The sequence below is a fragment of the Mycoplasmopsis verecunda genome, from assembly GCF_033546915.1.
Lineage (GTDB): Bacteria > Bacillota_I > Bacilli_A > Mycoplasmatales > Metamycoplasmataceae > Mycoplasmopsis > Mycoplasmopsis verecunda.
Genome location: NZ_CP137850.1, coordinates 461,371 through 519,041, shown reverse-complemented (window position 1 = coordinate 519,041; position 57,671 = coordinate 461,371). Strand labels below are relative to the sequence as shown.

The window sequence follows — 57,671 nt, the reverse complement described above, 5'->3', positions numbered from 1 at the left end:
TAAAACACCTACTCAAGATGAATGAAATAATGAAGAACAAACTTGAACATTAATGTTTGAAACTGGAGCGCTTGATAATGAATATTATGAAAAAGGTAAATTCTGACACAATGAATATCCATTTGGTCAAAGAGTTTATGGATTTGCACTTAGTGATGACTTGGAATTAGTTCCGGGTACTGTTTCTGTTAAATTTGAAAATGCTGGATCTGAAAAAGAAATATCAGATGTTAATGCTATTGATGAAAGTATCAGAAGAAATGGTAAATATGGTATCCAAGGAGAACCATTTGCTAATGGTGTTGGACAATATTATGATAATGGGCAAGAATGAAATAATGAAAAATTTGGTGCTTATGTTCGTTTTGCTGATGCTTATGGCAATTTTGATCAAAGTGCTGAACAAACATTCAATAATCAATCAATCCCTCATGATAATAAAAATGATTATATTCAAATAACTCAAAATTTTGATACAAATAATGGAACAAATTCTCGTGGTGATTTATTTACCGATTTTAGTAATGATCCCAATGCTCCTGCTCCATTACACTTATATACAATTCCTAAGTATTCTGGATTTTCAGATGATGGTGAAAGTAAATATTTACCTGGAATTAACGGTGTGGAATACATAACTTCAGATGTTGCATTTAGAGAAAAACAAAAAGCATTCACTCCTGCTGAAATTAATGATGCTTTATCTAGAACTAAAACAACAGATGATAAAATGCCAAGACGTATTTTTGGTATAGGTATTGGTAATTTAATGAATGAACATTCTGATAGATATAACAAAGCCAACGGTGGATATAACCCATTTTATAATAATATTGGGTCAGCTTTTCTAATTCATTATCAAACTGGTTTGGAATTAAATAGATATTCATATAACCTTAGACCAATTCCGGTTGTCACAATGCAATTTAAAACCAGAAGAAAATATACCGATGTTTTAGTTAATTCAGATGATTCAACATTTTCAAAAGTTAAACAAAAAGAAAATGCTTATTTAAATAAAGCTAATTCACATTATTCAGAAAAATCTTTTGTCGCAGGTATGTTCCACAGTGATAAGTACGAAAATCATGATAATATTTGAAAGAAAAACTCTAATGAAGTTGATTTAGATACTGCTTCATTAGGAAATACCAAAAATCAATATACAGGGGTAGCTTTCCAATTTGCTAATCGTTCATTTAATAGAACAATTAATATTGAACTAACAGAAAAATATGAACAAACTTTTGATGTTAATAAAAAAGATGAATTTCCAGAAATAACTGGTTATAAAATTATGTATAAAGATAAAGAAGTTGATCATATTAACATCCCTTGAGAAAGTAGTAAAAACACACCTGAGAATGAAAAAACAAGAACATATCGTACTTTGTTAAAAAATTTCAAAATGAATACCACTGATATATATGATTATGATAATTTAAAAGTGGTTCCAATAATTAAATCAAAAGACGATCAAGATAAATGAACAACTACTTCTACAAGTTTTAAATTAAAACCTATTTCTAATAGATTTGAAGTTGAAGTTACATATAAACCATCAGAAGCATTTATCGAAAAACAAGATAGTGAAAAACTTAAACTAGATAAATTAAAAGCAAAATTAACAGAACAAGTTGATAATTCCGAAATATTAAATAAAAATTCACAAAATGCCACATCACTTAAACAATGAATTAACAATTCAAATGATTTCTCTGCTTTAAATGGAGCTGAAGAATCTATTTCTGCATTAATTGATGCTTTAAATGGGCTATACAATAAATTACAAATAGTTCAAAAACAAAAAGAAACAGATGTATATAAACAATCAGATAATCAAGGCAATAAAGCCGCTTTTGATAATGCGATTACACAAGCTGAAGGTTTTTTAAGTAATAATTTACCTACATATATTAAATCTGCGACAGAATCCAAAGAAACAAAAATTGAAATATTAAAAAGCATCGCAACCAGAGCAATTCCAAAATATGAAAATTCACTAACGACTGCATATAATGATTTATCTGGTCACAATAAAATAAATGCAGCTATCGAAGAAGCAAAAAAGAATATTAATAATTTAAATAGCATAACTGATGATGTTAAAAAAGAATACAAAGATAAATTAGATGGTATGGTTAATCTATCTGATATTAATCAAGTTGTATCAGAAGCGACTACATATAATTCTAATGTATCTGATATTAATAATAAATTACAAAACCATATTCAATTTGCAAATGATAATAATCAAGAATCTGATTTTAATAAATCATCCACAATCTTAAAAGATAGATTTAACAATAGAATTAAAGAATTAGAAAAATTATATACAAGCGGCAAAGCTAATCTGAATGATTTATCTAAATATAAACATTTAATATCAGATCTAGATAATACCAAAGAAAGTATACACAACTACAATCTTGAATCACTTAAGGCAGAAATTAAAACTAAAGTTGATCAAATTGATGTTTTAACTGAAAAACAAAAATCATCATTAATTAATCAAATTAATAAAACCAATGATAAGAAAGATATAGAAGATGTTTCATTAAATGTAAATACTTTAATTGATGGATTCCAACAACTTAAAAACTCTGTTGAAGAATCTAAAAAACTAAAAAATAAGACAGATTATCTCAAAGCTGATGAAGCAGCCAAGAAAACTTTCGATGATAAGTTAAATGAAGCAAGTAATTTATTAGAAGAATTTAGTAAGAAAAATGATTTATCCACAACTAAAGAATTAGATAAATTAACAACTCAAGCAGCAACAGCAGATACAGCTTTAAATAATGCAAAAGGAAACTTAAATGGTAAAGACAATTATCTAAACGAAATTGCTAAAACTATTACAAAAATTAAACAATTGTCTAATTTATCAACTCAATTACAAAATCAAATAATTGAAGAAATAAAATTATTAACTGATTCAGAAGCAATAAATACTAAAGTAAAAAGTGCTGAAGAATTGAATACAAAAGCTGGAGAATTATTAGAGCAATTAACAAAATACAATAACTTACATTCGTCAGCCGATCATAATTTTGTTGATAAAACTGTTCAAGCTAATTTAGCTACATATAATGAATCAATTACTCCTTTATTGTCAGATAATAAAGTAAATGTTAATAATATAGAGGAAATATCAAGACTTGCTAGTGCATTAAAAACTACATTAGATAGCATCCAAGAACCTTTAGCACAATTAAAAACTAAATTTAGTGAATCACTGCAAAATGCTAAAAAAGCTCAAAATGCAATGTCACTAAATTACTTTAATGCATCTGAAGAGAAAAAAGACGCATTAGATAAAGCTATTGAAAAATCAAATAAATACCTTACTGAATATACTGAAAATGGTAGCTCTCAATTAATTCAAATATTAATTAGTGGTTTAAATACAGCTGTTAGTTCACTTGATGGAATATCAAAAGTAAGAGAATTATTTACTCAACCTGATTTTCAAAATTTACCTGAAAATATTAAGACACAAGTGATTAATGTAGCTTTAGCACAACAATCACAAGAAAATTTAGCTCAAGTTATTGATGCTGTAAAACTAATTTCAAAAGCTTTAGGAAATCTAGAAAAATCAAAAGAATCAATAACAAGCCCATATACAAATAAATCAAGTAATTATACTCAAGCTAATTCAGATGCTAAAGAAAAATATAAAAACAATATTGAAAATTATGATTCAAATTTAGCTACTATTTTAGCTCAACAAGTAAATTCATTAGATGATATAAAAACATTAGGTACCAAAATTACAACATTTGCAGATAATTTATCTAATTCACACAATAATTTAGATGGTATAAAAAGATTACAAAATGCTATTGAAGAACAAAAGAAATCAGCTAATGCATCATTAAGTCTTCTTAGTGATGACTTAAAAGCTAAAATATGGGAACCATATAAAAATATTGATTTCAACACAACAAAATTAACTCTAGATGATATTGCAAATAATTTCAAGAAATATCAACAAATTAACGATAAAATGTCAGAAATAACAGTTGATATTTATGATTTTAAAGATACAGTAGCAAATAATACAAAATACTCAAAAGCCACAGAACAAACTAAAAAATTAGTTAATACTGCTGTTCAAAATATAAATAATCTAATAACTAATTATGATTCTGATAGTGAAGCAATGAAAGCTTCTGGAAATGTTACAAGTAATTTAGATTTATCTAACCTATTAAGTCAATATGTAACCCCAGCAAAAGAAGCAATAAATTCTGATTATCAAAAATGATTAACTCATAAAGAAATGAAAGTTAAAGCAATTGAAAAACTTTCAGATCTTTCGTCAAAACAAAGAGATGCTTTAACCAAACAACTAGATAGCAATAATGATATTGAAGAATTAGATAAAACAGAAAAAACAGCAGTTGATTTAAATACAGCAATGAATTTATTATCTGAAGCTGTTAATAAAGCAAAATCTATTCAAAGCCAAAATGTTTACATTTATGCAACAAAAGATAAAAAAGATGCTTTTGATACAGTTGCAAACAGTAACGAATTAGACAAATTAGATAAAGAAAAACAAACTTCAATTGTTCCTCAAGAAATTAATAAGAAAGCAAATGATGTAAGTGAAGTAACCAATGGACTAAATGGTGATGAAAAACTCGCTAAAATTCAAAAAGAAGCTAAGGAGTCCATTAATAATTCAACTTTATCTCAAGACCAAAAAGATAATATCAATGAATTAATTACAAATGCAACTAATAAAGATACTATTGAGTCAATTGTTGAAAAAGTTTCACAATTAACTAACGCAATTAGCAATTTAGATGATTCTATAAAGAAAGCTAATGAAGAAAAAACAAAACAAAATTACACTGAAGCAACAGCTGGAGATAATAGTGTAAAAGATGTATTTGATAAACAATTGCAAGATTCAAATACAGTTTCTTCAGAAGCTAAAGCTAAACATGATTTCACAAATGCAAATGATATAGCTAACTTAGTAACATCAATTAATGATTCAAAAGATAAATTAAATAAAGCGAAAAGTAATCTAAATGGAGAAATTAATTTTCTTACAGTACAAACAAAAGCTAAAGAGGAAATAAATAAATTAACTGCTTTAGAATCATCTGATAAGGGTGTAAGAATAAGAGCTATAAATGAAAAAAATACAATTGCTGAAATAAATCAAGTTGTTTTAACAGCTAAAGAACAAGATAAAGCAGGTAATAATTTACTCAGTAAACTTGCAGAAGCTAATGCTCTTATAGCTGATGAAACAAAATATCAATATACAACACCAGAACAACAAAAAGCATTAAATAAAGCAATATCATGAGGTAAACAACTGTTACAATATGAAAAATACATAAAACCTTGAATAACTGTAGAAGTAATGCAAAAAGCAACAAATGATATTGCTAGTGTTATTAGTGATATTAATGGTTTATCAGATGATATTACTAAAGCAAAAGAAGAAGTTGATAAACTAAATAACTTAACAGGCAAACAAAAAGATTATATAAAATCTCATATTGCTTCTAAAACAACTAAAGATGATATAAATTCTGAACTAGAAAAAGCTAAAGAGCTAGATAAATCAACAAAAGAATTCAAAGATGCTCTTAAATCAGCTAATAATGTTGATAAAGATGCTAATAATTACAAATTAGCTGATGTAGATAAACAAAATGAATTCAATAAAGCTCAAAAAGATGCAACTGAAGTACTTGATAATTTAGCTGGCAATACTAAAGAACAAATAGATACCTTAACTTCAAAATTAAATAATGCAAAAGATAATTTAAATGGTGATAGTAATTTAGTAAATAAAAAAGCTGAAGAAAAAGCCAAAGTTGAAAAACTAGATAAATTATCTGACAAGCAAAAAAATGTTATTAAGAATTCTATTGATTCAGCAAATACCCCTCAAGATGCTGAAAAATTATCTGATGCTGCTAATAAATTACAAGATGCTTTAAGTAAAGCAGATAAAGAATTAGACTCAGCTAATAAAGAAAAAGATAAACCAAGTTATACTGAAGCCACAAATAAAGAAGATTTAAATACATCAGAAACACAATTAAGTGATGCAAATACTAAAGCTAAAGAAAATACTGATTTAAATAATGTTGAAAAAATAAATGCATTAGTTAATGATTTAAATGAAAAATCAAGTGATGTTAATGATAAAGTGAAAGCACTTGATGGAAATGATGTTTTAGATAAAGCTAAAAAAGAAGTAAATAAATTAGTAGATAACTTAAATAACTTAAGTGATGAAGCTAAAGATACAATTAAGAAAAAATTATCAGATGCAAACACAAATACAGTTGAAAAAGTTAATGCAATTAAAAATGATGCTTCTAAATTAAATACTAAGGCTGGTGAATTAGCAAATGCAATTTCTACATTAGATTCATTAGCAAAAACGAATAAAGTTGATACTTTAGATCAAGATACTAAGGATTCGATTCCAACAGTATTAAATGATGCAAAAGATTTAATTGATAATAATAAATTAAAAGATAATGTAACTATTGATTCAATTGATGAAAACAAAGCAAAACTTAATGCAATAATTAATTCAATTAATAAAGGTGCTGATACATTAGATAAATATAAGAGTGATAAGAAAGAAGCTTTAAATAAATTAGAAAACTTATCACAATCACAAAAGAATGATCTATTAGGTGAAATATCTAGAGCTGCAACCTCAGAAAATATTGATCAAGTGATTACAAAAGCTTCAGCATTAAATGGTGCTATGAAGAAATTACAAGATGCAATAAAAAATCTTAAAGCTAAACAAGATAGCAAAGATGTTGCATTAGCTAGTGAACAACCTAAAGAAGCATTCGATAAATTAGCAACTCCTGAATCATTAGCAAATAATGAAAAAGAAAAAATTTCAACTATTAACGCAAATGAAATTGAAGAAAAAGTTAAAGCTATTTCAAAAGTACTAAGTGATTTAGACGGAAATAATAATTTAGCAAAAGCTCAAAATGATATCGCTTCATTAACTAATCTTTCTTCAGAACATAAAGATAAATTTACTGCTGAATTAGATAAAGTTAATAATAAAGCAGCACTCGATAATCTTGTTTCTAATGCTAAAGAAATTGATAAATATGTACCTGAAATTACTCAATTATCAAATAATATTAATTCATTAGCAAATAGATTTAAACCAGCACAAACAAGCGAAAATCTACAAGCTGTACAAGATTTATTAAATGAAATTGCAAACACTAATACAAAACTAGAATCATTAAAAGCTGAAGTAACTAAATTAAATGAATCTAAAGATTTACAAGTTAAACCTTATAAAGACTTAAAAGATAAATTAACTCAAGCAGTTACAAAAGCAAATGAAACAATTGGCAAAGTAAAAGCAAAAGTTTCAAATATATTAGATAAAGCTGCTACATATGATATTCATGATGAAGCATTAAAAGCTATTGCTCAAGCAAAAGCTAATGAGTTAAAAAATGATTCAATTAATCTAAATACAGCTTTAGATAATGTTAGAACTCTAGAAGCAATACCATATAGAGATAAATATAAAGATGTAGTTCTAAATGCTCCTGAAAAACTTCAAAAATCACCATCATGAATTACTAATTCAATTAATAAAGCAAATGATGAAATATCAAAAGCATTTAATGCTCAACAAGATCAAGCAATATTGGATAAATTAACTCATCAACTTGATAAAGAATTATTAGCTTATGCTTATGATAATGCTGTTGATATTGTAAATAATAGATTTAATAATGATTTAGCTGTAGAAAAACAAAAAGCTCTTGAAATGCTTGATTACAACACAATATCTACAAAAGACCAGTACGATGCTCAAGCTGATAAATTAAATTGATTAGCTAAAGCTTCATCATTAGATGCTTTAGTAGATAAAATTAATAATCAAATTGTTAAACCATTTAGTAATGAATTAACAAGTGCAATTGTGCAAGCTAATGATGCTCTAAACAATAAAGCTACTCCTATTGCTAAATTAGATGAATTGATTGATAAATTAAATAAATTAATGATTCAAGAACCATTAAATAAATCAGTTCAAAATGCTAAAGAAACAATTAAACAAATTAACGATAAATTGGCTAGCGGAGAAGATAAAAAACTCCAAAAAGATAAAGATAAACTTGATAAATTAATTAAAGAAGCTGAAAAATTAATTAATTCAGATAAAAAAGTAAATACAAAAGAAATACTTGATAAATCAGATGAAATTAATAAAGCTATTGCAGATGCAATTAGTAATATATCAACTTTTGATGATGTATTAAGCGGAACAATTAAACAAGCTGAAAAATTAATGGATTCTAAATCAAAAGCTTTACAAGAATCAATTGATCAAGCTAAAGCTCTCAGCCCAAATGCTTCTAATAAAGCTAAAAAAGATGCTTTAGATCATTTAATTCACAAAATTCATACAAATGATTTAGATAAAGTAATCGAAGCTGCTCCTGAAATTAAAGAAGGTATTTATAAAAATATAACACCAAATGAATTACCTAAATCACAAGCAATTAGTAATAATACAAGTTCAACCAAAGCTCAAGTAAATGATGCAACAGACAAACAAAGATTAAATAATAAACAAATTGAGGTAATCAATTCAGTTTATGATTTTGATGCTTTAAACAAAGCACAAAAAGATAAATTTGTTGCTGATGTATCAAATGCTAAAGAAATAAGTGATATAGATAAACTTGTTTCATCCGCAACTATATTAAATGAAGCTATGAAATCATTACACAAAGCTAATGATGAAATACAACCTGAGTATAAAACACAGCCAATTAATTCAGCTACATTTATCAATTCAACTAAAGCTGAACAAGATAAAGTTTCTTCATTAATTTCTGACGTCAAAGCTTTAGTAAATGGTGATGGTATTGTATATAAAAACAATGATGCTAGCGAAATAACTGCATTAAGTAATTCAATAAAAGAAGCTATTAACAATCTTTCAGGAAAAAATAAAGCTCTTAATGATGCTGCTAGAGTTGAAGAACTAATACCTGAAATTACAAAACTTGAAAATGTTAATGCTAATAAGTTAGAAAACTCACCTAAAGCTTTAAGTCAAGAATTCAACAAGGTTCTTGATGAAATCAAAGCAATGCAAGAAGTTAAAGATAATCCTTTAGCATTTAGCTCTAAAGGTGGAGTTGAAAAACTTGAAAGTCTTGTTGCTAATGCAAAAAGATATTATGATGAAATTAACAAATTCTCTTCAAATGATTTTAGAGATGTGCAAAATAATTCAATTACTCAAGCTAAAGATTTTGCAAATAGTAATTCAGATGCATTAAATGATAAATTTATCAAAAATAAACTTGATGAATTTGATAATCAAATGACTTATGCTAATGCTATAAGCAAATTAAATGAATTACAAGCTCAAAATAACAAAGCAAATGATGAAATTAATGTATTAAAAATAGCATTAAAAGACATCATCGCAAATAGTCAAGATAATGAATTAGAAAATGTTATTGCACAAATTAAGAATATGAAACCTTATGCTAATGAAGCTAAAACAACTGAATTATTATCAGTAATTAAAGCAATACCTTCATTAGTGCAATTACAAGATAAGCTTAACAAGGTATTGAACTCTAATGCTACAGCATTTGGATTTGATAAGAAACTAAACAATGTTATTAATTCAGCAAATGGTACTGAATATATTAAAGGAAATCACTTTAATGATGTAGCTATGGAATATAGCAAGAAATTAGATTCAATTAAACATAATGCTAATGCATTAAAAACCTTAATTAAAGCAATCAAAGAAAAAAATAAGGATCAATTATTATTAAGCACAACATTTGATGAATCGTTATCAAATAATAATGAATTTAGAAATAAATTAATTGAAATTAATTATGCTGAAAAACACAATGATCCTAATGTAATGAATGAATTTGTTAACTCAAATACATATAATTCAGCTTCAAAAGCATTACAATCATTAATCACAGTTCCAGATCAAAATGATCAACCTACATGATTATGACCATATTATGCTTCTATGTCAGCTGTAATGTTCTTATTAGGAATAATTGGAATTGCTAAATTCAAAAAATCTAAAAAATAGTTAACTTAATTTAATATAAATGTACAAATATTTCATAAATTAAATTTAACGCAAACTAAAAGAGCTATTTTATAGGCTAGTTAGTAATTACTAACTAGCTTGTTTTTTTTTATAATATTAATAACAAGAAATAATAAATAAGATATATAAAATAACAATGTTGGAGTAAAAAGTGAAAAGGATGTACAAGAAGTTATTGTTGCCTTTAAGTATCAAAGCTAGTATTTTAACTCCTATAGCTTTATTATCGGCATCAGATATACAAAATACCACAGTTAATAACACAACTGTATGAAAAGAAAATAAATCATATTTCTATTACGAAACTCAATATAACACTCAAATGGCTCCTTATCAATTCAATCAATGATTGAAAGGAGTAAATGGTAAAAAAACCTTATTTCAAATGAGTTTACCCGGTACTCATGATTCAGCCGCTTATGCTGGTAATTGAAATGCATTTACTTGAGCTTGAACTAAAACTCAATCAATGACTTTTACTCAACAGCTAAATGCTGGTATTAGAGCTTTTGATTTAAGATCGCATGCTAATTTAAAACTAGCTCACGGACCTATAGAAATGGATGCTTCATTCCAATCAGCTTTACTTGAAATGGTTGATTTTCTAAAGAAAAACCCAAGTGAATTCATTTTCTTTAGAATTAAAGATGATGGATTTGATGTTAAAAATCAGCAAAATGTTTTAGAAGCCGCAAGTAAATATTTAGCGATTTTAAGTAGTGATGAAATTTATCCATATTTATTTAACCCAACTGGAATTAATTTTCCTAATCTTTCAACTGAATCATTTAGACTAGATAATTTACGTGGAAAAATTGTAATAGCAAATTTTTGATATCACTCAATACAAGATAAAATGGTTGAATTACAAAAAAACTTTAAAGCAAATGTTTGATCAGGAGGATTTGATTATTGATGAGCTTTTAGTAAAAAACCTGATCGAACCCAAGATAATTACAATTCATCTGAAGAACAAAAATATCAGTATGCTACTGCATTTATGCCTAATCCTAATAATGCCCCGTTTGATACTAGAAATCTCTATATAAATTTCTTATCAGTAGCAAACGGAATGAGACCACCTTGAACAGCTGAATCTTTAAATCCTAGATTTAACCAATTTTTTATTAATAATCAGCAATATCATAAAATGGGATTGGTCTATGCTGATTTTCCTGGACCTTCACTAATTGAAAATATTTTTAAGACTAATTATTATGTTACTAACGAACAATTAAAACATGGATATGAATTACCATGAAATAATAAATTGACCATTTCTAAACCTTTAGTAAACGATAATAAGATTACAGTTTATGGAGATAATTTACAAGGTTATACCATTGAAGTAAATGAAGGAAATAATAAATTAGCAACTGTAACTATTAATGAAAATGTTAAACAAAAAACAATTGATTTAGGAAATTCGTATTATTTACCATTGAATTTAGATTTAGCAGTTACCGGATATCGAAAAACCATAGAAAATGGATTTTACCCATCAAGAAAATATAATGTTATAACTACCAATGCAAAAATTCAAAATACAACACAAAATCAACAATCTCAAGAACTAACAAGTAAAGTGCTTCAATATATTAATAAATTAAAAAGCACATTTGGAATTAATACATTTAGTACTTATTTAAATGCACAATATTTAAATAAGTTGCAACAATATATTAGACCATCAGAACAAAATGCAAGTTCTATAAGAACATTATCAATGCAATTTGATAAAGAAGCAACCAAATTAGATTTATTAATTCAAAGTTTTAATCAATTTAAAACAAATGTATCTACATTTATTGCACAGAATAACGATTCGTTATTAAAAATACTTAATCAAACATTAATAAATTCATTAAATAATACATTTAGTAATTATAAGAATATAATTTATACATCAATTACAAGTAGTGCAATTGATTACGATGATTTATTTGATTATTTTGATGAATATTTAAATTTCTTAAATAAGCTAAAAGATAACATTTTCTATTTTGATAATAGTTTAAGTACATATTTAGCTTATTTAAAGGAAAATTTAAAATTCAAAGACTATGGAATAACATATTGACTACAACAAGAACAAGTTGTAAAAAATAAACTAGTTGATTTTGCTAATTTATACCAAAATAAAAGTTTTTTAAATATTAATAGTATTTCGAGAAATATTACCCAAAGCATTGATACATTAAAAAATAACTTGCAAATAGTTCAAAATGATATCACTGATTTAAATGCACTACAAGAACAATACAATTTAAAGGATAACCAACTTATGTTTTTTATAACAGATATTAAAAAAGATATAGAAACCCCAAAGGAATTAACAACATCTAAACAAAATATTATTGCTTATGCAAATGATATTACTAAAGCTAATACATTAATGCAAGATTTAGCAGTTTTTGAAGTTAAATACAATTTTGCATCTAAGCCAACACAATTAAAAAATAAATATAAAACACAAATTCTTGCATTAAATAATGCAATTAATGATGCTTCTAACCCTATTGCACCTGAAGATTTAGTAGAAAAATTAGTTGAAATTAATACAATTCGTGATGAAATAGTTGAAACTTCTTCATACAATGAACAAGTTGATGCTTTATCAATATTTAATGAACAAAAGACAGAATTCAAAAAACAAATTGATCAATATTTATCTGAAAATAATAATTCTCAAGCTGAAGCTGTATTAAATGAAGCAAAAGAAATTGAAGCATTAAATCCATTAAATATCACTAGTGAAAACTTCTTAAATACACTTAATGCAAATGAAAAAAACTTAGTAACTGAAATTCAAAGTGTTACTAATGTACAAGATTTCAAAACTAAATTAGATAATATTAACGCTTTAAGTGAAAAAACTACACAACTCCGTTCAATAATGATCAATTTAGGAACTTTTGATTCATATAAGAATTTAGGTGTCTTTGCTAATGAAACACAAGCTAGCAAATATCAAGCAATTTTTGAAAGCTTAAATAATACATTAAATACTTCTATTTCATTAAGTGAAATACAATCAGCTATTGAAACAGCTACAAGCACTGAAGAAGATATCAAAGATTTAGTGGCTGCTAAAATTCGCGAAATTAGAACCCAAATAGAAAAATCTACTAAATTGTATAACTATCAAAAACTAGCATTAACTGATCAATTAAATAATATTGAATCTTCAATTGATTCTCTGGACAATCAACAATTACAAAACTTTATTACTGAGCTTACAAAACAAGAAACCCTTAATCTGCCTCAAAAAGATAAGGATGAACTTAATAATTTAAGTGACACACAATATAAAGCTTGATATAGAGCATTAAATGATTCAGAAAATGAAACACAATATATACAACATTTAGAAAAAGCTAAAGAATTTAACACTTTAATAGGAACTGAAAAAACCAGATTACAACAACTTGAAAATACTCAAAGTTCTAATTCAGCAGCTGTATCGTATGCTGACTCTCAAACTCAAAGTAATTTAACAAATGCTTTACAACAAGCAAAAGCTGCTTTAACAACTGCAACAGGTAAAGTTGCTTTAGAACAAGCCATAAATACTTATGACACACAATTGCAAAATATTATTACAGCTTACAATAATGCTTTAAGTAGTACTAAACAAGAATTGGAACAATTAGTACAAACGGTTACTAACTATGCAAATAATACATTAAAGCAACCAGAATATAAAACTATTCAAACAGCATTACTAGAATATCTTAAATCATTTAAATACAATGATAAAGATATTAATGATATGACAACAAAATTAAATGCTTTAAAACAAGAATATGCCAAAATTCAATCAAATAAAGAAGCTATTGATAATGCTGATAAACTTGCACAATTAAAACAACAAGTATTAAGCAAAATTGAAGAATTAAATACATTATTAAATTCTATAAATAATAATTTACTTTCAAATCCAAAACAAAGTATTTCACAACAGCTTATAACTTTAAAAACACAAGCTGAAGCACAAGATGTCACATATAGTGCATTACAAGATATTCAAACTAAATTAACTCCATTGGAAACTAAAATTAATACTATTAAAACATTATCTCCTGTAATGACTACAGTAAGTCAAGAATTAAATACTTACTTACAAAAAGCTTCGAGTTTTGAAGGAACTGATTTAAATTCTATTAAAACTCAATATACCACAAGTATTAATAAACTTATATCAACTTTAAATTCATATAATTCAGATACGATATATACAACTAATGAAACATCATTAAATAATCTTGTTGTGCAAGCTAAAAGTATTTATGATGATGCCATTGCACAAAAACAAGCATTGCAAGATTTATTAGCTAAAAAACAAACTTTCATTCAAAATGTAAATACTTTAATAACAAGTATTAATAATGAACAATACAATGCAGTATATTTAAAAAATAAATCTAGCTTAGACTCATTGTTGCAATCAGCTAATGATGTAACTGCAACTAGTGCATTAAACGTTTTACAAGTACAATATGATTCATTGGTTACAAGTATAAATTCAGAAAAAACATATGTTGATAATTACAAAGCATTTGAAACGAAATTAACACAATATGAAGCTAAGGCATCAGAATTTGATGGAGAAAATTATACTAATGTAAAAACTACATATCAAAATGCCTTAAGTACTATTAAATCTAAACTTACATTAAACTTTGACTCAAATACCTTAACAAGCTTACAAAACCAATTAGATAGAACATATCAAAATGCAGTAGAACAAAAAACACAAATAACCACACAATTTAACGATAAAAAAGCTAAATATGTTAAAGAAGTACAAGATACTATTGTAAGTGTAAATAATGATACTTATAAAGCGGTTTATGAAAAAGTACAACAACAACTTAATGATGCATTAAATAGTATGCAACAAGCTACAACATTTAATGATTTAAATACTGCATATCAAAGTTATCAAACATTATTAAATTCGATTAAAGCCGATACTACATATGTTGATGATTACAATAATTTACAAACAGAATTTGAAACATATCGAGCTAAAGCTGAAGAATTTAACGCTCCTAATTTAAGTGATATTAAGCAAGAATATTTAACTAAATTAAATGAATTACAATCAACATTAAAATTTGATTTTAACCAACAAGAATTAGATAAGATTGCTCAAGGATTAAGTAAAGCTTATCAAGATGCAATTAATGCTAAAAATGCAATTGAACCCGAAACCAAACCTGAAAAACCAATGACCCCACCTACATCAGGAGATAGTAATAATAATGATCAAGAGGTAAAAAAATCAAATAGTGCATTAAATTGATTATGATTACTTATGATTATTCCTACATTTGGATTAGGATATCTTGCATATGTATTAATTACAAAGAAAAAGAATAAAAAATAGAATTGAAAATATTATTAAAATTTGAAATTTTTAAACTAAATATTTCAAACAAATGCTATCACTAAGTATTTTCACATAAAAAAATAAAAAATTTATTTTATAGTATTGAGATTTTAATATCTTAAAGTGCTATAATCATTCAAAAATATAATATGGCACACTTTTGTATAAAAAGTGTGTTTTTCTTTATTAAAAATGTTATATCCTGCATTTCCAAGTTGAATTCTAATTTAACTTGGAAATGCAGGATAATTCAATAAGAAGAAAATATTTAATTAATTTTTATCAATAAGATAAAAATTAATATAATTCATTTAATAAAAAGGAGAAATAATGAAAAAAACTGTATTAATCGTTATTGATGGTTTAGGTCTTAGACAAGAAACACAAGGTAATGCTTTTGCTCTTGCTAATACACCTACATTTGATAAATTATTTAAAGAATATCCTAATAGTTTAATCCAAGCTTCAGGAGAATATGTTGGATTACCTAAAGGTCAAATGGGAAATTCAGAAGTCGGACACTTAAATATTGGCGCTGGAACTGTTGTTTATACCGGACTTTCTTTAATTCAAAAAGCTTTAGATGATCACTCATACCAAGATAATAAAGCTTTTTTAGAAGCTTTTGATGATGTTAAGAAAAATAATGCCACATTACATGTAATGGGATTACTTTCACCTGGCGGAGTGCATTCGCTTGAAGGTCATTTATTTGAATTATTAAAATCTGCTCATAAACATGGTGTTAAAAATGTTTCTGTTCACTGTTTTGGAGATGGTAGAGATGTTGCTCCTAAATCAATTAAAGCTTCATTTGAAAAATTAGAAAAATTATGTAATGAATATGGATACAATATAGCTTCTATTTCTGGAAGATTCTATGCGATGGACAGGGATAGAATGTTTGATAGAGTCGAAAAAGCTTATGAAGCTATTTTAGGAGACTCAGAAGTTTCTTTTGATAATTCGTTAGATTTTGTTGAAGAACAATATAAGCAAGGAATTACTGATGAATTCTTCCAACCTGCAATTAATAAAAACTTAGATAAAAATGCTTTTGTTAAAGATGGTGATTCAATTATTTTCTTTAACTTTAGACCAGATAGAGCAAGACAATTAACTCACTTATTTATTGGTTCACCTTTATTTGAAAATAAACCTGCACATCCTAGAAAAATTAATAAATTTGTTTCAATGATGAAATATGAAGGAATTAACACAATAATTGCTTTTGAAGAAATGCAAATTACTATGCCAATTGGTAGAGTATTAGAATTAGCGGGTAAATCACAATTAAGAATTGCTGAAACTCAAAAATATGCTCATGTTACTTATTTCATGGATGGTGGAAATGATATTGAATTCAAGAATTCAAAACGTATTATGGTTGATTCATTGAAAGTTGAATCATATGCAGATGCCCCAGAAATGTCAGCTCAAGGAATCACGGATGAACTATTAGCAAATGGTACAAAATATGATGTAACTATTATGAATTATGCTAACCCAGATATGGTTGGTCATACAGGAGTTTTACCAGCAGCTATTAAAGCGGTAGAATTTTTAGATACTCAAATTGCTCGTGTAATTGAATGAGCACAAGCAAATGATGTGACTGTATTTATAACAGCTGATCATGGAAATGCTGAAATTACTGAGGATAAAGATGGTAAACCAGCAACTAAACATACATCATCTCCAGTGATGTTAATTTGTTCAGATAAATCTGTTAAATTAGCTGATGGAAAATTAGCTAATGTTGCTCCAACTGTGCTTGATTATATTCATGTTGCTAAACCGAAAGAAATGGATCAAGATTCATTATTAATTAAATAATAAATTACATAAAATCACTAATTAGTTTTAGTGGTTTTTTAATTTTTATTTGCGGAAAGTAAATTATAAGATGAAACAAAAAATAAAATTTTTACTTTATTTAAGTATATAAAATTACTTTTTGGTTCAAAAATAAGGGCTTTTAATATTTTCTTATCCTATAAAATAAACTAATTTGAATTATTTTTTAAATTATGGAAATTAATATGGAAATAATTTTCTATAGCATATGTGCAAATGTTTTCCTATAAAATATTAATAGATTAGTAATATATTTAATATATTAATTCAAGTAAGTAAAAAATTTTATAGAAGAGGACGAAACAATGAGTAAGAAAATAAAATGAATTTTACTGCCTGTAGCATCAGGTTCACTTTTAACTCTACCTTTAATCGGTTTAATTTCTCAAAATCCAGATACAGATGTTAACTATGATAGTTATAATGTAAAACCTGTTAATTTTGGTAATTCAAAAACTGATTATATTGGTAGTTATATAACTAACCAAGTTATCAATATTGTTAAAAATGGTCAAAATCAACCAAGTTCTGCTATTTATGGTAACTTATATCCATTAATGCCTTCAATTAATGTTGAATGAAATAATGTAGCTTCATCATATGATATTTGGCAAAATGGTTATGGATGAAGATCGACATCAGCTACTGACGGAAATAAATTAGTCAATCCATATTACGGTGGTGTTGTTTATCTTGAAGAAACAACCCCAAGAGATTCAAATACATCAGCATATGATATATCAACAGCTAAAGTAAGAAGTTGAAGAGCAACATTTAATAATAACTTTGTGCCAGCTAATCCGGGAAATACAGCATTCCCTGAAGCAGGCGGAAATGGTTGAACACCAGACGGATATGGTAACTTATCATTTGGAATTATGCTAACTAGAAATATGCAATTAGTTGATAACTCAGTTAGAATAACAGTATTAGCAAGAGATAATAATGGAAATCAAACAGGCGTTCCTGGCCAAGGAACAATGCAAGGATATATTACTTACCTTTTAAACAAAAAGGGAGATTTTCCTGCGATCACAGGTAATGTAACTGTGCCTCCTAAAAATGTAAATAGTTCACTTGGCTCAACTATTATGGATTTAGATTATTTAATCCCTCAAGTGTTATATATCGGAAACCAAGGATATGAGCAAAATTGAAATCAAGTTATTATAAACGGTGGATGAGCAAAAAATGGTAACTATAACCAACCATTTTTACTAAATAATGTTAAATATCAAACAGTTGACCCTACTTGAAACAACTATACCAATATGTTTAAGCTATATCAAGGAAATAGAAATCAATCCGGTGATCCGCTAGATCCATATTGACAAGAGCTTAATACTCAATTCTTAAATCAAGTTCCTGGTAGTCCTTATGATAATAACACTGATAATATTGGTTCGGTTTTTATGGGACAAGTATCAACAGGATCTTGATGATACAGAGACACTAAATATAGACCAGCTGTTGTGCTTGAATTCCAAACAGTTGATAACCAATCAACTATCAATGTTGATAATAATGGAAATAAATATATGTATACCAATGGCCAATCAAACGGTGGTATTACAGCTGTAACATCATTTTATAGAGGGTTATATCTATTATCAGGATGACAAAATTCAGGAACTTTTGTGGCAACACATAGTCTTTCATATAACAGAAGTAAATATAGAACTATAAATATTCAAATTAAAGAGCAAGCAATAAATGGTTGATTTGGAATTAAAAATAAGCAAGAAAATTACTTCTTGCCTAATAACGCTTATGGTTATGATTTAATTTACAGAGACAGTAAGGGTGTAGAAACTACAATAGCTTCAATTCCTTCTGATGTTATTGGACAAGGAAAATCACAGACATATGAAAAAGGAGTCAAAGAATTTACTATTAATTTAAGTTTCAACTCAGATGTAACATTGTGACCTGAAGAAATGAAACAAAGTCATGGATCATTTATAAATCCAAATAAATTGATTTTGAGAAAAGCATGAAATAATCCTAAAGTAGCACGTTTCTTTGCTGAGTCAGTTTACACACAACAAGGAGTGCATGATTGAGATGGATATACACCAGATGATCCAACTTTAGGAGAATACCAATTAGGTACAACATATCTTAATCCAGCATCATTAAATCAAGAACAACAAATTCAATTTGTTTCAACACTTCAATGATATGCATCAAATACCGATCATACTGGTTACAATAAACTTTATTTATTAAATAAAACACAACAAAGTACATCAGAAAATGGTAATTCAAAATCAACATTATCATATTACAAAACATATAATTATAAGAATGTTACATTCCTTCCTAAACAAAAAGAAGCTTTCCAAAAAGGTGTATATGATGACTGAGATCCGTCACACTTCTTTAACCCACAGACTTGATGAAATCAATATAATGATTTAAAACAAGCAAATTATAATGCTACACAAGCTTCAAGCAATGCTTTAAATTTAAGTAAAATAGTTAAATATAATGAAAATCCTACAGGTACATCTGATACTATAAATTCAGTTAGAGAATTCTTAAATTATAATAATTATGAAACTACAAATCAAACAAATAAAGATACATTAAGCAATTATATTAATTATTCATTTGCTCCTAGTTCATTAAAAGAAGCTTATGTTAATGATTTTACAAATTTAATGAATTGACAAAATGTATCAACTCCAAATTATGATATTTCAAATCCAAGTAATGTCACTGATACAAATCAATCTGCTGAAAAAATTCAAAATATCATAAATCAATTCAACACAACTGTTCAATTATTAACTACAAAAACTGATAATGGATTTGATAATAAACAACAAACATCACAAGAATTTATTCAAAATGCCTTTAATTTAATCGATGCAACAAGTATTTATAGCAATGCTTATAAAGAAACATTTAAAACAATCGTATTACAACAAGTTTCAAGAACTGATGTTATTAATTATGTAAATGCAATTGTTTCACTTGATAAAAAATATGCTCCAGCAAAAACTATTTATGATGAATACCAACCAGTACTTAAAAATCCTACTTATAAAAATGTTCAAGTAACAAATAGAGCTGATAAAACATTTAATAATTTTAGCAACGTGATGAATACAATTAACGGTATTTTGACTACAGTAGCTTCATATGCTTCTCAAGGTAATATTAACAATGAATTAACCAATATTGCTAAAATTGAATCTTTAAATAATTCATTAGTTGCTCAAAATATTGTAGATGCTTATGCAAAAATTACTACTGATATAACAGGCGCAATTTCAACAATTAATACAATGTTAAATCTTAATTCAGCAGCAAAAAATGGTTATATTCAAGAATTATGAAACATTGTAAAAGTTACAGCTCCAACAAATTACACTTTATTAAATAATTATATTCCTAGAGAAACTCAAGTTGCTTTAGTTGTTGGAAAAGCACAATTTAATGATTACTTGAATCAACAATCTAAAATTGGTGTTTTAGCTCAAAATTATGCTAACTTTACTCAAACAAACTACATAAATAGTATTGATAAAGTTACTACAAATTCAACAATTACAGTTGATAATGCAAAAATAGCTTCAAGTAATGATTACCATTCAAATATTCCTTTTGTAATGCAAGGAGAAAATAAAGTATTTATTTTCCCCAATGTTACATTAGATTCAGCTTCAGTTAACTATGCATGACAAAGTGATGCTAAAGCATTTGAAACTTCAAATACTACATATCCAAGTGCAAAATATCAAATGTTAACTAATGCAAATACAACGTATAGCATTCCACCACTATTGGTACAAGGATTTAATACTCAATTAGAACAAAGTAAATTTGCAAATGCTAGTGCAGTAAATGAATTCGTGACAAATTGAAAGAATTATGTAACTAGATTAGTAACAATATTAACCAATTTTAAAGAAGATTTAAATAATATTGAAGAACCAAATTACAGTAATTTAAATCAAGCACAATTTGAATACTATGTTTCTAAATATGTATCAGCATTCACTCAAAGTACAAATGCTAGTGAAGTGCAATCAGCAATTAATACAATAGCTGCTGAAGTTATTGTATTAAAAATAGCAATGCAAAAACTTAATTCAGTTTTAGACACTTATGTATCATTAACATCAAATACAAATACATCTAATGTATTTAGCAATGGTCAATTTTATGGAATTTCAAATCTAGATCCATACATTACATTGAGTAATGATGTATATAACTTTAATATGCCAAAAGCTAATGGAGAATTCATTGCTTTAATTTCAACAGCTTACCAATTATTACAAAAAGTTCCTAATGGAATTAATAAGCTAGCTGCTTCATCAGCTTCTGAAAGAGATAAATATAGTGCTAAAAGCAAGAATAATTTACCTTATGTTTTAAGTTTAACAACTTTATCTCAAGCTACACCATATACTTGATATTCTTATAGTACAGAACAAGTTAAAGATTTAGCTAATGCAATTACAAGTGCAGCTATTGAACTGCAAGGTAGATATGAAGCTGTAAATCAATATCCTGCTTATGTATTAAATAAATACTTCTCAGATATTAATGCACAAAATGTTTCATTATATAGCGCAAAACAAATTCAGGATGTTTTAAGTGCTTTAAATCTAAATGCAGAAGATTTCTCATGAGCTAATAATGCTGATAAGCAATATTACACAGAAATTAATAATAAATTAATTATTAAAGCTGTAGAAACTTATTTAACTTCAAGTGCTTTAAATAATTTATCACAAGATGAAATCAATAATGCTAAAACTCAACTAGCTACTGGAGCTGATACTATTGATTTTGATACAATGAGAGCATTTAATTTAACTCAACCACAATGAATTTGAAAAGTGCAAGCGATCCTATATCAATTAGGACAAATTCAAGACAAAAAAGGACAATTAAATACTTCAATTACATCCGCTCAAGCTTTAACCCAAAATCAAAAACAAGCTTTATTAGCGCAAGTTAAAAATGCTAATATGTACTCTGAACAAAGTACTAATATTACATTATTGAAAAATGCTTTACCTGCTTCATTTGAAGAAACAACCAAGATTTTATACAATGATACTTTAGTACAATTCCCGGAAACATTAGCCAAAGTTATAGCTGATACACAAGCATTAAATACTCTATATAATAAAGTAACTACAACATTGGGTATTGGAACTTCAAATATTAGTCCAATGTTACAATATGCTACAAATAAAGAAACCTTTATGCAAGCATATAATGCGATTGGCAATTTGAGTGATTTCTCAATTATTGATCCAAGTGAAATTGAAAAATTAACCAATAATTTACAGACACAATATGATGCTTTAAATGGATATTTAAATTACTTACAAGAACAAATTAATCAAATTAATCCTTTAATTAAAACATTTAACCCAGATAGCTATGAAAATGATGTAAATATTTCAACTATTAAATCAATTCCTGATGCTACAGCATATCAAAATGCATACAATTCAGTACTAGATAAATTAATTACTTCAACAAATAGTAATATTAATAAATTACAATATCTAAATCAAGCACAGAAAAATGCTTTGAATCAAGAAGTTTCAGCTTTAACTAATACTGCTCAATTTAATGATATTGTCCCTTTAATTACCAAAGCACAAGAATTAAACACAAGCATGCAAGCATTACAAGAAGCTTATAATAATGCACAAGCTTTAGTAGCAAATAATCAAACTGCATATGATGAATTACCTGATACAGAAGGAAGCAATAAAGATAAATTTGCTAAAGCTCTCGCACAAGCTCAAGTAGTATTTGGAAAATACTCCGAACAAGAAGCAAACAATCAAAATATTGATAAAGTTACTGCTGATAATTTAACTCAAGAACTTAAAGACTTACAATTACTACTAAATAAAGATATTACAGTTCAAAAAATTAAAGATTTATTAAAAGATGTTAATTCTAATTCTTCACAACACATTCAAAACTATAAAGAACAAATTGAATCACAAATAGCAGATCCTAATTCTTTAAGTCAAGATCAATTAAATAAAATACTTCAACAAACTAAAAATGTTGTGGCTATTGAACCATTATCAAAAATACTTGAACAAGCTGCTACTGTATCTCCTAAATCAGATAACTTACAAAATATTATTAAACAAGCTGCTGAAGCAGCAAGAAATTGATATAACTCAGATAATGCTCCTAGTTCTACTGATGTAAATAATGAAGTTACTAAAGTACAAAATGCTTTAAAACTTAATGAATTACAAAATGATATAACTAGTGCTAAAAATATTGCTAGACCTTCAAAAGTACTACAAGATGCTATTAGCAACGGAGAAACTGTTGCGAATAACCAAGAAAGCGCTAAATATCAAGATGCAATTAATAAATTAAATGATGCAATCCTGAAAGAACCATTAAATAAAGCAATAGAAATAGGAAATAAAGTAAATCAAACAGCTAATAATCCAGAATTAACCAATGCAATAAAACAAGCGCAAGAAACATTATCACAAAATAATTTAACCCCTGAGCAAGTAAATGATGCAGCTAATTCATTAACAAACATTATTAAACAAGTAGCTGGTTTACAAATTGCTAAAGATGAATTAAAAGATTTAATTGATGATGCTAATAAACAAAATGGTAATAATAATGGATTCCTAAAGGATATGATTAATAGTGCAACAAGTGCACTAAATGATCCTAAAGCTAGTGTGGAATCAATAAATAGTGCAACTAACCAATTAACTTATACAATTAGTTTAGATAAATTAATTCAAGCTGTAAATACCTCACAAACTAAAGTAGAAGAACAAAATAGAACTACTCAATTAATTGAGACTTTAAAAACAACCAATGCATTCATTTCACAATGAGAACCGTTAATTAAAGCTAACACTAATCTTAATTCTGAGACACAATTAGATCAATTTAATCAAGATGTATCAAGCAATTTAAGTAATGTATTTACTAATACAAATGCAAATGATTTAGTAAATCTTTCTAACAAAACACTAGCACAATATCCTTCTACAGACATTGAAAGTTTAGTTCCATATCATACTTTCTTCCAAAATACCGCTAATGCCTTAGCACAAAAAATTAATTCAGTTGTACCAAATGATTCATTTACCTTTAGTGATGATAAAAAAGCTGATGCTGAATTATTAGGTAAACAAATTGTTGCAAATGGATACTACTATGATATTAATAAAGTATTAAATGACTTTAATCAACCTAATATAGACTTATCGCCTAAAGCTCAAGTAGCTATAAGTGATGCTAAGGTACTAGTCAAAGCATTTGGAATTTCAACTAATTTTGGTAATCAACAATTAATTATTAATAGTATTGATTCAATTGCTTCACAATTTAGTGAAGAAATTCAAAAACTAAAAGATCAACCTTATGAATTAATTGATCAAATAGCTAAAAACCTTCAAATTGCTTATGTACAAAATAATTTAATTAATACCATTACACAAGGACAAAAATTAGCACAAGTTTTAAGTACACCAAATAATGTTGATTCTCAATATCAAACTGTAAAGCAAGCTATTGATAATGTAGCTAATCCATTAAATGAAGCTATTAAAAATGCTCAAGATAAAATTGCAACAAACAGCTCAAATACAGCTGATTATCAAGATGTACAGCAAGCTTTAGATAATGCTATTGCATCAGCTCATGCAACTGAAAAAACTTACTTAGATACATTAAATAATACTATAGCTTCTGCTGAATCAATTTCTCCAGCTTCAGAACAATTAAATACAGCTTTATCACAAGCTAAAACATTAGTTTCATCACAAAATCCTAATGCTTTTGACATGAATAAAACAGCTGAGGAATTAAATCATTTAGGTGCTAAAGATAAGTTACAAAACTTAATTAATTCATTAGATAGTAGTATTAAAAATGTTCCACTATTTGCTACTGGACCATTAAAAACAGCTAGTGATACTTTAAATAATACTCAAGCATCTACTCAAGATTTAACTAATGTTTATAATCAATTACAAGAAGCAATTAAGAAAGAAAAACTTTATATTGCATATAATGATTCATTATCAGCTGCTCAACCATTATCACAACAAGCTAGTGAAACACAAAAACAAGCTTTAGGAATGCTTAATGATACAGAAAATCAATATGTTGATAAAGATCAAAGCTTCTTTGACAATGAAGCTGATACTTTAAATAGATGAGTATCAACAAGTAATTTACAAAATGCAATTAATAAAGCAAATGCAATTCCAGAAGCAAATAGATCACAAGCCTTAAGTCAAGAACTATCAATAGCTAATGAACTAAATAAAGAAGCATACAATAATTTACCAAGCTTAAATAATTCAACAGCAAATACTTTAAATGAATTAACTAACAAAAATCCGCTTTATGTAGCTATTGAAAATATTAAGCAATGAATTACTAAATTTACTCCAGATCAAGAATCTGATGCTATTAGACAAACACCAGCTTATAAGACATTACAATCAATGCAACAAGCTTTACAAACAGCTAATACTGTATATCAACAAACAAATCCAAGTGAACAAGATGTACAACAACAAGTACAAGCTTTAGAAGCTCAAATTAAAGCTGCTTCAGATATGATGACTCAAGCTAACGAAGCATTGAATAAAGCAATTACTTCAGCTAGTGAAATACCTTCAGATAACTTATCTAATTACACAAACACTTATTTAAATAATGCTAAAACTGTAGTTGAAAATACAAATAGTACTATTTATCATGTTCAAGATGCTACAAAACAATTAACATTTGCTGCAAAAGCTAATGCTTTAGACAATGCAGTTGCAAAAGCTCCAGCAGTTAGTGAAATTCCTAATGTTGAAGGATTTGATATAACTACAACCGCTAGTTCACAACAAATGTTGCAAGAACAAATAGCTTCTGAAGAAGAAATTAATACTCAAACAAATAATCAATTAGTATTTAATGCTAAAGCAAATGGATTAATTAATATTGCTAAGATGCAAAATCTAAATAATGCTCAAAAATTAGCATTAGATAACCAAATTCTACAAGCTCAAAATACTGAAGAACCATCCCAAACAATTAATTCTGTAAATGAAATAGTTCAAAAAGCTACTGAATTAAATAATGCAATGGGAACATTACAAAATACAGTAAATAATATTCCAGCAGGATATAAAGTTACACCTATTAAACAATTAAATTATGTATATTCAACGAAAGATAAACAAGAAGCATTTGTTAATGCTTTCAACAATGCTAATGATGTATTAAATAAAGGTAGTGGTCAAGTAATTGATAATAACAACCCACAAGCTATCATAGATATGTCTAATACTTTACAACAAGCATATGATAATTTAGATGGTGTAAAAAATGCACAAGGAATTATTGTAGGAATTAATAATAAATTAAATGAAAGCGTTGCACAAATAAATTCAAATTCATTATTTAATGCTCCAAGTTCAATGCAACAATCATATAATGAAGCTAAAGAAGCTTTACAACAAGAAATTACTAATGCCTCAAATAATTTATCTTCAATTGATACAGATAAAATCAATCAATTAAATAATGATTTAACTAAATTAAATAATCAAATTTCTGAAATTAATAAATTCTCAGATAAAGAATTTGAATTAAATGATAAACAAGTACCGCAAATTCAAGTAATTGCTAATGAACTTGATAATGTTTCAGATAAATATCAACAACAAGTAATTTCTAATTACAATGCAAGTGATTCATATGATGCATCACAACAAGTTATTGTTCAAGCAAATGATTTAAATAATCAAATTGGTCAAACATTATCCGATGTAATTAATAGTGTATCTCAAGCATTAAATTCTCTAAATAATACTACAACCAATATAAATACAGCAATTAAAAATACTAATAAACTAGCTAAATTACAAAATGCTAATGCAACAAAAGTGCAAGAAGTAGCAAACGCTAATGTGGCGTTAGAAAATATTTCTAATTTAATTAATGCTTTAGATAAATACCAAAAAACTTCAACTAAATCAACTAGTTATGATTCAACTTTAAGTAGCTTAAAACAAGCTATAGCTAATGCTAAAACTATTGAAGTGCCTACTTCAGCTAGTGAACAATTACAACAAGTAATTCAAAATGAAAATAGCTTAATCCAACAATTAACAAATAAAGCTGTAAATACTATTGATGTAGTAAATGCTTTACAAAAAGATAATCAAACAGCATTTAATACAGCTATTAATTCTCTTGCTAAAGGTAATTCAATTTACAATGATTTCAAAAATGTATTAGATCAAAATAATTACTTTAACATAGTAAATAAAAAAGAAATATCATCTCAAGAAGCTAAACAGCTTAATAATGTTATTACATCATCCGCATATAATAATATGCCAGAAGTAATTAAATCAACTATTGTACAAAAAATTAGAAGTGCAAAAGATGCAATGCCTTGATGATCATGAATTATAATTTCAGCCTCATTGATCTTTATGGCAGGGATTACTCTTCTAGCATTTACTAGAAAAACGAAATACTAAATTAATCAACTTACAACTGTAAAAAGTTGTGAGTTTTTCTATTCAAAAATGCGTATTCAATTAGGTGTAATTGGCATTAAATTTCTATTTAGTAATTACAAAAAAGATTAAGAAATCAAAAATCTTAAACTGATTTATATCTATAAAATAAACAAAAAGACTAATTTAGTGTTATTTTTCTTTTAAAATTCAACAAAATACTTTTATGTTATAATAACTATATTAATATATATATATATATCAGTATAGTTTTTGTAAATATTTACATTGCATTAAATATTATGAAATTAATACAAGTAAAAATCTAAGCTTTATGCTGAGATATTTTTGTATTTTAAATCAAAATAAATTTTTTATTAAATCAGGAGAAATTATGAAAAAAGTAAGAAGAAAATGATTATTACCTTTATTAGCAACTTTACCAGTAGCGGCTAGTGCTTCAGGTATGATTTCATGAGCTACAGCACAAGAAATTAATTTATCAAATGACTTAACTCAAGCTAAGCAACAATTAAAACAATATGTAGATACTTTAAAATTTCAGTATGGAATTGGTGGATTAAGAACCATTGATATTGATGGCGGAAAATATCCAAAAGCAGATTCTCCAAATTATTACAAAGGCTTTAAACAAAGAATTGATGAACAAACAACTATTCAAGGATTAAATAACCTAAAAACTGAAATCCAAAAAACTTATAATAACCTTGTTAAATACTATCAAGCAATGTCTTCATATGCTACAGGAGACCCTTTATTAGGCTGAGGTTTAAATCCAGGCCGTGGTGAATGATTAGGATATAATGGTAGTTGACTTGGTGGTTTAAGATGACCTGTTAGAGAAAAAATTGGATTCTTTTATCCTTGAACTTCTTCACCAGCTTGAGGTGGAGCTAATAATACAGATTGGTGAAACAAGAAATTTCAAGAATTAAAAACTATAGTAGATGGATCACCTATATCACCTAATGATGGTAATAAATTTAATAAATTATCAAAAAAACTTTTAGATATGAATACATTAATGGATACACCGGATACAAGTGTTGATTTAAATGGATATACTCATGTTGGCCCAGTTGTTCAATGATATAGAATAAGAGGGGGTATGCAAGGTAACATCGGTGGAGCTAATTGAGCTGTCGGTGTTAGAGATGCTGATGATATAACTCCTTTAGTTGAATTCATTAACAAGTACAAGAAAATACTTCAAGTTTTACAAGATAATAATGTTTTACAAAATAGAAAAAATTATTATAATACTGACTTCTACAAGAATCTTATTACTCGCGATGAAAAACAACAATTTGATATATTAATGAGTTTCGTTAACAAAATAATTGATCAAAATCAAAATGTTATTACTTTAAGTGTAAATGGACATGAATTAGAACAAGATGGTGGTAAATCAGCTAACTTGTTAACTGATTGAAATGGAAGAGATAGAAATTATGTCGATCAAAATACTGAAAGAATAAATAATGCTCAAGCTAATGGAGCAAGAAACTATCAAACTTCAAAACAAAATATTGCGGCTAAACTTCAAGAAATGAAAGATTCTGGTTTATTTACTAAAAATATTCTTGATAATTTAACTGAAGAAGCTAACTCAAAAACCAATGCTACTGATTTAAATTTATTTATTAATAATACAAGTACATATTTCAATAATTACAAATCATTAAAAGAATCATTTGATTCATATTCAGAAAAATTTGATGAAAATCAATATAAGTTAAGTGATTTAGATAAACAAGAAGCTTATAGAGCCAAAATGACTCAAATTAGAGAAAAATACTTCAAGGGTGAGGATGATTCATTAATTGCTATGAATCCTTCATTAACAACTGATAAGTTAAATCAATTGAAGACAGAAATGAAAACTGAATACGATAAATTAAATGGTTCTCAAAATAAAGAAAAAGCTATAGATAAAGTTAATTCATTTTCAACAAACATTTCTGAAAGTGCTAAAGATTCTTTAAAAGATGCAATAAATGATACTGATAAATATTCTGAATTAAAAAAAGTTATCGATAATCAAGAAGCTTTTAACCAAAATGCTGGTGTTTTATTAAACACATATAATTCAATTCAACAAAAACTTGTTGACTCCAAACTTTCTTTAGATGATTTAATTACAGATCCAGAAGAAAAACAAAAAGTTAAAGAAGCTTTAAAGCAAGCCAAAGAACTATTAGCATTTCCTGATAATAATTCAGATAATAATGTTAAAGCTACAATTGTAAATTCATATGATTATGATAAAGTAAAAGCTGCAGCTGAAAAATTACATGATATTGATGTAATTATCGATAAAGCATTACAATGAGATAAAACCCCTGAACAAGAAAAAGCATATGAAAACTTATTAAAAGCTATTTCTGAAGCTCATAATACTAGCGAATTGTTAACATCAGATAAAATTGACAATGAAGCTAAAAAACAATTAAAAGCATTAGAAGAAAATGCTAAAACTAAAGCATTTAAGAAGACTCCTGAACAAATTCAAGCATTAGCTGATGAAATAAATGCTAAAGCTGCTGAAGCAGTAGTTCCAGCTAAAAATAAAGCAAAAGAAGAAATTGATAAGTTAAACTTACCGGAAGAACTTAAGAAAAATCTAAAAAAACAAATTGATGATTTATCTCCTTTACATTATCAATATTCAGCTAATATAATAGAAAACGGTAAAAATGCTGAATCAGCATTAAAATTAGCAAATTCTTTAAAAGATTCATTACTTAAACAAAAAGAATTAGATTCTTATAAGTATGCAGATGATGAATCACAAGCAGGAATTAATGATGCACTTAAAAAAGTTCAAGATTTTATAGATAATATTGATGCTACAAAATCTCGTATAGACTTTACCAATATCCAAAAAAATGCTTTAGCTAAAGTAGCTGAACTTAGAAAAAATTCTGCACCAATTATTAGTGCTTTAGAAACAGCTGAAGAAAACTTACCAGTAAATGTTGAATTAAAGAATAAATATGATGCTCAAAAATCTAAAATCACCACTCAAGCACAAGCACAAGCATTAACTCAAAAATTAAATAATGTTAAAGAGCTTTATAACTCAATTAATAATAAAGATATAAATCATAAATTAAATGCTTTAGCTCAAGATGGAGCTATAGCTTCAGATAAACAACAAGAATATCAAGAATTATTAAACGAATATAATGCTGTTTTAGTTGAACCTAGCGAAGAACAAAAAGCAGCTGGATTAGATAAAGTTCTAGCGACTGATGATAAAGTAAAAGTGGATCAATTAATTGAAAAGATTAATAATTTTATATCTGAAAATACTAAAGCTTTAGAACAACAAAAATCGCTAGCTGATGCAAAACAAGCAGCTGTAGAAGAAGCAAAAAATTTAAATAATTTAACACCTGAACAAAAAAATAAATTAATTGAAAATATAAATAATCAAGATTCAATTGATAAAGTAAATAATTATCTAACAAGTGGTAAAAGTATTGATACAGCTATTGCTAATGCAAATAAATTATTAAATGATGTAGCTAATGTACCAAATGAAACTAAATATACACAAGCTTCAAATAAACAAGATTTTGATACAAATAAAGATGCTTTACAAAAAGCACTTGAAACATTAAAAGCACAAGTTGAAATAACACCTCAAAATGCAGAAACATTAAGCAAACCTACAGTAGATAATACAACTAATTTACAAGATGCTAATAAGGCATTAAACGGTGATACTTTACTAGCTGATAAGAAACAAGCAGCAAAACAAGCTATTAGTGAAAATCCTAATTTAACTGAATCACAAAAAACCGCTTTAAATAAATTAGTTGATCAACAAAATACATTAAATGATGTTGATTCAATATCATCACAAGCTAATGCGCTAGCTAGCGCTAGAGAACAATTAGCAAGTGATATTAATGAAAAAACAAATTCAAAACAACAACCACAATATAAAAACTCAACTAATAAAGATGCATTAGATAATGCATTAACTAGTGCAACTGAAGCTTTAAATGCAAATAGTGAATTAAATGATACACAAGCTATTAGCACAATGGTTGAAGCATTACAAAATGCAAAAGAACATCTAGATACTGAAGCAGCTAAATTAAATGGTCAACAAAACTTAGAACAAGCTATTAATGAAGCTAAAGAAGAAATTGCTAAAAATTCTAATTTATCTACAGATCAAATTAATAAATTTAAAGATTTAATACAAAATGCTTCTACTTTAGATGAAGTTACTAATATATTAGATATCACTTCAAAATTAAATGTTTCTATTCAAGAACTTAAAGATAAAATTACTAAAGCTGAAGAAACACAAAAAGGTAATATATTCTTATATTCTTCAAAAAGCACTCAAAAAGCTTTAGTAGATGAAATAAAAAATGCTAATGATCAATTACAACAAGTACAAAATGCTGTAATTAATAATGTTCAAGAAGCTAATGCATTAAAAACTCAAAATGACTCTGAAGTTAACAAATTACAAGAATCAATTGATAAACTAGATGGTAAAGAAAAATATGATCAGCAATTAAATAGAATGTTACATTCGATTGATGATTCAGAATATTTAACTCCAGAACTTAAAGAACAACTTAAAGAACAACTTAAAAATGCTACAAATTCATCGGAAAGTTTAAAAGTATTTTCTAATTCAGTAGGATTAAATACTCAAGCTGAAGCATTAGTAAAACAAGTTACTTTAGGTGAAGAATTACAAGCAAGTGATATATATAAATATGCTACTAAAGAGCATAAAGATGCTTTAGACCAGGCGATTGCAAATGCACAAAAAGTATTAAAGGATGATAAATTAATCCCTGGAATAAGTAAAGAACAAACCAATGCTTTAATTCGTCCTATAACTTTATCATTAGATGAAGCTAAAAAACATATTAATCAATTAGTAGATATTTATAATAAAGCAGCTAATACAATTAACACTTTACCTAACTTAACACAACAGCAAAAAGAAGCTTTAATTAATGAATTAAATACTAAAACAACTGAAGAAGATTTAAATGCAGTTGTCTCAAAAGCTAAAGAACTTGATGAAGCTACTAAAGATTTTAAGGATGCTATTGATTCAGGAAATAATTTAAACAAAGAATCAAATGATTATAAGTTATCAGATGAATCAAAACAACAAGATTTTGATAGCATATTACAATCTTCTAATCAAGCTCTAGAAGAAGGCTTAGCAGATAAATCTTTCGATCAAATCAACCAATTAACAAATAATTTAAAATCTGCTCAAAGTAAATTAAATGGTGGTAAAAAATTAGAAGATCAAATCTCTAAAGCAAAACAAGATATTGATAATTTAATTAATTTATCTCCAGCTCAAAAAGATGCATTAAAAGATTTAATTTCAAATGCTAGTGATATTGATCAAGTCGTTGATTTATCACACGGTGCTTCTGATTTAAATCAAGCTTTACAAAAAGCTCAAGAAGCTGAATCTAAAGCATCAGAAGCTAAAAAACAAGCTAAATACCTTGATGCTGAAGAAAGTAAACAAAATAACTTTAATTTAGCTGATAATAATAATTCAACTACTTTATTAAATGCGAAAGCAAATAATGATTTAACTTCATTAGATAAAATTAATAATTTAGTTAAAGAGTTAAATAACAAATCTAGTGTTTTAAATAATGATATAGAAGCTCTTGATGGTGAGTTAAAGTTAAAAGATGCTAAAGATAAAGCTTTAAAAGAGATTGATGGTTTAAATAATTTATCAGATACTTATAAACAAAGCTTAAAAGATGAAATTAATAACCAAAATAGAGTCCAAGATGTTAATAATGTTTTAGATAAAGCAAATAAATTAAATAACTTGACTCAATCATTATTAGATAAACTTCCATCAGTTCAAGAAGCTAAGAGAAAAACAACTATTTATGCAATTGATCCTGAAATTAAAAAACAAATAAACAATGCTTTAGATTTAGCCGATGGTTTATTAAATAATTCTAAATTAAACAATCAAGTAACTTTAGAACAATTACAAGAAGTAATTAATAATTTATCTACATCTACAGAGAGTGTTAATAACCAAATTTCTGCTTTTGAAAAAGCTAGAAAAGAAGCTGAAGAACAAATTAATAAATTACCTAATTTAAATAATTATCAAAAATTAATGGCTACATCGGAATTAGAAAATGATAAAACAATTGCTCAAATCAATGTAATTGTTTCTAAAGCAAAAGAACTTGATCAAGCCACTAAAAAAATTAATGATGCTTACACACAAGCTAATACAATTGATAAAACTACAAATGACTATTTATTAGCAGATGAACAAGTAAAATTAAAATTTGACGAAAAATTACAACAAGTACAAGCATCTATTAAATCAGATTTAGCTAACTTAGATGCTAAAGCAATTGAAACATTAGCTAATGAATTAAACAATGCTACAGAAGCATTAAATGGTAATGCAAATGATTTACAAAATCACAAACAAGAAGCTATTGATTCAATTGAAAAATTAAGTAATTTACCACAACAAATTAAAGATAACTTCAATGAATTAATTAATCAAGCTAGTGATTTAGAACAAATCCAAGATATTGTTAATAAAGCTGCAAATCTAGATACAGCATTAAATAATTTAAATAATACAGTTACTAAAAGTAATGAATTAGTAAAAGCAAATGATACTAAATATCAATCAAACGATAAAACAGCTACATTTAATAATTCATTACAAAATGCTAAAGATTTATTAGCTCAAGTAGCAAATAGAAGTGGAAAAGATAATTTGAATGATTTAGAACAATTAAGTAATTCATTACAAGAAAAAGCTGATGAATTAAATAACTTAAATAATGATGCTGAAACAGCTAAAAATAATACTCTTGATCAAATTTCAAAATTACCTAACTTATCAAGAGATGAAAAAGACCAATTATTGTCTGAATTAGCAAAAGCTAAGAATAATGAAGACGTAACAAATGTTTTAGCAAAAGCTAATAAATTAAATGATGTATTACCTGAATTAAATGCTTTAACTCATTTAACCAATACACAAAAACAAGTAATTAAAGATAATTTATTCAAAGTGCAAAATGATGTAATTAATCAAATCGATGTCTTAATGCAAGATGCTAAGGTAAAAGATACTTTAACAGCTAAATTAAATCAATTAATTATTCAAGCTAATGAAATTGATAAAAACTCACAAGATTACAAATTATCAAGTTTATTACAACAATCAACATTTGATAAAACATTAAATAATGCTAATGATGTTTTAAATAAACAATATGCTGGCAAATCAAATGATGATTTATCTCAAATGATTCAAGAATTGCAAAATGCAATGAAATTATCAGGTAATGAAACAATTAATGAATTAGATGATTTAATTAACCAATTAAATCTATCTTCTGAACAAGCAAAAGATCAATTACATGATCAAGTTACTCAATTAAACACATTATCTGATGCTGAAACATTAAGAAACAAGATTCTTGATTTAAAAGATAAAACTAAAGAATTAACAAATGTTTATGATCGATATACTGTATATGCTAATACAATTGATTACAAAAACAAATTGAAACCTGAAGAATATAAAGAATTAAGCGATACTGTAGCTCAAGTTGAAAGTATTTTAAACAATACTAAAGATAAAGTGCTTGTAAATAATATCAATAATAGAAAAATATCTCAATTAGCACAAGCACTTCAAAATGCTTTAGATAATGCAAATAATTCTATTAAAAATGAATATCCATTCTATTGATGAATTGCATTAGCTGTTTTATCTACTATAATATTCTTAGTTGGTATTACTATAGCGGCTAAAAGAGCAAGAAATAAACAAAATAATTAAACTAATGAATAAGATATCCAGAAATTGGATATTTTATTTTAATTAGGGTTCTATCTAATTAGTCAACTCACTAATAATTGAAGTGATATGTAATTAGTTGATGAGTTATAAATGAAAATTAAAAAATTACAAGTAAGTTATTTTTTCTAAATCTTAAATATAATTAAATTAGTAAAAAATAGATTAATTATGTTGCAATACATAAAATAGATATTTTAAAACTTTAAAATATATAATTTAATTATGAAATAATTAAATTTAAACTCATTATCATACTGATGAGTTTTTTACCTATTGTAAAAGAATGGATGTTATTATGAAAAAGAAATCATTACAAAAATTAGCTGGTATTTTAGCAATTTCTCCAATTGCTCTTATTTCTATAGCTTGTGGAAATACTAAGGAAACCAACCCCGTCACCCCCCCGCCTGTAGTTAAAGATCCAATACAAGAAAAAAAGACTGCTGAACTAAAGCAAAAGTTATTGAATTTAGCAACAAAATTAAATGAACTAAAGAATGATAAATATATTGTAAATAATAAAATCAATGTTAATGTAAATAGCATTGATGATTTAATTGTGCAAATAAATGAGTTAAAAAATAAAGAAACTATAAATGACGAACAATATAATGAAGTTAAAAAGTGATCCGATGTATATGAGCAAAGAATTAATAATGAAAAGCAAAAATATTTAGATTCCTTAAAAGTTAGATACAAAGCATTACTTAATGATGTAAAACAATATCAAAATGAAATTTCTAAGCAAACTAATGATGAATTATCAAAATTTATTTTAAGTCAAGAACAAATTGATAACGAAACTGATTACGAAGTGTTTGAGAATTTAATAGTTAAATTGAATTCTTTAAAACAAAAAATAAATGATGAAGTTTTATTAATTATTAAAGAAAAAAATAATTTAATAGAACAAAATAAAAAAATAATTGATCAAATTAATGAATTAATAAAAGAACCATATCAAAGTCAAGATTTAATAATATTACGTGATGAAATCATTAAATCTATTAATAATTTAACTAGCTTAAATGTAAATTCTTCTTCATTAGACCAATTGCAAATAGTAAAACTATCACTTAATTCTCAATTACAATCAGCACAAGATTATAAAGCAGAAGTAGAAAAAAGAAAGCAATCATTAGCAATTTATAGTGAATTAGAAGTACTAACTAAGCAAATTGAAACATTAAAAAATAAGCTTAGCCTAGAAACAAACAATAAGTTTAATGCATTAGTTAGAAGATATCAAGATGATTATAACCACAAAAATATTAATGAATTAATTCAAGATAAAGAATCATTGACTGTACTATTACAAAAAGCTAAAGAAGAAGCTAAGGAATATGATAAAAGACAATTAGAAATTAAGAAATTTATAACGCTTAATTCTCAATTATTAGAAGAATTAAAAGCTCTTAAACAATTAAATAGATTAAGTGATGAGCAAAATAATAAAATTGTTCAAGCTGAAAAAGATAGTAATCAAGCTATTAATAGTAATGATTTAGATTTATTAAAAGCTAATAACAAAAATTTAGAAAACTTAATTGATGAAATTCAAAAACAGTTAAATATTATTAATGATAATAATGAAAGATATATTAATCAATTAATTAGTGAAATAAACACTTATAAAAATGAAGTTACTCAATTAATTAATTCTGCTAATGGTAACGATTTATCAAATGATTTAAAATCAGAAGTTTCTTCTGTATTATCTACATTAGATAAACATATAAGTGCTAGAAATAAAGAAGTCTTATTATCGGACAAGAATACATTAGAACAATTAATTAATAAGATAAATAGTGCAATTGAACAATATAACGAACAACAAAGACAACATTTAATCCAGTTAGCAAAAATTAAAAATAATATTATAAATTTAATTAATCAATTAAAAGCCAATGATGTTCAAAGTGTTTTACAACAAGAAGAAAAAAATAAATTTGCTGAATTAGAATCATCATTTAATCAAAATAATAGTAATTGAGACTTAAATCAATTACAAAATACTTATAATGAATTAATTAAATTACATACAATAGCTCAAAATAGAATTACAAAGAAAAATCAAGAAGAGCAAGCAAGAAGAGAATTAATTAATTCAAAAATAACACACTTATCAAGTATATTACAAGAAATTAATAATTATGATTTATCAAATATAAATCATGAATCATTCCAAATAATTAATAAATATATTGAAAAATCAAATAATGATATCGCAACAGGTAATTTAGTTGGATTACAAGAAGATATTGCAAAATCGGATGAAATTAAAGCTTTAATTCAACAAGAATTAAACAATTATGCTGAATTTGGTAAGCAAAGAGATAAACTAATATCTCAAATAGATCAATTAATTGCTCAAAAAGATAGTTTAATTACGCAAAATTTAATTCAAGAAAATACAAATAATAAGTTAACCAATACAATTACTCCATTTTTAAGTAAAGATATAACTCCAGATAATATTTCTACTATACAAAGTAACATCCAAAATGCAAATAATCTTTTAATAAAAGCTAATAAACAATATGAATTACTGAATAAGATAAATACATTTAAAAGTGAGGTTAATGCTTTACTAGCATATTATGAACCAATTAAGCAACAAGGAAATAGCTTAATTAATCGTTATATTAAACAAATTGATGATGAAAATAGTATTTTAGAAATTACACAACTAGAACAAATAGAAAAATCATTTGATAGTACTGTTGCCAACTTTAAGAATAATACAATTAAATATTACGATTCACAAAGAACTAATATTTTAAGTGAATTAATTATTAATAAAAATCAAGCAGAACAATATAAAAATACCTTATCTAATAATTACTCTGAGCAAATATCAAAAATTGATCAAATTATTACAGAATTAGAAAATAATAATACTAATTTAACTAATGATCAAATTAGTGAAAAAATCACAGTTTTTGCTAATAAATTATTAGGGTTTCAAAGAGAAATTCAAGTAATTAAACAAGGCGATTCATTATATGAAGATAAATATAACAAGTTAAATGCTACTTTAACTCGTTTACAAGCATTACCATCTACTAAAATAGATGGAGCTAATTATAAGACTCAAATTCCTTATTTACCTACTGAATATGTAAATTTAAACAATCAACAAAAATCTACTGGATTACAAAATCTTGAAACTTTAATTAATACTGTAAATACTACTTATCCAGAAAATATCATCAAATTAAAAGAAGATGCTCAACAAAATATATCTGTTCTTTTAGATGAAAGAGTAACTAACCGAAATGATATGTATTATGATTTAAATGTTAAAAGTATCTCAATTAATAATAAAAACTTTGATTTATACTTAAGACAAAAAAATAAATCTAATAACATTCAAATTAACTCAAAAGAATTGAAATTAAATTCAAATGATTTTAATGATTTAGAGGTTAAATACAATATCACTAGAGATAATGTTTCAACTTATATTTTAAAAAATGTTAAATTTGATGCAAAAACTCAAGATATTATTAATAGAATAAATCAAAGTAATATTGAAGATTTATTTAACTTTAATTATTCATACTTTACTCATTTCTATAAAGAAGATTTTATTAAGAATATTAATACGAATTTAAATAATGTATTTAACAAAAAATTCAGAAATCTTGAATGAAACTTCGATTATGATATTGAGCCAAATACTTATTCATTAACTGATGATAATAAAATAACCTTTAATGTAATTATTAGTTTTAAAGGTCAATTTATTAAAAGATTAACATTAACAGGTAAACAACCAGTTGTTTTTAAAGAAAGAAATATATTAGCTGAACAAACAAAAATAACATATAAATGAGATTTAACAAGACAAAAAGAATGACAAAACAATCAATCTAACGGGCTTATTAAATTAATTTCTGAAGATGTTTGATATATAGCTATTAAAGATAGCGATAATTCTAGTGTAAAAAGTTTTAATTACGAAAGTGAAAGTGATTGAAATTATATTCAACAAACATGAGAAGCTCCTTGAAATAAAAATAAATATACTTATGCTGAAAAAGTTAAATTTTTAACAAAACTTTTAAATAAATACTTAAATATTTCATTACCTGAAGGATACAATAAATGAGAAATTATAAATCTTGATAAAGATTACATCTTTAAGTATGATGACAGAAAGAGAACGGCAACTTTTAAAATAAAAATAACAGGCCAAAAAAGGCCGGAATATAACTATAATTTAGAAATTAAGACTAAAGATGCTGATGAAATTATTCAAAACGATCAAAAATGATGAGCCTTAAGAGATTATTTAAATAACTATCAAGAAATATTATCTCACTTGATTGTTAATAATCCAGAATTAACACACACCTTATTTATTGCTAGTGAAGGTGTTAAAAAGTTAAATGAAATGTATTCTCTACCTAAATACAAAGATTATGATATTGTGTTTTTAAATCAAAATCCTTCAGATTATTCTGTTGATGATATAAATGGTTTTGTCAACATTAAACTAGCTGCTATGAAAGATGGAAAAGTACTGTCTGATTGAAGAGCTAAAGGTAAAGAGTTCAGACTTAATTACTTCAAACCACGTACTTATCGTGATGTAAAACCAATTAATGGTGAATGATTTACAGCTGAGGACTTTAAGACAACAGGACATAATAAAGAAATTTCAGACATGGTTAAAGGGTTAAATGCTAATAATTTTGAATATCGTTTATCATGAGGAAAAAGAGTTTTTGATGCTGATGCCATAATGCGAGAAAAATCATATGATAAAATAAATTACATTTTAAAACTTAAAGCATCAAAAAGTGATAAGTCGAAAGATGATGAGAAAAATAATGGATTCAATAATGACCAAAATAGTTATGGTGATGAACACTTAGGAAAAGAAGGACCTAAAATTGAAGAAACTCCAATTATTGATAAAGATACTTTAGTTCCAAGAAATACTCCAACAAATAATATCGATGGAAGTAGATTAAATAATGATTTCTATATGTATTTTTATGATGTTAGATTTACAAGACAAACAACTCAATATGAATATGATGAAACCACAGGTCAATACAAACAAGTTCCAAAAACTATTGAAATGTTTGATCCTAGAAATATGAGCTGAACAATGATATTCAAAGTTGGATTCATATATAAAAAGGATTTAAATGAAAGATATACATCTGGCGATATAACATTGATTAATTTAAAAAACGATATGTTTAAAGATTTTTATCCTAATGTTATATTAAATAGAGTACAAAAATCTGAAATTAGATTAGACTATCAAGTAGATAACTTTAATCCATATGCTAATAATATTCTAAAAAGTAAAGAGACAACCTTACCATCTGAATTTGTAAAAGATTACAACACTAACAAAAATAATAACCCATGAAAAGTTTCTGTTAGAACTCCATCATATAAACGTATTAATTTAAATCCTAATGGATTTTATATCAAGGATGTTGCTAAACCCGATGATAAAAATGGTAGACTTTTAATTAGATTAGCCTACAAAGAGCCAGTTAGACAAGGAATTAATAATAACAAAGAATTTGTTGGTGATGTTTGGTATGTAATAGATGGATTTAAAACAAATAATCAAGCTAATGAAGTAGATTATTCAGATCATGTTTTATTATCTACATTGAAATTTAATGAATCGATGAAAAAAGTTTATAAATCTAATGGAAAAGTAATTAGATTAAGAACTAATGAAACAACACAAAAAGATAATTATTGAAAAGCTAGCGCAGATAAAAACTCAGTTCACTATACCTTGAAAAATGATTACTTTAAGCCTGTTTTAGAACAAAATAACACTTATGCTAAAGTCAAATTGCATTTATCGGCTAATATTAGATTTTTAGATAACTATACTTACGGAAGGGTCTTTGAAGGCTTAACCACAGGAAAAGAAGGTGGATTAGACTTTGAATTCAATTACAAAGAATTAAAAGATAATGGTAAACTTGTAATTAAAAGAAAAACCGATGAATTCGATAGTAAAACAGGTAAAGTTTCTGTAGCTTATACCCTAATAATTACTTTAATAGACGAAGGTATGCATTTTGAGTTTAAACTAGATAATCCTAATTACAAGATAATACAAGAAAAAGCAATTACCGAGCTATATAAACAACCATATTTCGATGTACCAAATGAATTGCAAAATACTTTTGATCCAGAAAAAGCTTTCTTCTTTGATTATTTTGCTGGAAGAATTACTTATGAGTATGAAAATGATATAGCTAATGAAGATTTCGGTAATGCTAATACCACAAATATAATTTCGTATAAGTACATGTCATTTACACAAGAAAATGTTCCTATTGTATTGTATAATCAAGATTCACTTACAGATCCATTTAAATATAATCCAAATCAAATGTTGTCATATAAATTGCATGATGGATATAAATTTGATAATGAATATTTACATGATGCATATAGAAATTCTGCAATTGGAAAAGATTTAGTCTCTCGTGCTTTTGCAACTACTTATGGTTCAGGTATGATGGTTGCAAAAGTAAATAAAGACCCTAATGATGGAAGATTTTACATTTTCACTAACCACCATGTTATCGCAAGTGATTCGACACAAAATAATCCAGAAGATAGCCAAGATGGCAGATGGACTTATGAAACAGTTTCGGGATTAAATTTTGAAAATGAAATTGATAAAGGTTTTAGTTATTGAAATCCTCCATATAATGTAGAAGCACCTGCTAAAATTATATGATCAGGAATTAATCAAACCAAAACAGGTTCTCGTAGAGATGAAACAACTGATTTACATAATGATGTTATTTTAAAAGGACAACATTTTGATGTTACTGTTGCAATTATTGATGTTAACAAAATAATTGATAAACAATTACGTTATGGGAATATTTATGTGGCTCAATGATATAAAAATTGATTTAATTTAAAAGATTTAAAATTATCCGATTTCTTATTAATTCAAAGCTTAAATAGAAATAAAAATATTCAACATGGATTATTTAATGGTTTCCCATTCGGTAAACAAGCTGGTTATATAATTCATAGAATGTCAAATGGATATAATGTTGATGGATTTTGAGCGCAAACTTCTTATATCCCTTCATTCTATAATCAAGGTAATTCAGGAACTGGAGTTATGAATGATACAGGAGATTACATTTCAACAATTAATTCAGGAACACCATTAAAATACCTAGTTGGTCAAAAAGGAGCTTTTGATAACGGTATTGAATCAGCTAACTATTACGGAATTAATAAAGAAGGCCAAGATCCGCTTAGCTTAATTAACAATCATTCATTAGCAAGAAATATAATGCGCCTTAATGCTTTTGCGCCAAATACTTATGAAATTCCATGATTCTTTAAGGAATTTATTAAATCAGAAAAATAATAAATAACCGAGAAACAGTCTCATAGAACTGAATTGTATTATGCTGTGCGACAATTGAAAAAAATTAAAAAGATGGTATCCCTAGTGGAAGATCATCTTTTTAATTTTTGATATTTTTCCTGAGTTTCCAAGTTGGAGACTCAGGAAAAAACTGCACCACTCTTTATTTTATTAAAAAGTGTTGCAGTTAGGATTACGATTCAGCGTATATGCACAATTGATATCTAATGCGATTCTGCAAAAGTCAGGAGAATGTATCCAAATACATTATCACAAATTGACTTGTGTAAATAGTTTTATTAAAGGTTATAGTTCTAATGCGATAAACATAACAATTGGTATTGCAAATTAAAACACTCATTGCTGAGTGTTTAAAACTTATATTAAGCGGTTGCTTTAGTTAGCTTAATTTCTAATTGGTATGAATTAGATGAAACTTTTCAATCATCTTTAGCACCATTTCCAGATCCGAATTTAAATGTTGCTGTAACTTTTGATTCATCATCTGATAATATAGCATCTACCATTGTTTGATATCTTGTTTGTCCTTCAGAATTTACTCTGTGTGGTGTTGTAGCATTAACCATTTGGACATTATTGTCTTTGAAAAATGCGATTTCATCACCAATATTATAATTACTTGTATTTCTTCCATCAACTTTTGTTGTTAATTTATATGATTTATAATCGTATCCAACTTTATTTTTAGTTTCTTCAGATTTGATTGATTCTAATAATTTAGCTGAATCTTCAGCATTTAATGTTACTGAAACTTTTTCAGCTACAAATTTAGCTCCTTCTTGATCTAATTTTTTAACTACTGCATCTTCTACTGTAGGTGTGGCTCCAGGTTTCGTATCATCATTTTCTTTTTTGTTTTCTACCGGTTTAACAAAGTTTACATATAATTTAAATTCTAATGATGATACAGTATATGGTTTGTCTTTTCCTTCATACTTAGCTAATTTATATGTTACAATTGCATAACCTTTATCTTTGAATAATTCAACAGTTAGAAAACCACTTGGATTAGTTTTATTTTTATTATTAGTATATAATGGGTTTTTAGCATTAGCTAACTGTGCTTTATTATCTTTTAATGTAGGAATTTCTTGTCCTATAACATTATCTCCAGAAGCTTTACCTGTTCCAGTTGTAAGTTTATATGACATGTAATCATAATTAATTTGTGGAGTAGGATATTTGGTGCTTACTGCTTCCACTTTCTTAAGGAATTTAGCTGTCTCATCAGCATTTAAAGTTACTTCAAATTTAGATTCCATTAATTTTCTACCTAATTCATTTACTGCTTGTACTTCGCTAGTGGCAGAAGAATCTTGTGCAGGGATATCTAATGCTGGTTTAGCAACTTCTTTTTTATCATCACCACCTGTTCCCGGATCTTGCTTAGGTGGTGTTTTTCCTTGATCACTATTTCCTGGTGTTACTGGTGTAGGGGTTACCACTGGAGTTGGATTTGTTCCGTCACCATTGCCTGGTGTTACTGGTGTAGGGGTTACCACTGAAGTTGGATTTGTTCCGTCACCATTTCCTGGTGTTACTGGTGTAGGGTTTACTACTGGAGTTGAATTTGTTCCATCACCTGGTTTTTCAGGATTTTTAGTTTCTGTACCTCCTCCACCACATGATGCAGCAACGACTGGTAAAATAGCAGCTGATACTCCTGATAATGTAATTAAAAGTGTTTTAAATTTTTTCATTTATAAAGTTCCTTTACTTATTAATTAATAGCATATTAAGATATTTTCATATCTATATAAATTATAAAATATTTTTAGAAATATATCCAAATGTGGAAATGTGGAAATATTATCATTTTATAATGTATTTTAGTGTTTTACAGTACTTCAAAAACAATCTATATTTCATATAATAAAACAACTTTAAAATCATTTTTTAAGTGGTTAACCAACAATAAATTACCAATTAACTTTCTTTTTAAATTATTTTTATTTTTGATAAAAAAATTTAAAATTAAAGTAATTAAAAAAGGAGGCAAATATGTCAGATGAAAAAACAAAAAATAATATAGAAAAAAAGAAATATATAGACTTAGTTGAATTTAGAAAAAAAGAAATTCAACATGCTATCCTTTTAGCAAAAAAAGAAAAAGAAAAACAAAACTATAACACTGAGCAAAAGTCATTGCCTTGATATAAAAGAGATTTATTTATTAACCTTTTTGGAGCAGGTGTTGCACTTTTAATAATGATACTTATTATTTTAATTGCATACTTAATTAAAGGTATTTAATGATAAAGTTATTTCAAACACCAGAAGTTTCAACTACTTTGGCAGCTGAAACAAATAATAATATATCAAGTAGTTCAATCACAGCATTAATAATACTAGCTGTTTTTATTCTTGTTATTGCATTGAGTATCTTAATGCTTTATTTATGACCACATATTTATAGTTTTATTTCTTCTAAAATTAAAAAGACTAGATACGAGAAACTCGGTAAAAGTAGTCAAATTCGTTTAATTAACCAATTAAGAGAAAGCGTTGAATATTTCTCTAAAAATAAAATCGGTGCTTTAATAACAATTGAAAATAATGATAATATTGATAACTTAAGAACCGATGGAGTTGTACTTAATTCTAATATCTCAAGTTCACTATTGATTGCTATTTTTAATAAAACAAGTCCATTACATGATGGAGCTGTAGTTATTAGAGATAATAAAATTTATTATGCTGCTACATTTTATAAAATAACACGTAAAAGTGTTGATCCGAAATATGGTTCACGTCATCGTGCAGCCATGGGTATTTCAGAGCAATGTGATGCTACCACAGTTGTTGTTTCTGAAGAAGATGGAAGTATTAAGATTTTAAAAGGAAGCATTATACAACCTGTTAAATTAGAACAATTCCAAGAGCAATTAATTAAATACTTGAAAGAACAATAATAATGGAATTTACAGAAATTGATAAAGCATTATTACTTGATAAGCTATCCGCTTTAATCAAAGATAAAAAAATTATTGCTGTTCGGGAATTGTGCGAAGACTATCCTTATGCCGACTTTGCTGAAGCTTTAGAATCCTTAAGTATTGAAGAACAACTTTATGTTCTTAGAGTACTTAAGACAACTGAAGCCGCTGAAGTATTTTCATATTTAGATGATGATACTAAAGTAAAACTAGCAAAATCATTTACTGAAGAATGAGGAATGAAAATTCTTCAAGATTTGGAAAGTGATGAACTAGTTGACGTTTTAGAGGATCTTCCAGTTAACTTTACTAAAAAAATACTTTCTCAAACACCAGATGATAAAAGAGCAAAATTAAATAACTTACTTTCTTATGATGATGAACATGTTGGAAGCATTATGTCAGTTGACCTTTCTGTTCTTAACGATACATGAACTGCTAAAAAAGCCATAAGAAAGATCAAAAAAGACTATAAAAGTAATATCCAACTTAGTCACAACTTTTATATCACTGATGAAAATGGATTTTTAATCGGTGATATAACACTTGAAGAATTAGTTTTCGCTGATGATGAAAATGAAACATTAGATGAATTATATAATGCTGTTGCAACAGTTCATCCATATGACAACAAAGAAGAAGCAGCTAATATCTTTGCTGATCACGATAGATCTACATTACCTGTTGTATCAGCTGATAATAGATTAATTGGGATGATATCATCAGATGATGTTATTGACGTTATTCAAGAACAAGCAACTGAAGATATGTATAAGCTAGCTGGTATTAATCCAGAAGCTGCTGAAGAAAACTATTTAAAAACTAGAATAACTCAAATTGTTAAATCACGTGTTGTTTGATTAATTATATTGATGATATCAGCTACATTTTCACAATATATTATTCAACAATTCTCTAATATTTCAGAAAACTTTATTACTGGATTAGGTATAACTGTTTCAACTGGTATTATAGTTGGTTTAATACCGATAATTTCAGGTTCAGCAGGTAATGCCGGATCACAAAGTTCAACAACCATAACTCGTGCTAGTGCACTAGGAGAAATTGAACATAAAGACATTTGAAAAGTTATACGAAAAGAAATAAGTGTTGGGGCATTAATTGGAATGATATTATTCATAGTTAATGTTGCTAGATTGTATATTTATTTTGCAATACCTAGTTTTAGAGATAATGGCGATGGAACACAAGCTGACTGAGGACCAATATCATTTATTATTATAGCTAGCTCTATATCACTATTTGTAGTAGTTATTTTTGCCAAATTTTTAGGAACAATTATTCCACTTGTAGCAATTAAATTTAAGAAAGATCCAGCTGTTATGTCTGCTCCTATTTTAGCCACATTAAGTGATGCTATATCAACACTAATATTTTTTGGATTAAATATTGGTGTTCTTGCAGCAGCTCATGCGTTAAATTGGATATAAAGGAGAATTATGAAAACAGCTAATATTGAAAGAGTTAAAACTTTAGCCGAAGGATATTTAGAAGCTAAAGCTGAAATGAAACAATATCTTAATCAAATTAAAGAAGAAATTGAAGGTACTGAAGTAAGTATTTCTGAGCCATTATCTCAAGGTGGAAGAATTACTTATACTGAAGTAACACCAAGAGCTTCATTTGATTTTAAAGGATATTCAAATTATTTATATACCGCAATGCTTAAAGGCGAACAATATTCAGAAGAACAACTTGATGAAATTATGAAGCAATTTGTTGTTAAAAAAGACTCTAAGTGAGCATTAAAAATTACAAAATAAGGAGAAACTAGATGGATTTAACATTAGGAATTTGAATACTATTTGCTGTTATTTTATTCTTTTTCATTGTATGAATTTCATATCAGTACATTAAAGATAAAAGAAATAAAAGAAAGCTAAGAGTGCAAATGGTTGAATTTAATAAGAATGCAACAGTATATGCTTATGAATTATGTGTAAAAATGAATGAGCTTTTTGCACTGAATAATAAAACATTATCAGAATTTGTTCCAAGTATTGGAAAATATTCAATGGGTGAGATTAATAAACATACTAGAAATATTATGTTAGCTATATATAAATCACCAGAATATGTTGAATTTATTCGTAATTCAGCAGCCGAAGATAATGAAACTTTAAGACTTTTTGTTGCAATTGATGAAAATTTTAAAGCATTAAGAGATTTAAATGCAAACTTATGAGATAAAAAAGCATCGATTTTTACTGGCTTTTTCAATAAAAACATTGATAATTTAAGAAATAGAGTTGAAAAATATAATCAGACTGAAATTGATTCATTATTAAGAGATGAGAATATAATAAGAGAGCAAATGCAGGAGGTATATTATAATGAGTTTGAAAAACATGAACAAACCCAACAAATTGACTCTAATTAGACTATTGTTATTAATACCAGTATTTCTATTAATGATTGCTAGTTATTATACAATGTCACAAGGAAATGAATTTGGTGGTAATATAGCTGTGGTATCACTAGCTAACACAGGATATAAAGTAGGATTTACAGTTGTTAATGTTGCTATTGTTATATTATTTGTTATTGCAATGATTACAGACTTTTTTGACGGAAGAATTGCAAGAAAAAATAATTTAGTCACTGACTTTGGAATAGTTTGAGATCCTATTGCTGATAAAGCTATGACTAATTTAGTGCTTATTTATTTTGGTGTAATCAATGTATTACCATTTTGAGCTGTAGCTTTATTCATTCTTAGAGACATTATTGTTGATGGTGTTAGAATGTTTATAGCTAAAGTAGGCGGAAGTGTTGCTGCTGGTAAATTAGGTAAAATTAAAACATTAGTTTTATCAATCGGTATTGTTGTAACGTTCCTAATCATTATCTGATTACCATATACAAATTTTGCTACTCAATATGGATTTATGTACTTAATTAACTTACCTATTTATGTAGCATTAATTTTAAGTATTATTTCAGGTGTAATGTATGTAGTTTCAGCATCTAAAAAAATGAAACAAAATTCAAAAACAACAGTTAAAAAATAACCTATTATCTTATAATTTAAATATAGGAGACATAAGTGCAATATCTATTAACCAAAGACTTTATCTGAGAATTCTTTATTGCTGAACTCATGAGTGTCGGGTTTTTAACACTTATGTCTTTTTTATGCACCCATTATGCACATAAATATACAAAACGTAATTTCTTATATCCCTTTTTCTATGCTTGTGCGACTTTAACAGCAGCTTTAATCTCATTTGCTGTTTTACGTATTTTGGCTCAAATATTTGAACCCGATAAATTTGATGAGATTAATAACAATATTCCTCCGATTGTAAATCCGATGGTTACATTATTTTATGTCTTTACATATGCATTTAATCCAATTAAAACACAAATACATATAGCTAATATTTGGCTTATTATTCTAGGTCATATTATCGGGGGAACATTAGGAGGATTAATTTGAGTTCGCATTAAAAGAAATAAAAAATATTTAAATAACTCATATAAAAATGTTAAAGATATAAAACCTAAAGAACTATTATGAGACTCTGGATTTATTTTTAGTTTTACATTATTAACTTTTATTATTCAATATATTATTAACCATAAAACAAATAATTATATTTTGTCTTCAACTTATACAGGTGGTTTAACTTTATGTATGTTGCTAAGTGCTTCTTGAATGCTTCGTTTTTCGTTTCCTACTAATATATATGTATCTGGTGGTTCATTTATTGTCTCATATTATTATAATAAGAGCAAAAGAAAAACTAATGCACTTTATTTAATGTTTGTTGCATTAGTTTATATTGTTTCAACAGCTATAGTATCATATATTTATATAATATTGCCAATTAGTCATAATTCAGCATTATTCATTCATTAACGTGCTCATCCATATACAATTGCACAAATAATTAAAATTACTAAAAGTAAAATAACTATTACAGATAATATTGCAAGAGCATAAGCCACTTTATTCTTGCGATATTTTTTTATTTCGAATTCATCTTGTTCGTTTTCTTTAATAATACTATCAACTAATTTAGTGAATCTCTTTTCATTTTGAGCAGTAGTATTAAGTTTAATGGTATTAGTTTTTTTACTTTCTTTTATTTTTTTGGTTTTTGTTTTTTTAGCAGACATTAGTCTAGATTTAATTTAGGCATTACGGTAATAGCAAAAGCTTCAGGACCGGTATGAATTGCTATTACACTAGATGTAATTTGTTCATGAGCAAGAGTGATATCTAAATCTTTAGCCATTTTGATTACTTCATCATTCACTTGTTGTGAAGTACCATGCATTCAATTAAATTCATATTGAGTTACATCATCAGGGAAATAATAAGCTTTTTCCATTGCTTTAGTAATTGCTCCTGATGATGTTCTTTTTAGAAATACAGGAGTTACTTTGCCTTCATATGTATATTCTAAAATAGGTATCATTTTAATTGTAGTCATGATGAATTTTTTAACACCATGTAATCTTCCACCTTGAATCATGTATTTCATATCAAAAGGAACAAGATATGTTGCTGATTGTGTATCAATTTTTTGTAATTCAGTAAAGATTTCTTTTAAATCCAATCCTTCTTTACGAAGTTTTAACGCATATTTTGCAGCATTCACTAATTGATATCCACTTCAATGATTTTCAAATACATAAACATTTTTATATTCATTCGCTACTGTTCTAACATGATTAGATGTTGAAGATAAAGCTGGATGAATTCCCAAATAAATAACTTCATCGTATTGTTCACTTGCTTCTTTTACAACATTATTAATGATTTCTAATTTTGGACTTGAAGTTTTTAATGATTTAGCTTCCGACATTTTATTTAAAACTTCAATCTTATCACTTAAACCATCTTGGTATACTTCTCCATCAATATCCACTTGTAATGGGATAAATTTAAAATTCATTTCATGTGCTTCTTTTTCATACAAACCACAAAATGAGTCTAATATAATTCCTAGTTTTTTCATAACTCAATTATATTATAAAATAGCTAAAAGGTATCGTGCATATATTTGGTATCATAATTACATTTATATCCATTTTTAAAGGTTATTATTAGCAACTAAATTATTTTCTTAAAATCATTTTGTACCTGAATTAGATAAATTTAATTATTAGTTATTTAGTTTTACCACTATATTATAGTGATAAAAAGCCTTTTGGTATATATATATATATATATATATAATAATTATGAGTTATTTTTTCTCCAAGATTCTTTTAGAAGTAAATTTTAAAACCATCTTGCTCAATAAAACAAACTTTTAAATTAAGGATTAAAAATGAAATTTAAAAAAATATTATTATCTATGGGATCAATTGCAACCATTACAGCTCCTATTTTAGCTGTTGCATGTAATGATACTACTGAAAAAGATAATCAAATTAAAAAACTACAAGATGATTTAGCAGCTAAAACAACTGAATTAAACACTATAACAAGTCAATTATCAAGCAAAACTACAGAATTAACTACTAAAGTCGAAGAAGCTAAAAAAGCTCTTGCTGATTTAGCAGCTAAACAAAAAGAATATGAGACTCTTAAAGCTCAAGCAGATGCTAAAAAAACAGAAGCTGAATCATTAAAAACACAAAAATCACAATCTGATGATAAAGTAACTAAATTAAGTAAAGATCTAGATGCTAAAAATAAAGAAATTGAAAAAGCTAAGAAAGATTTAGAAGCTAAACAAAGTCAATATGATAATTTAATGCAAGAAGTTAATGTTAGAAAAGCTCAACTTCAAAATTTAATTAAAGAAAAAAGTGAAGCTGATTTAAAAGTTGCTCAATTACAAAAAGATTTAGAAGCAAAAGAAGCAAAAGTAGCTGAATTAGAAAAAACTCTTGAATCTAAGAATTCTGAATTATCAACTTTACAAACAAACTTAAAACAAGCACAAGATAAAATTAAATTATTAGATACATTAAATGATTCATTATCAAAAGATTTAAAACAAGTAAAAGATAAAATTTCAGACAACTTAGATAAAACAGCTGAAGAATTAGCTAAATTATCTTCTGAAAATCAAAATGAAGAAGAAACTAAAGCTAAAATAAAAGAAGCTGCCAAAGCAATTAAAGATAATGAAGAAAAACTTAAAGTTTTAGTTTCTAATATTCTTTCAGAAGCTATTTTATTAAAAGATGTTTATTCAGATGTAAACGAATTTAATGAAGTTTTTGCTAAACTAAATACTGCTGAAGATGAAGAAGAAACAGCTGCTGAAGACAATTTAGCTTTAAAAGTTCAACTTTATAAAATTCGTGAAGCACACAAAAATGAACAAGTACCTGCTTCAACAATTACAAGATTAAAAGCTGATAAAACACAAATTGAAAACTGACTTCAATCAGAAGAAGATACTGAAACTAAACAAAAACTTCAAGCTCTTCTAGTTAAATTTGAAGAAGCAACTAAAGACGGTGCTAATGTTACTAGAGAACAAGCTGCTAATTTAATATTAGAATACATTTCTATATAATAAAAGTGATTACTATAGCAATATAGTAATCTTTTATTTTGCATTTATAAAAATCAGTTTCTTTAATTAAAGAAACTGAAGGACTTTATTTATTCTTAAAATTATTATCAAGGTTTAAAGAGTCTAGTATATCTGGTCCGGGACTATTATCATCTCAAGCTGTGTCATAATAAAAACAATAATATGGTAGTTTAAAATTCGGATCACTTATTTTATATTCAACAATTTCATTTGATCATGGTAATTTTAAAGATCTTTTATTTTTAGTTATTAGATTTCGCTCATATGGCAAATCATTTCTAAAATCACTAAATAATATTTTATTTCATTTATATCCATTAGACTTTTGAAATTCTTTATGTTCATTCTTAATTTCGGTATCAAAATTTGAAAAAATTAAAGCAAACGAGTAAAAATCTTGAATATTTGTTTTATAATTTTTTCAACTCTCTTCATATCATCGTGGATATAATTGAAATCCATTTATTTTATCATCAAAAATTTTATATTTTGTTGTTTTGCTTGATTCATTTCTTTATTGAGTTCTTCTTGCTTTCTTTTATCTTCGAAAGGTCTGATTATAAAATGTGAATATTTTGGAATTTGACTTTGTGTGGTATAAGTTTTATCAACTCTTTTAATGTACTCTAAACAAATAATATTTTTATTGTTGAATTTTTTATCGGTTAGCATATAATAAAAATGGTTCCTTTCGTGATGTATATTCAATTAAATTTTACAACGGAACCAAAAAAGATGGTAGTCTTAGTGGAAGACCATCTTTTTAATTTTTAATATTTAAATAAATAACATTTGAGTGCAATTAAAATATTTCTCATGGTACTCTTTATGCTTATATATAGTACTTAAAAATAAATTTATCAGCAATTTATAATTATCATTTTTGATACAATAACTATGCTATTAAGTTAGCAAAAAAGAGGAAAAACACCGCTCAGTTAAGAGTGGGTTTTTATTTAATATTATTAAACTATCCCCACTTAAAAAAATCTAATTAATTTCCGTATTTTTTCTATGTAATGGTTCATTCTGTTTTATAATCAAAATATAAATATTATTTGGAGGAAAAAATGAATGGTACAACAAACAAAAATAATGGTTTAGCTGAATTAAAACAAAAATATAAAGATAAAATTGATGAATTATCACCTAAATCATTTAATAAAGATCAAAAAGAATTAGCTAAAAGCATTATTGATTTAGTTGATGAAGATACAAAATTACAATCTATATTCCAATTACTTGTGCAAAGAGTTAAAATTGGATTTACTTTTGATATAGCACCATATGCTAAAAATATCAATAATCGTAAAATAGCATTATTAAAAAGAAATGATGAATTATCTTTTGAAGGTAAAAATTCTAATACTAATGCTTTAAATAAAGATTTATTAATCATAGGTGAAAACTATGATGTATTAAATAATTTATTAGTAATTGAGAGAGAGAGAGAGAGCAGGGTACGAATATAATTACGATGTAATTTATATTGATCCTCCTTATAATACAGAAGCTGCTAAAGAAGATAAAAACTCTACAGCAGATGATAAGCAACATCAAGAAGCTAAAAAATTCATCTATCGTGACAAATATTCCCGCAACGGATGACTAAATATGATGTATGAAAGATTACTCAAAGCTAAAAGACTCCTTAAGGATGATGGGGTAATTTTTGTTTCAATCGATGATAACGAGCAAGCATATTTAAAAGTTATAATGGATGAAATTTTTGGAGAAGAAAATTTTGTTTCAAATATTTTATGACAAAAAACTAGAAAGCCATCAGGAAATACCGGATTTAGAAAAACAATTGATCAGCAACATGAATTTATACTTGTTTATGCAAAAAATCTTGATACATTAGAATTAACACCTTATTTCTTTAGTGAAGAAGAATTAAATAGCAAGAAATATATAAATAAAGATGAATACTTTAATGAACGCGGTTTTTATAAACTAACTCCTTTATGACATTCTAATTCAGGATCTTCGTTTCAATATAATCCAAGTTTAGATTATGAAATTGAAGCACCAGATGGAACGAAATTTAAAATTTGACAAAATGAACATAAAGATCCTTCGAAATGAATGTGCTACACATGAAACAAGAAAACTTTTGATGAAGGTAATAGCTTAGGACTAATTGAAATTAAAAGAAATTCATCAAATGGTAAATGAGAAGCTTATAGAAAAATGTACACAAAAGTTAAATATGATCCTAAAAAACATCAGCTTTTACCAATCAAATCAAATGTTGCTGTAACTGACAGATATTATGATGAGAAAACCACAGATTCATCTGCAAAAACAATGAATGATTTAAAATTAACATTTCCTTTCACAAAACCATATGAATTAATTGCATATTTAATTAATTTAAATATTAATGAAAATGCAAGAGTATTAGATTTCTATGCTGGTAGCGGAACAACTGGACACTCCGTATGATCTATTAATAAAAACAACAATTCTAATAGAACATTCACAATTGTAACTAACGAAAAAGAAAAAATAGCTATTCCAGTTACATATGAAAGATTTCATAGAATTTCAAAAGGAATAGGAACTAAAGGTGAAAAAGATTTTAATTGATTAAAATCAAATAAGCCTTACGAAAAATCCCTAGAAGTCTATGACACAGTTTATTATGATATCAATGTAACAGATGAAATAGAGCAACCTATTGAATTATTTATTAACGAAATTAAACATTTAGCTGGTGTCTCATTATCTGATGAAGATATCAATAAAGCACTTGCTTTATTAACAGAACTATATGCTTTTAATGAAGAAGTAACTGAAGAACAAAAGGAAGAAAATGAAGCTAACTAATGTTCAAGAAAAAGCAGTGGATGAAATAGTTTCATATTTTGACCCTACAGCAAAATTAGGTAAAAATGCTGTTACTTTTAAAGCTCCGACAGGTTCTGGTAAAACCTTTATGATGGCTAATGTAATAGATAAATTAATAACTAATACTAAAAACGACAATATTAATTTAGTTTTCGTAGTAGCTACATTATCTGATGCTGAATTACCTAAACAAATGCAAAATGCTTTATTGCAATATTTACCACATTTTACAAGTAATAATATTAAAGATGTTAAATATATGCAATCACCTTCATCTAATAAAAAAGGTTTAAAAGTTAAAGATTATGTAGCTAATATTACAGTAAATAGTAATGAAGTATTGGTACTAGGACTTGCATCATTTGGTAAAAACAGAATCTTTACTGAGCAAGGTGTACTAGATCAATTTCTACAACAATTTAAATTTGATGAAACAAATACTAAATTAGTATATATTCGTGATGAGGCACATAAAGGTTCATCTAAATTTGACGAAGATAGTAAAAAAGCAGATGCCTTATTTAGACAACATGCTCTTTTTACTATAGAGATGACTGCTACTCCTAATAATCCTAATAATAAAGTAGTAGAAATAACATTAGATGAATTAAGAGAAGATGATGTCAAGTTATTAAAACATCAACTTGTTTATAATGAAGATCTTGAATATGTAACTGAAAACGATATCAAAGATATGGAATTATTACAAGTTGCTATAGATAAATTCAAAGAATTAAGAAATCAATATACAGATTCGGAAAATAAATATGGTTTAAGATTTATTCAACCCGCTATGCTTATTCAAATAAGCGATAAAAATAAAGATAAAATTGATGAATTTGATCAAAAATTAGATGAAATAGAAGCTAAATTATATGAAAATGGACTTAGATATGCGAAATACTTCTCTGATGAAAAAATTCTTTCAGATCAAAGAGGAGTAGCTACATTGCAAGATATCTCAAACAATAATTCGCAAAGTTGTGATGTTGTTATTTTTAAAGTAGGTCCAGCTGTTGGATGAAACATACCAAGAGCTTGTATGTTGGTACAACTTAGAAGTGTATGTTCGGAAGCTTTAAGTGTTCAAACTATTGGTCGTATTATGAGAAATCCATCTCCTAGTTATACTAATGATGAAAACTGAAATGAAAAAAATCCAGCTTATAAATACTATATTTATTCAAATCATGAATCTAAATATGATGATAATTTCTATTCATTTAGATTAAAAGATGAATACAGAAATGAAGTATTTTTATCTGGGAAAATCAATAGAGAACAAACATATGGATTTAAAAATAGAGAAAACTATCATAATAAAATTCTGAATTTAATTAAAGCTGATGAATTAATTAAATGATCTAAGGATTTAATTGAAGAATTCGAAACAAATGGTGTAATAATTCATGAAAAAGAAAAAATAACAGCTTCTGATAATAGCCTTAAATGAATTATCAAATCAACTATCAAAAACTCTATTGAATTAGCTATTTGATGCAATAGATTAATTGATAGACAAAAGAATTATTGAAATAGCACAATTAGAGCAAAAATATCAAATAAAATTAAAGAAATATTGGAACAAATTAAAGATACTCATCCTTATTTAACATATTATTTACTTTATTATGTATTTCTTAAATATAAAGCTCAACAAATAGCTGATATTTATAATAAAGAAATGAAATCAACTAAACAAACATATGAATTCTGCGAAATGAAACTGCCAGAATCATATTTATATCAACCACCAACAAATGATAATAATGCTGCTGAAGTTAAATCTGAAAAGCTAAATTTCTTAAATAATCATTATGCTTATGAATTAATTTATGCTCCTAAAGGTAAAAGTGATACTCATAAGAAAATATCTAAAGGAAATGTTTTATCAGCATTTGATACTAAAGATATTTTAGATAAAAATAACAATGATATCACTATGACAGAAAGTGATCCAGAAAGAAGTGCTTTAGAAGACATTCTTTCTCTATTGATTAAAGAAAAACCAAAAATGTATCAATTATTCAAAGATAAGCAAGAAAAGATTTGAAAGAGTTTTGATAAAAATATCAAAGTATGATTCAAGAATCCTACAATGAATGGTGTTTCATTTGAATATCTAGGAGAAAGCACTAAAATA

At 26.3% G+C, this 57,671-nt stretch carries 21 protein-coding genes (2 of these 21 only partly in view); 17 read left to right on the top strand and 4 right to left on the bottom strand.

The annotated features are described in order from the left end of the window. From SAM46_RS02010 to SAM46_RS01985, 6 genes are all read left to right on the top strand, one after another. Positions 1 to 10,123, top strand: the 3' portion of a protein-coding gene (locus SAM46_RS02010) for a GA module-containing protein (protein ID WP_078746812.1). The gene continues 272 nt to the left of window position 1, outside the view; only the last 10,123 of its 10,395 coding nucleotides appear in the window; the start codon falls outside the window, past its left edge; its stop codon occupies positions 10,121 to 10,123. A gap of 181 nt (positions 10,124 to 10,304) precedes the next feature. Beyond that, positions 10,305 to 15,536: a hypothetical protein gene (locus SAM46_RS02005; protein WP_078746811.1), complete on the top strand. Its 5,232-nt coding sequence runs from the start codon at positions 10,305 to 10,307 to the stop codon at positions 15,534 to 15,536. Between the two features lie 333 nt (positions 15,537 to 15,869). Then, complete coding sequence (gene gpmI / locus SAM46_RS02000; RefSeq protein WP_078746810.1) at positions 15,870 to 17,375, top strand: 2,3-bisphosphoglycerate-independent phosphoglycerate mutase; 1,506 nt, start codon at positions 15,870 to 15,872, stop codon at positions 17,373 to 17,375. 326 nt (positions 17,376 to 17,701) lie between these two features. Continuing rightward, positions 17,702 to 27,925 carry a GA module-containing protein gene (locus SAM46_RS01995; RefSeq protein WP_078746809.1) on the top strand — a complete coding sequence of 3,408 codons (10,224 nt, stop codon included), beginning with the start codon at positions 17,702 to 17,704 and terminating at the stop codon, positions 27,923 to 27,925. A 373-nt stretch (positions 27,926 to 28,298) separates the two neighbouring features. Next, a complete protein-coding gene (locus SAM46_RS01990) occupies positions 28,299 to 35,777 on the top strand; it encodes a GA module-containing protein (protein ID WP_159442397.1) in 7,479 nt (2,492 codons plus the stop codon). Between the two features lie 316 nt (positions 35,778 to 36,093). After that, on the top strand, positions 36,094 to 43,191 hold the full coding sequence (locus tag SAM46_RS01985; protein ID WP_078746807.1) for an MGA_1079 family surface serine endopeptidase: 7,098 nt from the start codon (positions 36,094 to 36,096) through the stop codon (positions 43,189 to 43,191). A 383-nt stretch (positions 43,192 to 43,574) separates the two neighbouring features. Here the strand turns inward: SAM46_RS01985 and SAM46_RS01980 are convergent, their stop codons facing one another. Beyond that, entirely contained in the window at positions 43,575 to 44,912 is a 1,338-nt protein-coding gene (locus SAM46_RS01980) for a variable surface lipoprotein (RefSeq protein WP_078746806.1), read from the bottom strand. Between the two features lie 301 nt (positions 44,913 to 45,213). Between SAM46_RS01980 and SAM46_RS01975 the strand changes: the two genes are divergently transcribed. The 7 genes from SAM46_RS01975 to SAM46_RS01945 all read left to right on the top strand — a co-directional run bounded on the left by SAM46_RS01975 (position 45,214) and on the right by SAM46_RS01945 (position 50,031). Then, the gene (locus SAM46_RS01975) at positions 45,214 to 45,465 is read left to right on the top strand and encodes a hypothetical protein (protein WP_078746805.1); all 252 of its coding nucleotides are present in this window, start codon (positions 45,214 to 45,216) and stop codon (positions 45,463 to 45,465) included. A gap of 134 nt (positions 45,466 to 45,599) precedes the next feature. Continuing rightward, the gene (locus SAM46_RS01970) at positions 45,600 to 46,124 is read left to right on the top strand and encodes a diadenylate cyclase (protein WP_404824656.1); all 525 of its coding nucleotides are present in this window, start codon (positions 45,600 to 45,602) and stop codon (positions 46,122 to 46,124) included. 2 nt (positions 46,125 to 46,126) lie between these two features. Continuing rightward, a complete protein-coding gene (gene mgtE, locus SAM46_RS01965) occupies positions 46,127 to 47,599 on the top strand; it encodes a magnesium transporter (RefSeq protein WP_078746803.1) in 1,473 nt (490 codons plus the stop codon). A 9-nt stretch (positions 47,600 to 47,608) separates the two neighbouring features. Continuing rightward, complete coding sequence (locus tag SAM46_RS01960; protein ID WP_078746802.1) at positions 47,609 to 47,932, top strand: hypothetical protein; 324 nt, start codon at positions 47,609 to 47,611, stop codon at positions 47,930 to 47,932. Positions 47,933 to 47,943: 11 nt separating this feature from the next. Beyond that, positions 47,944 to 48,549: an MHJ_0274 family protein gene (locus SAM46_RS01955; RefSeq protein ID WP_078746801.1), complete on the top strand. Its 606-nt coding sequence runs from the start codon at positions 47,944 to 47,946 to the stop codon at positions 48,547 to 48,549. Next, positions 48,503 to 49,180 carry a CDP-diacylglycerol--glycerol-3-phosphate 3-phosphatidyltransferase gene (gene pgsA, locus SAM46_RS01950; RefSeq protein WP_078746800.1) on the top strand — a complete coding sequence of 226 codons (678 nt, stop codon included), beginning with the start codon at positions 48,503 to 48,505 and terminating at the stop codon, positions 49,178 to 49,180. Before SAM46_RS01955 ends, pgsA begins: the two co-directional genes overlap by 47 nt. A gap of 35 nt (positions 49,181 to 49,215) precedes the next feature. Further along, positions 49,216 to 50,031: a hypothetical protein gene (locus SAM46_RS01945; protein ID WP_143826096.1), complete on the top strand. Its 816-nt coding sequence runs from the start codon at positions 49,216 to 49,218 to the stop codon at positions 50,029 to 50,031. Here the strand turns inward: SAM46_RS01945 and SAM46_RS01940 are convergent. Further along, entirely contained in the window at positions 50,028 to 50,291 is a 264-nt protein-coding gene (locus SAM46_RS01940) for a hypothetical protein (RefSeq protein ID WP_078746798.1), read from the bottom strand. The two genes, SAM46_RS01945 and SAM46_RS01940, sit on opposite strands and share 4 nt — an antisense overlap. Then, positions 50,291 to 51,136: a DegV family protein gene (locus SAM46_RS01935; protein ID WP_078746797.1), complete on the bottom strand. Its 846-nt coding sequence runs from the start codon at positions 51,134 to 51,136 to the stop codon at positions 50,291 to 50,293. The genes SAM46_RS01940 and SAM46_RS01935 overlap by 1 nt, the downstream gene beginning before the upstream one ends. Before the next feature lie 315 nt (positions 51,137 to 51,451). Here SAM46_RS01935 and SAM46_RS01930 point away from each other — a divergent pair, with 315 nt between their 5' ends. Continuing rightward, the gene (locus SAM46_RS01930) at positions 51,452 to 52,654 is read left to right on the top strand and encodes a variable surface lipoprotein (RefSeq protein WP_078746796.1); all 1,203 of its coding nucleotides are present in this window, start codon (positions 51,452 to 51,454) and stop codon (positions 52,652 to 52,654) included. Between the two features lie 483 nt (positions 52,655 to 53,137). Here SAM46_RS01930 and SAM46_RS01925 read toward each other — a convergent pair whose 3' ends face one another. Next, positions 53,138 to 53,347: a hypothetical protein gene (locus tag SAM46_RS01925; protein WP_078746795.1), complete on the bottom strand. Its 210-nt coding sequence runs from the start codon at positions 53,345 to 53,347 to the stop codon at positions 53,138 to 53,140. A 398-nt stretch (positions 53,348 to 53,745) separates the two neighbouring features. Between SAM46_RS01925 and SAM46_RS01920 the strand changes: the two genes are divergently transcribed. The 3 genes in view from SAM46_RS01920 to SAM46_RS01910 are tightly spaced (each overlapping or abutting the next) and all read left to right on the top strand, a layout consistent with a single transcriptional unit that may run on beyond the window. Further along, positions 53,746 to 54,147: a hypothetical protein gene (locus tag SAM46_RS01920; protein ID WP_078746794.1), complete on the top strand. Its 402-nt coding sequence runs from the start codon at positions 53,746 to 53,748 to the stop codon at positions 54,145 to 54,147. Further along, positions 54,113 to 55,507, top strand: a complete 1,395-nt coding sequence (locus SAM46_RS01915; protein ID WP_078746793.1) for a site-specific DNA-methyltransferase — start codon at positions 54,113 to 54,115, stop codon at positions 55,505 to 55,507. Before SAM46_RS01920 ends, SAM46_RS01915 begins: the two co-directional genes overlap by 35 nt. Further along, a protein-coding gene (locus tag SAM46_RS01910) for a DEAD/DEAH box helicase (RefSeq protein WP_078746792.1) crosses the window boundary here: on the top strand, positions 55,494 to 57,671 show its 5' portion. The gene runs 363 nt beyond the window's last position; 2,178 of the gene's 2,541 nt are visible here — the first part of the coding sequence; the start codon lies at positions 55,494 to 55,496; the stop codon falls past the right edge of the window. Before SAM46_RS01915 ends, SAM46_RS01910 begins: the two co-directional genes overlap by 14 nt.